The organism is Dyadobacter crusticola DSM 16708 (assembly GCF_000701505.1).
Taxonomy (GTDB): domain Bacteria; phylum Bacteroidota; class Bacteroidia; order Cytophagales; family Spirosomataceae; genus Dyadobacter; species Dyadobacter crusticola.
In genome coordinates, this window is sequence record NZ_JNJB01000020.1 from 1 (window position 1) to 57,671 (window position 57,671).

Annotated in this window: 47 protein-coding genes and 1 rRNA gene (1 of these 48 running past the window's edge); 25 read left to right on the plus strand and 23 right to left on the minus strand. The window is 45.3% G+C overall.

What is annotated here, in order from left to right:
* Both Q369_RS0119950 and Q369_RS0119955 read right to left on the minus strand, forming a co-directional pair.
* Positions 1-259: ribosomal RNA gene (locus tag Q369_RS0119950) — 16S ribosomal RNA — on the minus strand; the annotation flags it as partial.
* 260 nt (positions 260-519) lie between these two features.
* Entirely contained in the window at positions 520-864 is a 345-nt protein-coding gene (locus Q369_RS0119955; RefSeq protein ID WP_031529540.1) for a hypothetical protein, read from the minus strand.
* 161 nt (positions 865-1,025) lie between these two features.
* Between Q369_RS0119955 and Q369_RS0119960 the strand changes: the two genes are divergently transcribed.
* Positions 1,026-3,317, plus strand: coding sequence for an ATP-dependent helicase (locus tag Q369_RS0119960; protein ID WP_051664160.1), 2,292 nt, complete (start codon positions 1,026-1,028; stop codon positions 3,315-3,317).
* Between the two features lie 87 nt (positions 3,318-3,404).
* Positions 3,405-4,901 carry a DUF4301 family protein gene (locus tag Q369_RS0119965; RefSeq protein WP_031529542.1) on the plus strand — a complete coding sequence of 499 codons (1,497 nt, stop codon included), beginning with the start codon at positions 3,405-3,407 and terminating at the stop codon, positions 4,899-4,901.
* Positions 4,902-4,978: 77 nt separating this feature from the next.
* Here Q369_RS0119965 and Q369_RS0119970 read toward each other — a convergent pair whose 3' ends face one another.
* Together Q369_RS0119970 and fcl are read right to left on the minus strand one after the other, a co-directional pair.
* A complete protein-coding gene (locus Q369_RS0119970; RefSeq protein ID WP_015813234.1) occupies positions 4,979-5,452 on the minus strand; it encodes an Lrp/AsnC family transcriptional regulator in 474 nt (157 codons plus the stop codon).
* Positions 5,453-5,640: 188 nt separating this feature from the next.
* Positions 5,641-6,582: a GDP-L-fucose synthase gene (fcl, locus tag Q369_RS0119975; protein WP_031529543.1), complete on the minus strand. Its 942-nt coding sequence runs from the start codon at positions 6,580-6,582 to the stop codon at positions 5,641-5,643.
* Positions 6,583-6,677: 95 nt separating this feature from the next.
* Here fcl and Q369_RS0119980 point away from each other — a divergent pair, with 95 nt between their 5' ends.
* Positions 6,678-7,691 (plus strand): toxin-antitoxin system YwqK family antitoxin, encoded by a 1,014-nt coding sequence (locus Q369_RS0119980; RefSeq protein ID WP_031529544.1) that lies wholly within the window; start codon positions 6,678-6,680, stop codon positions 7,689-7,691.
* Positions 7,692-7,695: 4 nt separating this feature from the next.
* The gene (locus Q369_RS0119985; RefSeq protein WP_031529545.1) at positions 7,696-9,396 is read left to right on the plus strand and encodes a hypothetical protein; all 1,701 of its coding nucleotides are present in this window, start codon (positions 7,696-7,698) and stop codon (positions 9,394-9,396) included.
* Between the two features lie 2 nt (positions 9,397-9,398).
* On the opposite strand, the gene dacB is transcribed toward Q369_RS0119985, so the two are convergent.
* Both dacB and Q369_RS0119995 read right to left on the minus strand, forming a co-directional pair.
* A complete protein-coding gene (gene dacB / locus Q369_RS0119990; protein ID WP_031529546.1) occupies positions 9,399-10,673 on the minus strand; it encodes a D-alanyl-D-alanine carboxypeptidase/D-alanyl-D-alanine endopeptidase in 1,275 nt (424 codons plus the stop codon).
* A 93-nt stretch (positions 10,674-10,766) separates the two neighbouring features.
* A complete protein-coding gene (locus Q369_RS0119995) occupies positions 10,767-12,263 on the minus strand; it encodes an ArnT family glycosyltransferase (RefSeq protein ID WP_031529547.1) in 1,497 nt (498 codons plus the stop codon).
* 88 nt (positions 12,264-12,351) lie between these two features.
* Here Q369_RS0119995 and Q369_RS0120000 point away from each other — a divergent pair, with 88 nt between their 5' ends.
* The 4 genes from Q369_RS0120000 to Q369_RS27865 are packed head-to-tail and all read left to right on the plus strand — an operon-like array spanning position 12,352 to position 18,030.
* The gene (locus Q369_RS0120000; protein ID WP_031529548.1) at positions 12,352-14,271 is read left to right on the plus strand and encodes a RecQ family ATP-dependent DNA helicase; all 1,920 of its coding nucleotides are present in this window, start codon (positions 12,352-12,354) and stop codon (positions 14,269-14,271) included.
* Positions 14,268-15,698: a DUF5723 family protein gene (locus tag Q369_RS0120005; protein ID WP_229206897.1), complete on the plus strand. Its 1,431-nt coding sequence runs from the start codon at positions 14,268-14,270 to the stop codon at positions 15,696-15,698. Before Q369_RS0120000 ends, Q369_RS0120005 begins: the two co-directional genes overlap by 4 nt.
* A gap of 1 nt (position 15,699) precedes the next feature.
* Positions 15,700-15,858 carry a hypothetical protein gene (locus Q369_RS29535; RefSeq protein ID WP_229206898.1) on the plus strand — a complete coding sequence of 53 codons (159 nt, stop codon included), beginning with the start codon at positions 15,700-15,702 and terminating at the stop codon, positions 15,856-15,858.
* A gap of 9 nt (positions 15,859-15,867) precedes the next feature.
* Entirely contained in the window at positions 15,868-18,030 is a 2,163-nt protein-coding gene (locus Q369_RS27865; RefSeq protein ID WP_229206899.1) for a CehA/McbA family metallohydrolase, read from the plus strand.
* Positions 18,031-18,034: 4 nt separating this feature from the next.
* On the opposite strand, the gene Q369_RS0120015 is transcribed toward Q369_RS27865, so the two are convergent.
* The 8 genes from Q369_RS0120015 to Q369_RS0120050 form a co-directional block, all read right to left on the minus strand.
* Positions 18,035-18,349 (minus strand): DUF6787 family protein, encoded by a 315-nt coding sequence (locus tag Q369_RS0120015; protein WP_031529550.1) that lies wholly within the window; start codon positions 18,347-18,349, stop codon positions 18,035-18,037.
* 4 nt (positions 18,350-18,353) lie between these two features.
* Positions 18,354-19,085 carry an RluA family pseudouridine synthase gene (locus Q369_RS0120020; protein ID WP_031529551.1) on the minus strand — a complete coding sequence of 244 codons (732 nt, stop codon included), beginning with the start codon at positions 19,083-19,085 and terminating at the stop codon, positions 18,354-18,356.
* 27 nt (positions 19,086-19,112) lie between these two features.
* Positions 19,113-19,931 (minus strand): 3-methyl-2-oxobutanoate hydroxymethyltransferase, encoded by an 819-nt coding sequence (gene panB / locus Q369_RS0120025; RefSeq protein ID WP_031529552.1) that lies wholly within the window; start codon positions 19,929-19,931, stop codon positions 19,113-19,115.
* Between the two features lie 163 nt (positions 19,932-20,094).
* Positions 20,095-21,396, minus strand: coding sequence for a murein hydrolase activator EnvC family protein (locus Q369_RS0120030; protein WP_229206900.1), 1,302 nt, complete (start codon positions 21,394-21,396; stop codon positions 20,095-20,097).
* A gap of 102 nt (positions 21,397-21,498) precedes the next feature.
* A complete protein-coding gene (gene lolB1, locus Q369_RS0120035) occupies positions 21,499-22,341 on the minus strand; it encodes a lipoprotein insertase outer membrane protein LolB1 (protein WP_031529554.1) in 843 nt (280 codons plus the stop codon).
* Positions 22,331-24,082, minus strand: coding sequence for a tetratricopeptide repeat protein (locus Q369_RS0120040; RefSeq protein ID WP_229206901.1), 1,752 nt, complete (start codon positions 24,080-24,082; stop codon positions 22,331-22,333). The genes lolB1 and Q369_RS0120040 overlap by 11 nt, the downstream gene beginning before the upstream one ends.
* A 144-nt stretch (positions 24,083-24,226) precedes the next feature.
* On the minus strand, positions 24,227-26,647 hold the full coding sequence (locus Q369_RS0120045; protein WP_035333718.1) for a TonB-dependent receptor plug domain-containing protein: 2,421 nt from the start codon (positions 26,645-26,647) through the stop codon (positions 24,227-24,229).
* Positions 26,648-26,682: 35 nt separating this feature from the next.
* Positions 26,683-28,017 (minus strand): APC family permease, encoded by a 1,335-nt coding sequence (locus tag Q369_RS0120050; RefSeq protein ID WP_031529557.1) that lies wholly within the window; start codon positions 28,015-28,017, stop codon positions 26,683-26,685.
* Positions 28,018-28,394: 377 nt separating this feature from the next.
* On the opposite strand from Q369_RS0120050, the gene Q369_RS0120060 reads away from it, so the two are divergent.
* A complete protein-coding gene (locus Q369_RS0120060) occupies positions 28,395-28,781 on the plus strand; it encodes a hypothetical protein (protein WP_031529558.1) in 387 nt (128 codons plus the stop codon).
* Between the two features lie 61 nt (positions 28,782-28,842).
* Here Q369_RS0120060 and atpC read toward each other — a convergent pair whose 3' ends face one another.
* A complete protein-coding gene (atpC, locus tag Q369_RS0120065; protein WP_031529559.1) occupies positions 28,843-29,085 on the minus strand; it encodes an ATP synthase F1 subunit epsilon in 243 nt (80 codons plus the stop codon).
* Positions 29,086-29,160: 75 nt separating this feature from the next.
* Entirely contained in the window at positions 29,161-30,675 is a 1,515-nt protein-coding gene (gene atpD / locus Q369_RS0120070) for a F0F1 ATP synthase subunit beta (RefSeq protein WP_031529560.1), read from the minus strand.
* 259 nt (positions 30,676-30,934) lie between these two features.
* On the opposite strand from atpD, the gene Q369_RS0120075 reads away from it, so the two are divergent.
* From Q369_RS0120075 to Q369_RS0120110, 8 genes are all read left to right on the plus strand, one after another.
* Positions 30,935-31,168: a DUF433 domain-containing protein gene (locus Q369_RS0120075; protein ID WP_031529561.1), complete on the plus strand. Its 234-nt coding sequence runs from the start codon at positions 30,935-30,937 to the stop codon at positions 31,166-31,168.
* Positions 31,168-31,500, plus strand: coding sequence for a DUF5615 family PIN-like protein (locus Q369_RS0120080; protein WP_205624343.1), 333 nt, complete (start codon positions 31,168-31,170; stop codon positions 31,498-31,500). The genes Q369_RS0120075 and Q369_RS0120080 overlap by 1 nt, the downstream gene beginning before the upstream one ends.
* Before the next feature lie 59 nt (positions 31,501-31,559).
* A complete protein-coding gene (locus Q369_RS0120085; protein ID WP_031529563.1) occupies positions 31,560-34,223 on the plus strand; it encodes a tetratricopeptide repeat protein in 2,664 nt (887 codons plus the stop codon).
* Between the two features lie 40 nt (positions 34,224-34,263).
* Positions 34,264-34,716: a hypothetical protein gene (locus Q369_RS0120090; RefSeq protein ID WP_031529564.1), complete on the plus strand. Its 453-nt coding sequence runs from the start codon at positions 34,264-34,266 to the stop codon at positions 34,714-34,716.
* Between the two features lie 40 nt (positions 34,717-34,756).
* Complete coding sequence (locus Q369_RS0120095; RefSeq protein ID WP_031529565.1) at positions 34,757-35,467, plus strand: ABC transporter ATP-binding protein; 711 nt, start codon at positions 34,757-34,759, stop codon at positions 35,465-35,467.
* A gap of 138 nt (positions 35,468-35,605) precedes the next feature.
* Positions 35,606-36,328: an RluA family pseudouridine synthase gene (locus Q369_RS0120100; RefSeq protein ID WP_031529566.1), complete on the plus strand. Its 723-nt coding sequence runs from the start codon at positions 35,606-35,608 to the stop codon at positions 36,326-36,328.
* A 70-nt stretch (positions 36,329-36,398) separates the two neighbouring features.
* Positions 36,399-37,133: a hypothetical protein gene (locus Q369_RS0120105; protein WP_031529567.1), complete on the plus strand. Its 735-nt coding sequence runs from the start codon at positions 36,399-36,401 to the stop codon at positions 37,131-37,133.
* Positions 37,134-37,296: 163 nt separating this feature from the next.
* Complete coding sequence (locus Q369_RS0120110; RefSeq protein WP_157488257.1) at positions 37,297-37,971, plus strand: hypothetical protein; 675 nt, start codon at positions 37,297-37,299, stop codon at positions 37,969-37,971.
* Positions 37,972-38,044: 73 nt separating this feature from the next.
* Here Q369_RS0120110 and Q369_RS0120115 read toward each other — a convergent pair whose 3' ends face one another.
* Positions 38,045-38,569, minus strand: coding sequence for a hypothetical protein (locus Q369_RS0120115; protein WP_031529569.1), 525 nt, complete (start codon positions 38,567-38,569; stop codon positions 38,045-38,047).
* A gap of 138 nt (positions 38,570-38,707) precedes the next feature.
* Positions 38,708-39,394: a peptide-methionine (S)-S-oxide reductase MsrA gene (gene msrA / locus Q369_RS27875; RefSeq protein ID WP_031529570.1), complete on the minus strand. Its 687-nt coding sequence runs from the start codon at positions 39,392-39,394 to the stop codon at positions 38,708-38,710.
* 154 nt (positions 39,395-39,548) lie between these two features.
* Here msrA and Q369_RS0120125 point away from each other — a divergent pair, with 154 nt between their 5' ends.
* Positions 39,549-40,085 carry a CopD family protein gene (locus tag Q369_RS0120125; RefSeq protein ID WP_031529571.1) on the plus strand — a complete coding sequence of 179 codons (537 nt, stop codon included), beginning with the start codon at positions 39,549-39,551 and terminating at the stop codon, positions 40,083-40,085.
* Positions 40,086-40,172: 87 nt separating this feature from the next.
* Here Q369_RS0120125 and Q369_RS0120130 read toward each other — a convergent pair whose 3' ends face one another.
* Positions 40,173-41,384, minus strand: coding sequence for an NADP-dependent isocitrate dehydrogenase (locus Q369_RS0120130; protein ID WP_031529572.1), 1,212 nt, complete (start codon positions 41,382-41,384; stop codon positions 40,173-40,175).
* A 148-nt stretch (positions 41,385-41,532) separates the two neighbouring features.
* Here Q369_RS0120130 and Q369_RS0120135 point away from each other — a divergent pair, with 148 nt between their 5' ends.
* Positions 41,533-42,111: a 5-formyltetrahydrofolate cyclo-ligase gene (locus Q369_RS0120135; RefSeq protein ID WP_031529573.1), complete on the plus strand. Its 579-nt coding sequence runs from the start codon at positions 41,533-41,535 to the stop codon at positions 42,109-42,111.
* A 167-nt stretch (positions 42,112-42,278) separates the two neighbouring features.
* A complete protein-coding gene (locus Q369_RS0120140) occupies positions 42,279-43,289 on the plus strand; it encodes an aspartate-semialdehyde dehydrogenase (protein WP_031529574.1) in 1,011 nt (336 codons plus the stop codon).
* Between the two features lie 161 nt (positions 43,290-43,450).
* On the opposite strand, the gene Q369_RS0120145 is transcribed toward Q369_RS0120140, so the two are convergent.
* Positions 43,451-44,668, minus strand: coding sequence for an NADH-quinone oxidoreductase subunit D (locus Q369_RS0120145; protein WP_031529575.1), 1,218 nt, complete (start codon positions 44,666-44,668; stop codon positions 43,451-43,453).
* Position 44,669: 1 nt separating this feature from the next.
* Complete coding sequence (locus tag Q369_RS0120150; RefSeq protein WP_031529576.1) at positions 44,670-46,238, minus strand: glycoside hydrolase family 10-like protein; 1,569 nt, start codon at positions 46,236-46,238, stop codon at positions 44,670-44,672.
* A gap of 319 nt (positions 46,239-46,557) precedes the next feature.
* On the opposite strand from Q369_RS0120150, the gene Q369_RS0120155 reads away from it, so the two are divergent.
* Positions 46,558-48,372: a glycosyltransferase gene (locus tag Q369_RS0120155; RefSeq protein ID WP_031529577.1), complete on the plus strand. Its 1,815-nt coding sequence runs from the start codon at positions 46,558-46,560 to the stop codon at positions 48,370-48,372.
* Between the two features lie 52 nt (positions 48,373-48,424).
* Here the strand turns inward: Q369_RS0120155 and Q369_RS0120160 are convergent, their stop codons facing one another.
* On the minus strand, positions 48,425-49,588 hold the full coding sequence (locus Q369_RS0120160) for an ATP-binding protein (protein ID WP_031529578.1): 1,164 nt from the start codon (positions 49,586-49,588) through the stop codon (positions 48,425-48,427).
* Positions 49,589-49,735: 147 nt separating this feature from the next.
* Between Q369_RS0120160 and prmA the strand changes: the two genes are divergently transcribed.
* The 4 genes from prmA to Q369_RS0120180 all read left to right on the plus strand — a co-directional run bounded on the left by prmA (position 49,736) and on the right by Q369_RS0120180 (position 57,571).
* Positions 49,736-50,578, plus strand: coding sequence for a 50S ribosomal protein L11 methyltransferase (gene prmA, locus Q369_RS0120165; RefSeq protein WP_031529579.1), 843 nt, complete (start codon positions 49,736-49,738; stop codon positions 50,576-50,578).
* A 60-nt stretch (positions 50,579-50,638) separates the two neighbouring features.
* A complete protein-coding gene (locus Q369_RS0120170; protein WP_031529580.1) occupies positions 50,639-55,318 on the plus strand; it encodes a hypothetical protein in 4,680 nt (1,559 codons plus the stop codon).
* 154 nt (positions 55,319-55,472) lie between these two features.
* On the plus strand, positions 55,473-56,123 hold the full coding sequence (gene plsY, locus Q369_RS0120175) for a glycerol-3-phosphate 1-O-acyltransferase PlsY (RefSeq protein WP_031529581.1): 651 nt from the start codon (positions 55,473-55,475) through the stop codon (positions 56,121-56,123).
* Between the two features lie 86 nt (positions 56,124-56,209).
* Complete coding sequence (locus tag Q369_RS0120180) at positions 56,210-57,571, plus strand: dipeptidase (protein ID WP_031529582.1); 1,362 nt, start codon at positions 56,210-56,212, stop codon at positions 57,569-57,571.
* Positions 57,572-57,607: 36 nt separating this feature from the next.
* Here Q369_RS0120180 and Q369_RS0120185 read toward each other — a convergent pair whose 3' ends face one another.
* On the minus strand, positions 57,608-57,671 hold the end of the coding sequence (locus tag Q369_RS0120185; RefSeq protein WP_031529583.1) for a tetratricopeptide repeat protein. 1,160 nt of this gene lie beyond the right edge of the window; 64 of the gene's 1,224 nt are visible here — the last part of the coding sequence; the start codon falls outside the window, past its right edge; the stop codon is at positions 57,608-57,610.

Below are 57,671 nucleotides of genomic sequence, written 5' to 3' on the forward strand. Positions count from 1 at the left end.
CCTTGGTAGGCCGTTACCCTGCCAACTAGCTAATCGAACGCATGCCCATCTTTTACCAATAAATCTTTCACATTTAAACCAGGTGGCCTTAATGTAGTATGCGGTATTAATCCGGGTTTCCCCGGGCTATCCCCCAGTAAAAGGTAGGTTGCATACGCGTTACGCACCCGTACGACAGTGACATTGCTGCCCCTTCGCCTTGCATGTATTAAGCCTGCCGCTAGCGTTCATCCTGAGCCAGGATCAAACTCTCCATTGTAAATTATTTCCGATGGCCTAAGCCATCAATGTTTCTAACGAACCTATCTTTTTGCTCTCTTCATCATGTCAAAGAACGTTGCTCCAAGTTTCCTCAGAACTAGTGGTTTCGCCGTCTGCGCTACCGTTGTTCCCGATTGGGAGTGCAAAAGTGCAGCCTTATTTTTTTATATGCAACACCAAAGCCAAAATATTTCCCAAACTTTTCCCAAAAAAAACAACAAACCCTTGAAAATGAATTCTATCCATTCAGAAAAAAATTTAAAGATCTCTGAAGTACTCTATGACATGCATTTTCAATAGGGATTCCTGCTTCATTAAATCGCCTGGTGGCAACGCGCGATCTAACTTGTAATGGGGCCAGCCGTCACTATCTATGTACTCCAATGTATAGTACCCTGATAAGCTCAGCGCTTTGCATATACCTATATGCATAAGATCCTGCTTCTGTTCTTTTGTAAACCTTTTAGCTCCCTGGCCCAGCTCCTGTACTCCTATAAGAAATAGCACGCCATTTAAGTCAGCGGGTTTTTTTCCAACCAACCTTTCGAGTTTATCCAGCAAAAACTCCCACTGCGCCTCCAAAGGCTGATCTTCGATATTCATATCATGTTCGATTTGGTACAAACCTGAATAGCACAACCCATAATGCATCGTTCTTGTTCTAAACCAAAAAGATTATTTGACTATAAAACTTACAGCTTCTCTCTTGCAACGGAAAGGAGCCATTAAATGGTTTTTCCTAACTTTGAGTTTTAGCAAATGGCATGAGCAAATCTGAAAGACATACAATATCTAATCAAACGGAATACTTATCAACCCTGAATGAGCCGCAACGGGAGGCAGTGTTGCATGGAAGCGGGCCTTTGATGATTATCGCAGGTGCAGGTTCAGGGAAGACAAGGGTACTTACTTACCGGATCGCAAACTTGATCGGCAATGGCGTGGATCCGTTCCGAATATTATCGCTGACTTTTACAAATAAAGCCTCGGGCGAGATGCGGCAGCGCATTGAAGGCGCCGTAGGCACCGAAGCAAGGAATATATGGATGGGTACCTTTCACTCCGTATTTGCCAAAATCCTGAGAATAGAGGCACGTTATTTGGGATATACAAGTGATTTCTCCATTTATGATACCGACGATTCCAAGTCATTATTGAGAAGTATCATAAAGGAGCTCAACCTCGACGACAAAGTCTACAAGGCTAATGTAGTTTTTAACAGGATATCAGGGGCCAAAAACCGGCTTATTTCCGCCGATGACTACATTAATAATCCAATCATTCAGGCTGATGACGATGCAGCCAAAATGAAGGAGATCGGAAGGTTGTATAAAACCTACGCGGCCCGCTGTTTTCAGGCTAACGCAATGGATTTCGATGACCTGCTTTTCAACACAAATGTGCTTTTTCGCGACTTTCCGGATGTACTATATAAGTATCAGCACAAGTTCCAGCATGTGATGGTCGATGAGTTTCAGGATACTAACGTTTCTCAATACTTAATAACCAGAAAGTTATCAGCTGTCCACCGGAATATAGTTGTGGTAGGCGATGATGCACAAAGTATATATGCATTCCGAGGAGCAAACATTGAGAATATCCTGAATTTCGAAAAAGACTTCCCGGATGTAAGGACAATCAAGCTGGAACAAAACTATCGTTCGACGAGTACGATTGTTGAAGCTGCAAACTCTATTATCGCAAGAAACAAAGCTCAGCTTGAAAAGAAAACCTTCACACAAAACGAAGAAGGCTCGCTGATCGACGTGCTTAAAGCTAATTCCGACAATGAGGAAGGAAGGCTCGTAGCTACCGCCATCTTCGAAGAGAAAATGCAGAAGGCACTAAGGAATGAGAATTTTGCGATTTTGTACCGCACAAATGCACAATCCCGCTCCTTTGAAGAAGCGCTCCGAAAGCTTGGGATTAAATACCGGATCATTGGCGGACAATCTTTTTACCAAAGAAAGGAAATTAAGGATCTGCTGGCTTACCTGAGATTTACCGTAAATCAGCGCGATGAAGAAGCATTTAAGCGGATCATCAATCTTCCGAAAAGAGGGATCGGTGACGCAACAGTTGCGAAAATAGCTGTCACCGCTTATGAGAATGGAATGGCAATCTGGGATGTTGTCGCAAACATCGGAAAATATGCGACCGGCCGGACTATTACGCCTATTGAACAGTTCGGTACTCTAATCAAAAGCTTTAAAATACAAGTAGAAGAAGGTAGGGATGCATACGAGATTGCGTCTCACATTGCCAAAGCCTCCGGTATTTTGCGTGAATTGTACGAGGATAAGACAGTCGAAGGTTTGTCGAGATACGAGAACGTTCAGGAGTTACTGAATGGAATTAAGGAGTTCGTTGATAGCGAGGAGAATGAAGACAAAACCCTAAGCGCATTTCTACAGTCAGTTTCATTGCTGACAAATGCAGACGAACCTGATGAAAACGAAGACCACGATCGTGTTACAATGATGACGATCCACTCCGCCAAAGGTCTCGAATTCAGGAATGTATTTATCGTCGGATTGGAAGAAGACCTGTTCCCCAGCCAGATGATGCTGGAAAGCAGGCAGGATCTGGAAGAAGAGCGCAGGCTGTTTTATGTAGCTATTACCAGGGCAGAAAAGAAGCTGACTTTCTCTTATGCTGAAAGCAGGTACCAATGGGGCCGCATTAAAATGTGCGAGCCCAGCCGTTTTTTGCTGGAAGTAGATCAGCGCTTTTTGAATGTAAATAAAATGACGCAGCATGCATTCGAACGAGACTCAGCTCCTCCGATTACTTCATTTGTCAAAAACCTGCAAAGAAAACCTGCACAACCGGTAGCTTCCGCAGCAGCGGCTGCTCACGTTCCTTCGCCCGACTTTGTCCCAAGTGACACTTTTGATCTTGTGGAAGGCGATAAAGTCGAGCACTTAAAGTTTGGATTTGGAACTGTTACCAAAATGGATGTAAATGGTACCGACCGGAAAGCAACCGTAAAATTTGACACTGTCGGCGAAAAAACGCTTTTACTCAGTTTTGCTAAGCTAAGGATACTTAAATAAATAGATCAGGCATAGTTATAGTGTCTTCCCCCGGCGCTTTTATATTCTGACATTGCCCTAAAACTTCACTGATTAAACCATAATAGTATGTTCATTGAAAAAGATATAATTCAAATAGAAGAACGTGGAAGTGATATCCGCACTGTCGAAGAGCAGGTTGGATATTTTGTAAATGGATTTCCGTTTTTGCAGCTTTCAAAGGCTGCCACTGTTGGTGACGGCATTATCAGGCTTACAGAAGAAGAAATCTCACAGTTGATCAGTGAATTCGATAAAAGTGCCTCTGAAGGAGAAGTATCCTTATTGAAGTTTGTACCAGCCTCCGGGGCTGCGACCCGCATGTTCAAATCGCTCTTTGGGTTTTTGCAGGAAAATAAAAGAGATAAGTCAGTTGATGAGTTTTTTGCGAAGCTTAAAGAATTCGCGTTTTACGATGATTTGAAAACTTCACTTTTATCTGACGGTTTTCAGATTGAAAATGCTGACGAACAGACTATTGTATCCTATTTTCTTACTACAAAAGGGCTGGGCTATGGAGAGCTTCCAAAGGGATTGCTGAAATTCCATAACTATCCGGACCGTTCGAGAACACCATTGGAAGAGCATTTGGTGGAAGGTGCTAAGTATGCCAATGCAGGCAGCAACGTTCAAATCCATTTCACAGTATCGCCTGAGCACAGGGATAAGTTTGAGAAGCTGGTAGTCGAAGTTTTACCGACATACCAAAGTGAGTTTGGCGTGCGCTATATCGTTTCGTTTTCAGAACAAAAAAGCGCTACTGATACCATTGCAGTAAACCTGGACAATTCTCCATTCCGTGAAAAAGACGGGTCACTTTTATTCAGACCAGCCGGACACGGGGCTTTACTGGAAAATTTGGGCCAGCTTGATGCAGACATTATCTTCATCAAAAACATTGACAACGTAGTACCTGACCGCATTAAGGCTGATACTATCCAATATAAAAAGGCACTTGCCGGCGTTGTTCTTAAATTTCAAAAAAGGGTATTTGGGTATATTAACAAATTGCAAGAGGATTCAGATGCGGCGCTTTTGCAGGAACTTGACAGCTTTTTCCGCAATGAGCTTTGTGTAGTCCCTCCCGCAGGGTTTGAATCGTGGGAAGATGAAAAGAAAAATACGTACTTCATTCAAAAACTCGACAGGCCTTTACGCGCTTGCGGAATGGTAAAAAATCAGGGAGAACCAGGCGGCGGTCCATTCTGGGCTGAAAATGCGGATGGTTCTTCGTCACTTCAAATCGTCGAATCGGCACAAGTTGATGTCGATAATTCATCTCAGAACGAAATATTTAAGAACTCAACGCATTTTAACCCGGTTGATCTGGTTTGTGCAGTAAAGAATTATAAAGGTGAATTATTTGATTTGAAGAAATTCCGCGATCCTTTGACTGGCTTTATTACTGCTAAGTCCAAAGATGGAAAAGACCTTAAAGCGCAGGAGCTGCCTGGTTTGTGGAATGGATCAATGGCTGATTGGAACACGCTTTTTGTGGAAGTTCCTTTGATTACATTCAATCCGGTAAAAACAGTCAACGACCTGTTAAGAGAGCAACATCAATAGTAAAATACATTTGTAAAAACATGAAAAAAGCCACAGAATATTCTATGGCTTTTTTTATAATGGAAAGAAGATCTTAATTATGGTATCGGTAAAACTTTGCTCTCCTTGAAAGTCGATAAAATTACCATTGTCTGTGTGCTGGCAACTTCTTCGATCTCATTGATTTTTTCCAGCATTAACTTCTGATAAGTACTGATATCTTTGGAAATAACACGTAGTAAAAAGTCGCCTGTTCCTGTAATATGGTGGCATTCAATTACTTCTGGTATCGCATGAATCTTTTCAACAAATGATTCAGTAACAGCCTTCCGGTGTCCCACTAATGAAATCTGAACAAAGGTACTAACACCCAAACCCACCTTCTCAGGTTCAAGTTGTGCGTGATAGCTCTTGATAATGCCTGATTGTTCCAGTTTTTTAACGCGCTCCAGCGTTGGTGCGGGAGACAGCCCTATTTCTTTCGATAGTTGTGCGTTGGTTATTTTTGCGTTCGTTTGTAAGATCTCCAGTACTTTTCGGTCTATCTGGTCTAACTTAATAATGGCGGACATTTCTCTATGACTAAGGTTTTTACGAGGCCCCGTTTTTTCAGGACGCTGCAAAACTAATTAGTTTCCCGAAGATTGTTATAATTTTATATGGGAAATTCTTCAAAAAAAAGAATTATAGTAGGCCAAAATTGAATTTAGTACTGAAATATTATGCTACGATTGTTTTAAAGGCGCTAGTATCTATTGCTTTACACCGCATACGTTTCGATTTTTTGCAGAAAATCCTGGTAGGTGATTTTAATCCCATCTTCCAGTTCAATGCTGTGTTTCCAGCCCAAATTGTGCAATTTAGATACATCCATCAGCTTTCTTGGTGTACCATCAGGCTTGTCCGTATTCCAGTTGATTTCGCCTTCGTAACCCACAACATCTTTGATCATTTCAGCGAGGGACTTGATCGTAACGTCGGCTCCGACACCCACATTTACAAATCCGGCTTCATCGTAATTCTCCATTAGAAAGTAGCAGGCATCGGCCAGGTCGTCGGCATGTAAAAACTCTCTCAACGGCGAACCAGTGCCCCAAAGCTCGACAGAAGGCTTATTCTCTTCTTTCGCCTCATGAAACTTGCGGATCATAGCGGGTAAAACGTGAGAGTTGTTCAGGTCGTAATTATCATTTGGACCGTACAAATTGGTCGGCATTGCCGAAATAAAATTGCAGCCATATTGTGCCCTGTAAGCTTCGCACATTTTGATACCCGCGATTTTGGCAATGGCGTAGGGTTCATTGGTTGGTTCCAAAAGTCCGGTCAGCAGGGAATCTTCTCGAAGTGGCTGCGGCGCAAGCTTTGGATAAATACAGCTGGAACCCAAAAACATCAATTTCTTAACATCATTGCGGTAAGCACTGTCAATCACATTGTTTTGAATCAATAAGTTATCATTCAAAAACTCAGCGCGATAGATGTTATTAGCCATAATACCGCCTACTTTCGCTGCTGCCAGAAAAACGTACTCCGGGCGTTCGGCTTCGAAGAATGCCCGCACATCGGCCTGGTTGCGAAGGTCCAGCTCAGAAGATGTTTTCAATACCAGATTTTCGAAACCTTCTTTAACCAGTTTCCTGTGTATTGCAGAGCCAACCATTCCTCTGTGTCCGGCGATATAAATTTTAGCGCTTTTTTCCACGGTGTTTTTTTAAATTTGTACGTTGAATATCAATATAGAAAAAATCAATTCGTTACAAAAGTAACAATCTTGTTGATAAGAAAAATCCAATTCACATGCAAAGAATCGTTCTGATCTGGAGCCTAATTTCGTGTTGTCTGTTTAGGGGGGTATCTGCTCAGTCTGTTCAAAAGGATTCTACACCTCCTTCCTGGCTACCGAAAGAAACCGTTAAAAAAGATACAGCAAGCCGCTCAAAAGGTCTAAGCTCATTTATCTCAGGTCTTGATCCGGTCGTAGGTGCTTCATTGCCAGGATCAAATGATAAAACAACCAGCTTGTCAACCTTGTTCGGGGAAACGATCCCGGATCTGGGTTTAAGGGTGAAAGAGTACAAGAACCAGAAGACCGACAGAAAAGCAAGGAAGGAACGTGCGAAGCTTGCAAAAGTGCAATATAAAGGTATCCCAATGCAAAGTATGTCTGTCAAATACGGTAGCGGGGATCGTGCAACATTGGAATCATTTCATGTTTTGAAAGAATATCAGCCCATCAGCAGCTATGTTCGTGCTACCGAAACGCGTTGGTATGATAAAAAAGGCAAAAAGCTTAGTTCTGCGGTAATCCAGAAAAAAGACCAAGCACTTCCGCTTCATGGATCTTATAAAAAGTACAGTGGTGAAAACCTGATAGAAGAAGGTTACTATTATATGGGCGTAAAAGACGGCCGATGGGTGAAGTACGACGCCAAGTACAACCTGATCGATAAGGCGATTTGGGACCGCGGTTTTCCTGCTGAATCGCGCATTGCATACTACGATTCGGCGCATACCCAGGTGAAAGAAGTAATTCCTGTTGCATTTGGTGAAATAGAAGGGGAGTATCTCCAATTTTACAAGGAAGGCCAGCTAATGACCAGCGGAAAATACGACGATGGCAAGAAAGTGGGCCGCTGGATTGAGTATTATCAGTTCCGTCGCCAGCGCAAGAAAGAAATACAGTATCCCAAATCTGGCTGGGATGATGAATTTGAGCCTTTTGTTTTGAGGGAGTGGGACGATAAAGGCAAGCTGCTTTACGATTATACCAAGGATCCCCGCGCTTCGGCCGAAGAGGAAACCGAAAACTAACTTTATGCTCCAATCTCTCCTTCGTTTTGTCAGGGATAAAACCTGGCTGGTAATTTTTTTATGCATTGTTCCCGTCGTTATTTATGCTTTGGTATTTAAATCCATTGCGCTGAATGTCAACTATGTTGCATTCGACGACATTATGATTTTAGGTGTCATTCCCCGCTTCGGAAATGCTGATCTGGCTGAACGCTGGCGGTTGCTCACCGAACTTTTTCCCGAACACAGGCTCGTTTTTTCCAGGTCGGTAATCCTGCTTTTACACGCGATTTTTGGTAAGGTCAATCTTGTGTGGCCAATGATCGTGGCCAATATCTGTTGGACATTGTGCGCTGTCATCTTTTATCGCGCTTTTCGCCGGTTGAAAGTATCGCTCTGGTATTTCGTCCCGGTGATGTGGCTTTGGTTCAATATCCAATCTTTCGAAAATATATTCTGGGGTGTAAGTTCACTCTGTAATTTTGGCGTAATCCTGTTTTTTCTTTCGGCATTGTATTTCACTGCATTCCATCCCCGCAGGATCATTTTTTCGATCGCCTTCGCCCTGGCAGCCACATTTTCTTACGGAAATGGATTAATGGTTTTTCCGGTAATGGGATTGATGTACCTGCTCACGGGCTTTCGCAAAGAATTCCTGATCACAGTTGTCTCGATGATTGCGGTTGCAGTCGTTTATTTTATTGACTTTACGCCAATTACGCAAAACCTTGATTTTGGCAATCCTGAACAAGTGAAAGAGGGTTTCTTCGGCTTTTTCGGATTTATCGGCTCCATTGCTACGCTTTCTGCTTATAATACCTCTTATACAATGCTTTACCTGGCTTCCGCCACCGGTATGATTTTCATTGGCGGATTGATTTTCCTATACAGAAGTGAATTCAGCAAGCTCTGGGATTCTGCCTGGCTGAAATCCCGGTATGATAACCAGACCGCGCTTTTCGCCGCCGGAATTGCCGTGTTCGTGGGGATTACAGCGCTCGCGTTGACCTATAAACGCATTCCGACTGACACTTTTGAAGGAATGTTCAAAGGCCGCTACCGCATGTATTCAGCACTTTGGTGCATTGCATTGTACTTTGCGTTTCTGTCTTTCGCTAAATCGCATGTGCGGGTAAAACTGGCTCCATTCATTTTGCTGGCTGCGATAGGATTGAACCTCGTTATTCTGCACAGCAATTTTGCCGAGGCAGTGAACAACCGTCGCGCCGCAATTGCGCAGGAATTCAATGCACGTTATAACGCAGACTGGCTGGGAATCAGGATGTTTTCAATGGACCAAAAACATTACGAGCATATCAGATCGTATTACCACTCAGCCGACCCGCTTGCCGAAGGCTGGAACCCGCAGTTGAACCTGGCTTCAATTCCGTGTGACAGTCTCTACAAACCTGATAAAGTCGGTAAGATGGGAAATCACATTGTTATCGAATTTCAAAACAGTTTCTTCGACGAGAAGAAGGATTTCTCCGATGGCGCTTACGTATTGCTTAAATCTGAAAAACATACTTACGCATCTCCGCCTTACCAGGCTGCGGTTCCGCTGAAGACGACGATTCGCAGGCAGATGTACTTCTCAAAAGGTGCATTTGCCAGTTTTCACGAAGCCAATGTGGAACCGGGCATTTACCAGATTTATCTGCTGGTACGTGAAAATGGAATGAACCGGATTTACTGTACGGGTAGTACCTGGGGCGAGAATCAGTAAGCCTAAAATTTTTGGTGCAAGCCGGTCAGAATCCGCTCTACTTCCTTCCTTACTTCTGAGCTTGGGCGGGTAAAGTTGTTGTTCATAAAGCTGAAAACGAGCGTTTTGCCTTTTTTGGTAACCAGGTAGCCACTCAGGTTATAGATATTGCTGAGACTGCCTGTTTTGGCAAAAACAAATGGCTCGCTGCCTTTGAACAAATTGCTCAATGTACCACTCTTCCCACCCGTAGGAAGGATTTGAAAAAGCTTTTCCTCCGGCATTTTCGCGTGGATCTTACGCAGCAATGCAACAATACTTCGTGGCGTAAAGAGATTGTACCTGCTCAATCCTGACCCGTCTCTCCATATCGGGCGGTCAGGCAGATCCTTCAAATGGTGCTCAATGGCGTGTGCGATTGCTTTCTCAGTGTTCAGCGGAAGCCCGTTTGCAGACGCGTAAAGGAGGAGGAGCTGCTCCGCGATCATATTGTCACTCACCTGCATCATCCTGGTATACAGCGAGTCAGATGGAATACTATATATCTTTTGCAGCTCAATTTCCAGCGGAATGTTGATTAGCTTAACTTCTTTTTTCAAAGTATCGCTGAGCAGCTGAACAGTCACCATATCGGTCATGCGGACAGGTACATCCTGCTCTAAACCTTGCGGTACCGCCAGTTTGGAATGGTGAAAAACGTTCTGAAACTCTTCGCGCTCAATGCCCGAAGCGAGTGTATCAAGTATCGCGTATTTTTCCCAAAAAGAAGGAGCTACATGGAAGGGCGCGCCATTGCCTGCTTTAAACCGGGCTATGTTGCCATAAACAGGCATTGGCGTTACCTCCGCCTGATAATAATCGTTGTAATCGCTCCAAGCCCAGCCGGGACCAAAACGTTTGTTCTCAAAATTAAATGGCGTAAAGAAAATGGGTTCTTTTCTGCTTTTTAAAAAATCAAAAACCTTGCTATGAGGTAAATCGGGGTGCAAAAGAGAAGGGTCGCCGGTACCGCGAATGATCAGCAGCTCGCCCCATTCCAGGTATTCCAGCCCGGGAATGGAGTCGCCCAATGCGCACAGCCCCGCATAAAAACTGAACAGCTTGGTATTGGAGGCCGGGGTGAAATATTTGTCGTCCTGGTAAGAAGCCAGGGTCTTTGTTCCATTGATTCCGGAAATTGAAACTCCTGTATGCTGCTGGCTCAGAACCGGGGATTTCCTGATCTCTTTATTAACATAATGCGAAACAGAGCAACCTGATAATGTGATGATACTGAATAGGAACAGTAGCGTGCGCATGAAAACGATTTGATAATGAATGAAAACAAAGTTAATATTTTCAGACATTTAACGACCTGGTAGTTAGCTGTCGGGCAAAGTAATTTTCAGATGCTACTTTGCAAGCGACTTACCGATCCTGCGGCGCGTATTTTTCATAACAAGCAGATAATCGTCTTCTAACGGAATAATCGAGTCGGTTTCTGCATTGAATTGTGAAAGGCAGGAAGAGTCGGCGAAGATGTATTTGGAGGCATTTGTATCCGTCGTAAGTGACAAACAATGGTAGCGCTGGAAGTTGGCGTGAATGTTCGCATCCTGAAACAGGTCGTGGCAAACACCTATGGTAGACGAACGCTGAACAAACTTCCGGATCCTGATCGCATTACCGGCCATCATGTCCGGCTCCATGCGACTCAATTTTACGGTGGTAATTGTCCAGCAAACCAGACAGCTTGCAATCAATCCGGGCAGAATTAATTTTTTGTATAAATGAGAAAGCGCAGCAGTTCTTTCAACAAGCCATGCAGCAAACAGCAAAGCTGCAAATGGCAACGCAGGTAATAGGTAATGTGGATATTGTTTGATACTGACCAGCATAGGCAAAGTCACAGACGCGGTAACCAGGAAGCATAGTACGCCTATTTGCCGCAATTCTCTTGAAATTGATACACGTAAACCAAGCAGCGAGGTAAATGCATTCAGTGAAGCCAATGCTAACAAATGCGGATATACGTTCCTAAGCAGTTCTGCTAGCAGGTAGAAGTGGCCAGCTAATCCGACACCGGTTCTTTCCCGCTTTTGAAGCAAAGCCTGCACTACCTGCCCCCTGATGTAAGTGCTCAGAAAGTTGCAGGCGGGCTGGTAGCTCCATAGCATCAGGGAGCTTGCCAGCAATACACCAAGCATGATCACTGTACAAATTAGCGCCGGTTTAAAGAGTTTATTATTAATGCTGATTGCGTAAAGCAAGGGGAATGCGAGTGGATACAGGCTCACCGGACCTTTACTCAGAAAACCAGCAACAATGCAGATACCAGCGAAAATCTGAAATAAATAGCTGGTTTGGCTTGCAGCCTGTCCCTTGAAAGATAGGAGTTGAAAATAGCAAGATAGCAAGCAGAAAACGGCCATTGTGCTATCAAGAAAATTGTTTGGAATGCTGTACCAGACCGTTACCATCGCATACCAGCACAAAACAGGCAGCCAGGAAAATCGTTGAAGTTGTGGCTTGTCTCTCAGTAACAGGCACCAGATTTTTACAATCAGGAAAATGGACGAGGCGAGAACAAGAAGATTGTAAATGTTCTCTACTGCAATGGAATCGCCTATTAAACGGAACATCAAAGCTTGCATTCCAAACTGCAATGGAGGGTGGCCGGAGAAAAATCCGTTGTTGTCGTAGGGAAGCCAAAACGAATGCGCAAAGAATGGTCGCCAGAAAGAACCTATGCCGATTGACATGTTCCGGGCGATGGAAGCATAGGTTACCCCGTCCATGAACATGGTGTTGTCAATGGATCTTGGCAAAAACGTAATCAAAATAAAACTAACCGTGAAGAACCAGGCAAGTACTTTTATGTACTCGTCCGAGCGTGTTGCCTGATACATCGTAATAGTGGTATAGCGTATAGATCACAAACATATCATATTACTTTGTATTAACTTCTTTACAGATAGCAAAAGTTATTTTCCGTAAATGATTGACTTACAGGCGGTATTAAAAACTTATTGGGGGTATGATACATTCCGTCCGTTTCAGGAGGACGCGATCAAAACCGTTCTGAATGGAATAGACACACTCGTTCTTCTTCCGACAGGAGGAGGAAAGTCTATTTGTTTTCAGGTACCGGTGATGGCTATGGATGGCGTATGCATTGTAGTTACGCCATTAATTGCCCTGATGAAAGACCAGGTGGAGCAATTAAAAAGACGGGGTATATCTGCCTCCGCGATTCATACCGGCATGAGCCGGAACGAAATCGATATTACGCTGGATAATTGCATTCACGGAAATACCAAATTCCTGTATGTATCTCCCGAGCGGCTCAGGACCGACATTATGATTGCGCGCGCTTCACAAATGAAGGTCTGCCTGCTGGCGATTGATGAAGCTCATTGCATTTCGGCCTGGGGTTATGATTTCAGGCCCGCTTATCTGCTCATTTCCGATTTCCGTAAGCGCATACCGGGTGTGCCTGTCATGGCACTCACTGCCACAGCCACGGAAGAAGTGCGTGCAGATATCCTGGATAAGCTGGAAATGAAGAATGCACGGGTTTTCAAACAATCCTTTGCCCGTGCAAATCTCTCGTACTCTGCATTTGCCGAGGATAATAAAGAAAAGAAAATATTACAGGTACTTAAAAACGTAAGCGGTTCCGCCATTGTGTACGTAAGAACCCGGAAACGGACCAAAGAAATCGCTGACTGGCTCAACCGCCACGGGGTTTCTGCCCAGGCTTACCATGCAGGTTTACCTTTCAAAGAGCGTTCCGAGCGGCAATCGGCGTGGATTAAAAATCAGGTTCGTACTGTGGTAGCAACCAATGCATTTGGAATGGGAATCGACAAGCCCGATGTGCGGACGGTCATACATTTTGATTTGCCGGACAATCTGGAAGCCTATTATCAGGAAGCGGGAAGAGCAGGCAGGGACGAGAAAAAGGCGTATGCAGTTGCGCTGTTCAACCAGCAGGAACTAAACGAGCTGTCAGACAATATTGAAAGAAGGTATCCGCCCATTGAGATGTTAAGAAGGGTTTATCAATCTCTCGCCAACTATTACCAGGTGCCGGTAGGTAGCGGTGAAATGAGCGGATACAGCTTCGACATACAGGATTTTACCGGCGTTTTCGGGCTGGCTCCCAATGAAACGCATTACGCGCTCAAACTCCTTGAAGAAGAAGGGTTTATTCAGCTGAGCGAAAATTTCAATGATCCGTCGCGGGTACATTTCCTGGTTGACAACCGGGAATTATACGATTTTCAGATACGCTATCAGGAATTCGATTCGTTTATCAAAGTGATTTTGCGGCTATATGGAGGCGAAGTTTTCACGGAATATGTCCGGATTTCGGAAGTGGAAATGGCCCAGGCATATTTCGCACCGGAGTCCGAAGTGATTAAAAAGCTAAAATTCCTTGCGGAGCGGGATATACTGGATTACCAGCCGAGGAGGGACAAACCACAGCTTACATTTATGACGCCGCGGTACGATGCGGCTTTGTTGCCGCTGAATGTTTTTGAAATACAAAGAAAAAAAGAAAGAGACCTTACCAAAGCAAAAGCAGTAGCCAGGTATGCTTCACATACACAGATATGCCGTACATTGCTCCTTTTGGAATACTTCAACGAGTTCGACGCGGAAGAATGCGGTATTTGCGATATCTGTCTGAAAAAGAAAAAACTTGAAGCCGCTGGTGAGGAAAATCTATCTATGCGGATCATTCAGCACATAGCAAGTGAGGGTTTGATCACGCCGTTAAAACTAAGTCGCGCATTCGAAGACAGCGATGAAAGTATTTTCCTCACAACAATACAAAACTTGCTTGAACAGGAGATTGTCCGTTACGATGCCTCCGGAAATTTGTCCATTACTAACAAAGCTCAACATTGAAAAAGTCCGCACTTTACTCAGCACTATTCCTTTCAGTATTTTCAACGGCCACTTTCGCACAGCAGATCCCCGGTTTGACAACCAGCAATTACGGCGGGATTTATCGTGCTACTTATAACCCTTCGGTACTAGGCGGGCCAAAGCATAAGTGGCAGATCAACATCATAACCCTCGGCGGGAGCATTAACTACCGGTATTTCAGGTTTTTGGGTGAAAATTCCTTGTTGTATCCGCTTCTTACCCCGCATTCAACCAAAGAACTTTACGGTCGGTCGCGCACGATGGGATCACTTTCCCATGAAGATCCGATTCATGTGGCAAGCGAAATCCGTTGGCCTTCGGCAATGATCGCGCATGGTAAGTACCAGGGGCTTGCATTGCAGTTCCGCACAAGAGGTTACGTGCTCGCCAATCATATCCCAGGAGCAGTCCGGAATCTGTACTTTCATAGGCTCGACACCGGGAGTACGCCTTCGGTAACCAGCGGAGAATGGGGCGATTTCAATGTTATTCAGCAGAGCTTTTCTGATGTAAGCCTGTCCTACGGCGCACAATTGCTTGATCTTGAATCACACAAAGTGCGGATCGGCGCCACGGTGAAACGTGTTTTCGGAGCGCGTGTAGGTTACCTGAATGGTTCTATCGACCGTTTCAGTATTACACCGCAAGCAGCTAACAGCGATATCAGTGATCTGTCGGTCAGCGGCTTCACCTACGAGAGTGGATACAGCGCGCCCAATCGCAGTGCGTCGCTGGGAAGCCTGTTCAATTCTGATAAGTATGGTTCTGGCTGGGGCTATGATCTGGGCTTCACCTATGAGCTGGGATCCTACTGGAGAAAATCCAAAGAAGTTTTTGACGAAAGTCCGGAGTACCTGATCAGGCTGGGCGCATCTCTAACAGATATTGGTTCTATCCGATACAAAACGAAGGATTCCAGGGTAGAACGCGGCCGTCAGGCAGCCGCATCAATCGGGCAGAAAGAACTGGAAACCATTGCCGATAAGGGAGTGGAAGGATTCATGAGCCTCTATTCAGCAGAGTCGGACACAACTTTTAACAAAAGTGTGCGGCTGCCACAGGCAGTACATCTGGAAGCCGATATTCAGCTGGTAAAAGGTTTTTTTGTGACCTTATCCCAAACGAAGCGCTTTAAAGAACGTTCTGGCGAGTATCTCGACATTTATCAGCCTAATGTTTTCACAATTACGCCAAGGTTTGAGGATGAAGACTCGGATTTTGCCTTTCCTATATCATTCATAGAAGGAAACAACCGGCCATCGATTGGAGCTGTCGGGCATTTTGGACCCATTTTCCTGGGATTAAGCAGTGTAAATGGGCTTTGGAAAAGAGGAGGAGCGAGAGGAAGTATGGTTTACCTCGGATTCACAGCCTGGAAATTGAATCGTAATAAAGACAAAGATTGATATGTGGAAAATCTTTACGCTACTGTTTTTGCATCTAATATTACCGCAGCTCATGTATGCCCAGCACGAGCATCACGCCGCGGGTTCCAGAAACACAGGCGTAGAGCCGCAACCACTGCTCGCACAGGCAATGCGCCTCCGCGACGCACTCGCATTTTAAGGAAATCCCTTGCCTGAACATGACGAGAACAAGCTGAAACAGCTGGCCAACAAGGCTTTAAATGCGGAGACAGTCAGCGCAATTCAAGACATTCTCGATCCGTATTGTTTAAATATCGTAGATATCAATCCCGAAGGTAGGGTAAAGGTAGAGCGCGGTGCTGCCAGGGCGGAGCTGATTCAGTCGGGTTGGACGAGCTTTTTAGTCAAAGTCAATAATGAGGCGGGTATCACGGCCAAACTGGTAGTGGAAAGCCCGAATGCAGCAAAACCCTACCATTCTCCCAATTTCGAGCACCGGGTGAAAGAAGAGCACAAACTCACGCCGGGTCAGGTTGCAAACCGCTTCTTAGAGGTACAAATGTATACTAACCGACCTTTGCAGCCCAATTTGTCGGGTTTGAGGCTCGAATATGCCATTGTTCAGGTTTACTCGAAAGATGCCGGAAAGCGCGAGGCTGAGATCGGTTACCATGCCGGGCAGGGATCGCAGGATATTGGTTTTAGAAATTCCACGCACATTCTTTTCGATGTAAAACCAGCCGTGAAGGTGAACTTACGGGTGAAGGATGCAGATGGAACTCCGGTTATGGCTTCTTTTCTGATCACGGATTCAAAGGCAAAATCGGGAGGGAGGTTCAAACGGTATTATCCATTGCCGTCGCGCCGTGTTACAGCTTTTGACGAGTACCCTGATTTTTTCTTCCAACCACAGATATACCGCAAAGACGGTGAGCACGTGTGGCTTCCGGCAGGTTCATACAAAGTTACGTATACCAGAGGACCGGAATATTTGCCTCAGACAAAGGAGATAACCGTGCCCGGTAATGCAGACTCGGTAAGTATCAGCTTTGACCTGAAACGCTGGATCCAAATGTCCAAACTAGGCTGGTACAGTGCCGATCACCACATTCATGCCGCCGGTTGCAGTCACTACGACAGTCCGACCGAGGGAGTAGATCCCGCAGATATGTTCAGGCAGGTATTGGGAGAAAACCTGGATATGGCAGCTAATCTGGCTTGGGGGCCAAGTTGGTACCGGCAGAAGACGTTTTTCACCGGGAAAGATCACGCGCTTTCCACGCGGCAGAATATCATGAGAAATGATGTGGAAGTTTCCGGTTTTCCCTCTTCGCACGCTGGTCACATTGTTTTATTGCGCATAAAAGAAGACGATTATCCGGGCACAAAGGTGATTGAAGACTGGCCCAGCTGGACGGCGCCGGTACTTTCATGGGCCAAGCAGCAGGGCGGGCTCGTGGGTTATGCGCATTCCGGTTGGGGACTGGAACCTGTGCAGCCCGTTACTAAGATACCGAACTACATTCTACCCAAAATGGATGGAATCGGGGCGAACGAATACGTTGTAACTGTCACACAAGACCTGGTGGACTTTTTCAGTGCGGGCGACACCCCTGCACCCTGGGAGCTGAATATGTATTATCACACCCTGAATTGCGGATTTCGGCCGAGGCTAAGTGGCGAAACCGACTTTCCCTGCATTACTGACGCAAGAGTAGGACAGGCGAGAAGCTATTTCAAAATGAACGGAGCGATGAATTATGACGGGTATGTCGACGCGCTTAAAAAGGGAAGAAGCTACGTATCCGACGGTAAATCGCACATCCTGGATTTTGCTGTCAATGGGAAACTGGCGGGTATGGGAGAAAGCGAGTTGAATTTGGCGAAAGGAGAGCAAGTCCGCATTACAGCCGCCGTTGCTGCTTATCTCCCGGCACAACAAGATAGTATCGGAGAAAAAATAGCGAGGACGCCGATTACCTCCATGCCATTCTGGGATATTGAAAGAGCAAGGGTAGGCCAATCGAGGAATGTGCGCGTGGAACTGATCGTGAATGGAGAAGCAGTAGATACCGTCGCGATAGTGGCTGACGGAGCTATCAAGGATTTGAAATTTGATTATAAAATGGAAAAGTCAGCCTGGGTGGCATTGCGCATTTTCCCCAGCTCGCATTCAAATCCATTTTTCGTGAAAGTGGCTGATCAGCCGATTGCTGATAAAAAGAGTGCAGAATGGTGCCTCGCGGCGCTGGATCAATGCTGGAAAATGAAAGAGCCAAATATCCGCGCAAATGAGAAAGAAGCGGCTGCCAAAGCCTACGAAGCTGCCAGGAAAGTTTATCGTAAGATCATTGAAGTAGCTGGAAAGTAATCAGCTATACACCCGCACCTTTCTTTTTGAACAAGCTGCCAATCCTGCTGAACATTCGTTTTTCAAATTCCCAAAAGAAAGAGAATTTACCCCATACCCATCCCCAGATCAGGAGAATTAGCTGGTACAATGGAAGTATGATCAGGATATTTACCGTCCAGCGAAGCCAGGCAGGCGACTCATTTGTCAATCCGATCAGGTCAAATAGCGTACGTTTTACATACAGGACCGAAAAGCCTGTGCAGGCAAAAACAATCAGGATAATGAGCACATCCCAACCGTTTTTGACATTCCAGCGCTCTTTCAGCTTTTCGATCATCGATTTATTCGTATAGGAAGTCCAGGTGCTCCGGCTTGATCTCTTCCTTGTCCAGTGATAGGAATTCTTCCCAGAATGGATCGTTCGGTACACCTGCACGGCAAATCACCGGCTCTTTTTTTACGGGATGCTCAAAATACAGTCTGCGCGCATGCAAATTGATATTTCCATCCGGGTTCGCTTTTGGATAGCCGTATTTCAAATCACCGCGGATCGGACAGTTCATCGAAGCCAGCTGTACGCGGATCTGATGCGGGCGGCCTGTAATTGGCATTACTTCCAGCAGGTGAAACTTATTTACTTCTCCAAGCCAGCGATAGGAAAGCTCAGCACGCTGTGTACCGGGCGCTTCGTAGTCGTAAGCAGTTGTAACATTGCGCGATTCGTCTTTCGAAAGCCAATGTACCAGCTTGCCTTTTTTTTCCGCAGGCTTGTTTTTTACTACCGCCCAGTAAGTTTTCTGTACGTCGCGCTTCCGGAAGATCTCGTTCATTCTTTCGAGCGCTTTCGAAGTCCGCGCGAACACAACCAGCCCGCTTACGGGTCTGTCTAGGCGATGGACTGTTCCCAAAAAAACGGCCCCGGGTTTGTTATATGCTTCTTTCAGGTACTCTTTTCCCATGTCCAGAAGACATTTATCACCTGTTGCATCTCCCTGCACCAGAATACCAGGTTCTTTATTGATAATGAGAAGATGATTGTCCTCATATATTACGTGGAGTGCTTTTTTAGCCATTTGAATAGTTTTATACTTTTAAAAAGGTCAATAAGATTCCTGTTCGTTCGGGAATGATTTGCCTTTTACATCTTTAATATAATTGGAAATTGCATCGGTCATCACGCCATTTAAATCAGCGTAGCGACGTAAGAACCTGGGCTTGAATTCCTTATTGATACCCAGTAAATCGTGTAGTACCAGAATCTGACCATCTGCGTGCGGTCCTGCGCCTATTCCTACGGTTGGGATCGTCACACTTTCAGACACTTTCTTTGTCAATGCGGAAGGAATCTTTTCCAAAACCACAGAAAAAGCACCTACTTCTTCGAGCATTTTGCAGTCTTCCAGCAGCTTGGCCGCCTCTGCCTCTTGCTTCGCGCGTACAGTATAGGTACCAAATTTATAAATGGACTGCGGTGTAAGGCCCAAATGTCCCATTACCGGAACACCCGCGCTTAATATCCGGGTAATAGAATCTTTGATTTCCAGTCCGCCTTCGAGTTTAACTGCGTGCGCTCCGGACTCTTTCATGATCCGGATCGCCGAGTTTAAAGCCTCGCGAGAGTTTCCCTGATAAGATCCAAAAGGAAGGTCCACCACTACCAGTGCACGTTTTACCGCGCGAACAACCGAAGTTGCATGATAGATCATCTGATCAATGGTAATCGGCAGCGTAGTTTCGTGGCCCGCCATTACATTGGAAGCCGAGTCGCCTACGAGGATCAATTCCACGCCAGCTGCGTCTACAATTCCAGCCATTGAATAATCGTAAGCGGTAAGACACGAGATCTTCTCACCCCGATTTTTCATTTCCTGAATGGTATGAGTAGTAACGCGTTTGATGTCAGGGGTGTGGACAGACATATATTTTTGTATTTAATGGAACCGGTTGGTTGTCTGGTGGCAAAAATTGTCACTTATGGTCATTTGTTGTCAGAGCTATTTTAATGATACATCTCAAACGTCGACGATTAATGACAATACTTGACTAATAAATGATTATTTCCGAATAGTACTTCACTAATCGCTACCTCCTGATCAGCCAGTTTTCGGGATTGAGGCGGGAAGTATTTTTCCAGATCTGAAATTGAAGCTCTGAGGTTCCGTCGCTGTCAGTAGCTACGCGGCCAATGTTTTCTCTTGCTTTTACCTTTTGTCCGGCGCGAACAGTTACGCCATTCATTTTGGCATAAATTGTCATATAATTACCATGCTGGATCGCAACTACATTGCCCATTCCAGGCATTTCTGTTACGTCGAGTACCACGCCATCGTAAACTGACCGTACCGGCTCTCCGGCAGTTGTCTGTATATCTACACCAAGGTTATCGACCATTACACCCTTCAAAACGGCATGCGGCCTCTGTCCGAAGTGGCCCGAAACAAATCCCTTAACCGGCCATGGCAGTCGGGATTGCGATGCTGTGAATGAAGATGCCAGTGTGGTTTCCTCTTCGCTCATACCACTAGAAACAACCGGCTCTTCCTCTTCTTTCGGCGCGGCTACGATAGCTGCCTCGCCTTTTTTCTCTCTTTCGGCATTCTCCCGGGCTAGCCGTTCTCTCTCGGCACGGCGGCGTGCTTCACGCTCTTCCCGTTCCTTCCGCTCTCTTTCGAGCCGCTCTCTTCTTTCGCGTTCTGCGATCCGCCTGATATTGGCTTCCAGCAAATCGGTAGCGCGCTTGTTCTCAGCAATCTGTTTTCTAAGTTCAACCTCCTTTTGCGACAGCTCCTGAATAACTTCGTTCTGTTTCACCTTTAAGCCTTCCAGCTTGGTATTTTCAGATACGCGGGTGTCCAGAACAGTTTTTTGCTGATTTTTCTTCGCGGTAATGCGACGGCGCTCCTGCATGAGTTTGTCTTGCAAAACGCCGATTTCCTTCGCTTGTCCCTGCCTCGCCTCTGTATATTGTTTGAGGTATTTATATCTTAATACAAACTGATTGAATGTACCGGCAGAAAAAAGGAAGACAAGCTGATTGAAATATGCATTCCGCTTCGAGGCTTCATAGATCATGTGCCCGTACTCTTCTTTGAGAACATTAAGGCTGCTGTCAAGCGACTGACGCTTTCTTTCAAGGACTTTTAACTCGCCATCAAGCAGTTCCAGATCGTCAGAAAGCAGGTCAATTTGCTTTTTGTAAGTGTTGATCTGCTGGTTCAATGCTTTTAATTGTCCGAGGTTGACGTTCTTTTGGGAAGAAGTCTGTTTGAGTATACTTTGAATCTCCCGGATTTTGCTCTGGTTTTCGCTTTTTTCGCGTTCCAGCTGTTCCCTGGTTTTCTGGGCGTAAGCGCCAGCCAACGAACACAGAATGAACGTCAGCATTAAAATTAAACGACGGCGACCAGGGGTACTAAAAAGCATATTATTGATTCTTGCAGGCAAAATACAATTCATGGCCGGCAAATTTAAGCAGACTTTCTGACTTTATTTTTTGCGTTTATAGCTGGAAGGTACATTGAATGGAAATCCCGGGCTTTCAGTCTGCATTTCAACCTTGCTGTGCTTAATGCGCATATTAGTCTGGCTTACCTGCTGATCTTTCGGTGATTTTACATTCAGATTGATGATACTAGAGAAAGGAAACAGAATTCCGCCTACATTCTTAAAATCTTCGTAATCAAGCAAAAAAGCATTCTGGGTAGGTACTTCTGTTGCTTTTAGCCGTGACAGTTTAAGTGTGCTTTCACTGATGTAATTCTCGATTTCCAGCCGGTCTTTGATCTGCCTTAAAACATAAAATTCATTCATTTTGACAAACCTTGCATCGGGTTCCTGGGCAAATGGAAGGTTTCCGACGATCATTGCCTGCAAAAGATCAAAGTTGAGGTCAAAATTATATTGCTTACTCAGCTGCTCGTAATTAAACACGAAATAGTCGCGATGTATTTTATCCATAAATACAATGGAATCGCGGGTAATAATGCCCCTGGCGACTTCCAGACCAACTCCCGTCACAGAAAGCCAGATGATACTATCCTTCTTCATCCGGATATTCACATTGGCATTATCAAAATTCTGGGACTTGCTTTGGAGAGATACCTTTGATTTGGCAGTCAGGTAATTGAATGCAACTTCATTAATCTTGACAGCTTCCACCGGTGCGGCCGCTGCATTGTTAGAAGAATCTGGCACCGAAGTCGCTGTGCCTGCTGCCGTAGAATCTGAAAATGGATTTTCGCTGGTACTTTTGGATGTACGTTGTTTGTGGCAAGCTGTTAACCAAAAAAACGAAATGGCGAACAGCCCGGCTACTAATTTATTGCTCATGTAATGCACCTGTTGCTATTTTTTTGTCAAGAAGTTCAGTGGTTTCTCCCATTCTCTTTGCCTTTTTCCACTGAGCCACTGCATTGTCCCTTTCGCCGAGTTTGAAAAGAACATCTCCATAATGTTCAACAATCGTGCCACTTACGCTGCTGCTGTCGAGCATTGCTTTCTCCAAAAACTCTTTCGCCTTCTTATAATCTTTCCGGATGTACAGTACCCAGGCATGCGTATCCAGGTAAGTCGGATTGTCTTTGTGCTGCTGCACCAGCTTTTCCGACATCTTCAAAGCCAGGTCAAGTTTTTCCTTTCTGAGCGAGAGAAAATAGCTGTAATTGTTTAAAACATGATCGTTATCGGGATTTGCTTTCAATGCGAGCTCGTAAGAAGCATCGGATTTTGCATGGTCGCCCTGCCCGTTGAATGCATCACCCAGGGACGCGTAAATATGCGGAACAAGATCAGGGTTGTTGGTGACCAGTTTAAGGCTCTCTTCCAGAGAAGAAACTGCCTCCCGGTAATTCTTCTTCATCAAATGCGCCGTTCCATTGGAATACCAGAACAGTCCCTGATTTGGAAAAAGCTCCAACGCCTTCTCTGAATGCACCAGCATGCTGTCGATCTGGTTGAGTTCGCCGTCCAGCTGGATCAAGGCAATCCAGATCTTGAAGTCGGAGCCGTCGATCCGGGCAGCTTTTGCGTAAATGTCGCGGGCTTCTGCTTTCTTGTTCTGACGTGCGAGCAAGTCGGCGTATATTACGTTTGCGAGGGCTTCATTCGGGTGTGTTTCCAAAAGCTGCTTCGCCAGCGTAACTGCCTCAGTAATCTCATTTTCTGATTTCAGCATACTCAGGTAACCTGTCAAAACCCTGATTTTCGGCTCTGCTTCTAGGTTTGGATTAGCAAAAACCAGTTTAAGCTCCTGGTTACACTTCTGTACGTCGCCATTGCGGCGGTATATATCTGCCAGCAGTACGTGTGCCTGCGCCTCATCAGGATTGATTTTGAGCGCCTCTTCAAGTGGTGTCACTGCCTCCACGATGCGATCGTTGGCGATCAGCAGCTCGGCCAGTTCTACACGGTAGCTTACCTCGGTAGGTTCGGCATTGATTAGCTTTTTCGCTTCTGCAACAGCTTTATCAAGATTGTTTTGCCTCAGATAAAGCTGCTGTTTCTGGTGTGTGATTTCTTCTGTAATGCCCATTGATTTTTCAAGAACATTATAGGTCTCAATCGCTTTATCAGGCTGATCGTTAAATACGTACACGGCCGCCAGCTCAATTCCATACTGGATATTTTCGGGATTTTTGGCAACTAGTGTTTCGTAAATAGCAGCAGCTTCGGAATATTTCCTTCTCTTGGCATAAAGCTCTGCCAGTTGCTGCGCGTAAAAGATATTTTCCTTGTCAAGCTCGTGCGCTTTCTTAGAGGGGGCAATTGCGTCGTCGTACTTTTCAAGCTTGATCAATGCAGTGGCTACCAAATACTGGCTGGCTGCATCCTGACTGTTTTCCTGCGCCAGTTTCTCAAAAAGAGGCAATGCCCGGGCGGGCTCGTCTTTCATCATAAACTTCATCCCCTCCGTCGCAAGCGACTCTTTTTCAAGGCGAAGACCAACATCTTCGGTTTTTACAGCATCTTTATCACGGTCTTTGTTGCGGCGCTGGGCAAGCGAAGAATGCGTGACGAGCAGACTCGCCAGCATTAAGATCGGAAGGTTTAGTTTCAAATACACGGTCTTCATATTTCAATCAGATGCCATCAGTTTCCGAGACTTGACCGGCTATTTCAGAGTAAACAACAAAGTTACCAATTTTGTCTGTACGACTGGTTCGTAAGACTGTTCAAACAAAGATACTAACGCGGAAATGCAAGTATTCTTGTTTGCTTAATTCACTGAATATGTGCTTCTGGCAAAGCCCGGCGACCCGCTGGTACTGAGCGCTTCTACCCGCACATCGACAATAGTAGCTGCATCAGAATTGAAATACCGGATCTTCGCTTTTCCATTCCCGTCTGTTTTTACCATTGGCGCCCAGAAAATCGTCGCCCGATAATCGGGATTTACGTTCTGCGGTTCCTTCGGTGAATAGGAGGGAGCATAAAATACCTTCGGCACATTGAACCCCGCAATTTTCGAGACCAGCACGCCAGGCACTATATCTTGTGTGTAGTCGTAGCTTGAATTTCCTCGTTTTGTCAAAACTGATATCACTCCATTTCCACCATTCATTCCAAAGATCGCTGCCGACGGGCCTTTCAGTACATCAATGGACTCTACATCATTAACATTCAACGAGGAAATAAAATCCTTATCCACCGGCATTCCGTCCAAAACAAACTGCGGCTCATTCTGATTTCCCCGGATACTCACCCTCGCGTTCATCCCAAAACCCGTAACTGATACACCCGCAACTCTTCCCGCAAGTATATCAAGTATGCTCATTCTACCGGCGGCAAGCTCTGGCGTCACCTTAATGGACGCATCCGCTGTACCATAGATTTTTCGTGGATCGCGTTGGACCTGCTTCTTGGCTTTGATGGTGACTTCCTGCAATAACCGTTCCCGGTTTGCCCGTATTTTTCTGCTAATCTCTTGATCCTGTGCATTTCTTTGTAGGAAATCATTCAGCAGTTTTGCGTCTACGGTAAGTGGATAGTAAGGATTCTCCCCAGGGGATATTCTGGGAATCTCCTGCGGGAAAATGCTGAACGACAGACTTTGATTATTTTTCTTACCCATTCCTTGTACACGTACTTTCAGAGAGTCTTCAAAAATGAGGTTGTACAATGCAAACTGTCCTTTTTCATTTGTCTCGGCAGTCAGGAAATTGCTCAGGCTGTCATTGCTTACGTAAACAGAAAGCGCAGTCTGAGCTGCTGGCTTTTTGTTTCTGCGTGCTTCTCCGGCAAATGTAATACCTTGTTCCACAAAGTATCTTGGGCCTTCAAGTGAATCGCGGAGTACCTCCTCCCATTTAAACCTGCTCCAACCCTGCGTCATCATCAGAATATCACGGTGCATTTTCCGCTCTGTTTTGGTTTCGTCAAAGTAGTAGCCCGGCTGTTCGACGAGGCCTTTTAAATCAGAAGAAAGCAGCAGATAGGAAACAATGTTTTGGTCGTGTATTTGTTGCTGGATTTGTCCGGCATCCGTAATGGACACTGAGATGTGAGTTTCGACTGGCTTCCCGGCTGTATCCGTTACGGCAATTTCAATTTCGGATTGCTCACGCGGCTTATAAGCAGCTTTTGAAGGGTTTACCTGGACCCGGAGACTGTGATTGTGATCGATAAAGATAAGCCGCTCGCACACAGGTCTGTTTTCTTCATTGAATAGCGTCAAATGCGTTATTCCATCTGGCAGATCAGTATTGGGAACATTCATCATTAAACCTTTGCCTGAAATTTTGCCTTTGGCTACAAAAGCAACAATACCGCGCGAGTGCCCGACAATGTTGACAGGGACCTCAGTTTTACCCGGAACCTTTGCATAGGCAATTATCCTGGTTTTCAGCGGATTGGAGGTATTGTCAACAACGAGTGTATAACCCGTTTCATTTACTTTCGGAAAAGCGTATTTCGATGCGCCGCCGTTTTTTTCCCTCAAAAATGCAGTGTAGGAAGACCCGGACTTAGCTGCAAACTGAAAGCGCCCCATTCCCAGGTGCTCACTCTTGAAGGAGGCCACAGTATCATTATTCTGGTCCATGATAAATCCTGCCACATGCTCTCCCATACCCGAGGCATTCACGGCCTTGAACGCAACACGTGTAGCGACTTCGGCCATCAATTCGCCGCCCTCAGGAAAAAACTGTAAATCAATTTTACCGGTCGCAGGAACAGGTGTACTTCCGGCGGGATCGAAGACCTGAATATCTTTATGAAAGAAAAAAGCTTCGGGAGCATTGCGCATCCAGTTGGTATAAGCGCGCAATGAATATGCACCAGGCGGAATGGAGTCGGCCAGTACAATTTCACCATTCCCGATCCCGCCATTCAGGTAAGTGCGCCTTAATGCAAAGTTTTTCCCGGTGTTCTGATCGATCAGGTCCACATACAGCAAATTGCTGGTGCTGTCGGGATTGTGCAGTGAGCCTTCTACGAGAAATGCATTGTACCACAGCGTATCGCCAGTCATATAATAAGGCTTGTCTGTATGCAGATAGGCTTTCTCAACCGGGAGAGCTTGCCGGTAACGGAGCAGCTTTTCGGAGATCATTTTGGTAAAATCTTCGTCTGCCCATTTGAATGCGACTATGAAAAGGAATACCGCAGCAGCTAGAATCCTGATGTGACTTTTGTGCATTGTGACATGTTTTAGTTTGTTGTAGATGAAAGTACTTAGCGATTTGCCCGTCGCACAAAAAGATACGCCGGGTAACTTATTACAAGGAATAACAATGCAAACTGACTGCTGGCCAAGTCCTGGATCACCGCACCTATCAAAAATGCAAGTGAGCAGATCAGCATCGCAATTGGTAAAACAGGGTAAGCAGGAACCTTCCAAGGTCTGGCCAGCTCCGGCTCTTTCTTTCTCAATGCAAGCAGAGACGCGAATGCGGACGCATGTCCAAGTACAAAAAAGAAAGTGGCGATATCCGAGAGCTTCTCACAGGCATCTTTTCCAATTAATATTAAAAGTATGGCGACCCCGGAAGTTACCAGCATTGCTACCGCAGGTGTGCCGCCCTTATTAACGGAGCTGCCGGAAGGCAAAAACAGGCCATCGCGGCTCATTGAATAAAGTACACGAGGATTAAAGAGCAGCTGCGCATTCACAATCCCGAGAATGGATATCATCAGAAATAACGTCACGATTTTTCCTGAACCTTCCCCGAAAATCAAGCGTATCGCATCGGCCGCAGCCAGTTTGGATTGTGCCAGCTCGTTCATGGGCAATACGTGCAAAATAGCGAGGTTACAAAGAAGATAAATGGCGATAATTACCAATACGCCCCCCATCATGGACCGGGGCAAATTTTTGGTTGGGTCACGGTCTTCTTCTGAAAAGTAGGCCGCGGTGTGCCAGCCGTCGTAAGTATAAAAAATGGCTTGAAGAGAGAAAATAACGGGTGCGATCCAGCTGCCTGTCGCTATGATCTTGCTGGTGGTAGTACTTGCCTGTTCGGCAGTGACTTCGTCTCCATAGATATAGCAAACGGCCACGAATGCAAAAAGTCCGATCCCTTTCAGTACGCTCATAATATTCTGGAAGCTGCTGGCCAATGCGAGCCCGATCCAGTGCACGCAGGTCAGCACCAGCAGAATGGCGGCTGCAACGTAAGGTTCGTAGCCCACCAGTGTGGGGATGAGCAATGCCAGGTACTCGCTCATCGTGTATACCCCGAAACCCAGCGCAGAGCAAGTCCCGAGCCAGCTGTTGATGCCCACCACAAATCCGGCATAATTACCGAAAGCGCGCTGCGCATAAACATACCAGGCACCAGCTTTGGGGACCGAAGTACCTAATTCGATGGTACAGAGTGTGCCGAGGAATGCGTAGAGACTTACTGCCGCCCAGAGCAGCATGATCAGCCAGGGTTCGCCGATTTGGGCTGCAATGGGCCCCGGCTTGCGCAATATACCAGTCCCGATGGTGCCGCCCACGGTAACTGCAATGCCGAATCCTACTCCTAATATTTTGAAAAGCTCATTTTTTGCAGAGGGTTGTGTCATATTAAGGAGTGAAGGAATGTGCCTTCCGAAAATAAGAAAAGTTTTTCTTTTTGTAACTTCTATGTTCGTAATGAACTACAATGCATTCGGATGCGGGAAACGGAATGAAGCAGTCGCGCAATTTTCTGATTCACCGCAAGTTAGGTTAATTGATTTTGACGAGTCGTCATTCACTATTTTGAATCGGGAAATACGACGAATGGTCTGGGTTATCTTCAAAAGATTGAAATGATCAACCTTCGCACTTGAAGCACTTCCAGGAATGCGGCAAGATTGGCGGTACCGGGTTCACGGATGTTGCGCATACCTCTGAATAAATAGATTTGTACAGGCTGAGTTAGCAAATTAGTTTGTAAAACAATTCAAAAAGCGAGACTATGGGAATGTTTGACACACTACTGTTCGATATCAACCTCTTACCAGTTTCCGATGAAGAGAAGCAGTTGTTATTGAATGAGGAATTTCAGACGAAGTCTTTGGATAATTTGCTTCGAACTTATCGGATTACCGAGAAAGGGAATCTGTTGTACGGCGTGTACTCAAGTGATTTTTTAGACGATTACGCACCGGCATGCCAATATGAAAAATGGATTGAAGTACCAGAGGTGCATGGCTATATTAGCTTTTATACCTCACTAACCGATTCGAACAGATGGTACGAGTTTGTCGCAAAATTCACCAACGGAAAGTTAGTCGAAGTTTTCCGCAATGAAGGAACGAGGTATGAAGGTAATAGAAAGATGACTGATGTTGGTATAAGCTAAAGCACAAAAAAACCGGATGCCGTTCTCACGACATCCGGTTTTTCACTTTTGATCAATATTCTTAGAGAATCGATTCTGCCAGTACAAGTACTTTGTTATTGAGCACCTCCACAACGCCTCCGTCGATTAGAAAGGATTGCTTTGCAGCTCCGGTGTCAATTACCACGTCGCCTTTGCCAAGTGTACTTACAAGCGGCGCGTGGCGGTTCAGAACCTGAAATTGTCCTTCCGTACCCGGTAACGTTACAGCAGTTGCCTCTCCGGCAAAAACTTTCTTATCTGGGGTAATTATTTCTAAATGCATGGTTGAAAGTTTTAGTTTATGAGTTTAGAGTCAATGTGTTAAACTCATGAACTCATAAACTCTGGACTCTTTAACTTATCTAGTTGCTTCTGCAAGCATTTTTTCTCCTTTCGCCTGCGCATCTTCGATGGTTCCAACCAGGTTGAATGCCATTTCAGGAAGATGATCGTAAGCTCCGTCCATGATCAGGTTGAATCCTTTGATAGTATCATTGATATCTACCAATGTTCCTTTCAAACCTGTGAACTGCTCAGCAACGAAGAATGGCTGCGACAAGAAGCGTTCTACACGACGAGCGCGGGATACAACCAGCTTGTCTTCGTCAGAAAGTTCTTCCATACCAAGGATCGCGATGATATCCTGCAATTCTTTGTAGCGTTGCAAAATATTTTTCACGCGCTGTGCGCAATCGTAGTGAGCTGCACCCAAAGTTTCAGCATTCAGAATCCTTGAAGCTGAGTCCAATGGATCCACCGCAGGGTAAATACCTTTTTCAGAAACTTTACGGCTCAATACCGTAGTTGCGTCCAAGTGAGCAAATGTTGTTGCAGGAGCAGGGTCAGTCAAGTCATCCGCAGGTACGTAAACCGCCTGTACAGATGTGATTGATCCACGTTTTGTTGAGGTAATGCGTTCCTGCATTTGACCCATTTCCGTTGCAAGTGTTGGCTGGTAACCTACCGCAGAAGGCATACGTCCCAAAAGAGCGGATACCTCAGAACCTGCTTGTGTAAAACGGAAGATGTTATCGATAAAGAATAGGATATCACGTCCCTGACCTTCGCCATCACCATCGCGGAAATACTCCGCCATCGTCAAACCCGACAATGCAACACGTGCACGTGCGCCAGGAGGCTCGTTCATTTGTCCGAAAACAAAAGTTGCCTGTGAATCCTTTAATGTATTATAGTCTACTTTCGAGATATCCCAGCCGCCTTCTTCCATGCTGTGCTTGAACTCTTCGCCGTATTTAATGATACCAGCTTCGATCATTTCACGCATCAGGTCATTTCCTTCACGGGTACGCTCGCCCACTCCGGCAAACACTGAAAGACCTGCGTAGGCTTTCGCGATGTTGTTGATCAATTCCTGGATCAATACGGTTTTACCAACACCTGCACCACCGAACAAACCAATTTTACCCCCTTTTACATAAGGAGCAAGCAAATCGATTACTTTGATACCTGTAAAAAGGATTTCGGTTGATGTCGCCAGCTCTTCAAATTTAGGAGCTGAACGGTGGATAGAGATACCGTTTGATGAATCCAAAGGTGTAAGTCCGTCGATCGCTTCACCGATTACGTTGAATAGACGGCCTTTAATTCCTTCACCGATTGGCATTTTGATAGGAGCTCCAAGCGGACGAACTTCCATTCCGCGTTGCATACCTTCGGTACTATCCATTGCGATAGTGCGGATCCGGTCTTCGCCCAGGTGCTGCTGGCACTCAAGAACTACTTTCGACCCGTTCGGTTTGATGACTTCTAACGCATCTAGGATAGCCGGAATGCTGATGCTATCTTCAAATGATACGTCTACAACCGGACCAATTACCTGCGTAATTTTTCCTATGTTTGTCGCGTTTGCCATTATATGAATTTGATTATCTCGAATGAGGTTTTTTTCAGACCGCAAAAGTAGGAGATAATTTGGTCAGTACCAAGAGCGGAATTATTGATTTATTGGATATTTTTTAGAAAATACCTACTTTGTTAGGAGCAAAATAGAATTTTGATTGTTTGTTGTGAGGAAAGCTTAACGTTTAACATTGTTGCAGATATATATAATGTTAATGTCTCAATCTAACCGGAATACGTCAACTAAGGATCAGCTTTAAATAGAAGAAAACATGAATGCGCAATTGCTTGAACGTATCACCTTCAACCCTGACCAATGTGATGGAAAGCCGTGTATCCGTAGTATGCGCATCAGGGTGACAGATGTAATTGAGCTGCTGGCTGCTGGTGTTACCCCTGCGCAGATTGTTGACGATGAGTTACCGGATCTTGAACCGGAAGATATTACTGCCTGCCTTCTTAATGCTGCGGCTAAGCTCAATCATCCAGTCCTTCAAGCAGCTTGATGCTCATTCTTGATGCTCATCTTTCACCGGGTTTGGCCCCCTGGATTGTATCAAACTTTGATCTGGAGTGTAGTTCTACACAATTCTTGAACCATCGACATTCCCCTGACAATGATATTTTCTTTCGTGCAAGAGCATTAAACGCCATAGTTATCACAAAAGATGAGGATTTTGTAAAACTCCTTGATCGCTATGGCAGCCCTACTAAGGTTATCTGGCTGACTTGCGGCAATACTTCTAAAATGAGGCTAAAAGAAATTTTAAGCGCCAAGCTAAAAGATGCGCTGAAATTACTTCACACATCAGATCTGGTCGAAATAACAGGTTACTGATATTTTCGTTGAGGTATATACAATTATTAAAATCCCTAGGGAAGTCTGTTAATATAAATATGAAGGAATTGTTTTTCTGGAAAGTATGGTCAGTATCTGAGCGCAGAATGGCGGTTGTGATGCTGGCTGTCCTGGTTTCCGCCGTTGCATTTTTTATACTCAAATGCATAGATCCGCTTCAAAATGTAGTCCGCTGGAATGTGGTAAGCGAAATGTCAGAAACCGGCGCTATCGTTGATTTTTTGCGGATCGGACAATGGCAATACGGCGTTTCCACCCCCTCGCATCTTGTAACTGAAAGTTTTATGGCTTCGGTAATGGAGATCGATTATGTGACCGTACAAGTATTTTGGCTCTTTGCAATCATCGGTATCAGTCTGATTTTAGCTGCAATCACTACCTTATCCCGATTTTGGTACCTGGCCGGGATGGTTGTCTTCATTATGTTCCTGGGCTTTTCGAAGCTGGAAATTCTGTCGGGGGCCGGTGAAGGAAACAAGCTGCTGTTCATTATAACTGTCCTGATCTACGGTATTACGACCTACTACTTTCATGCATTCAGGCAGGACGCCGGCATAAGTATGAGAATAGCCGGTGTACTGGCAGCGTCAATACTGATTTTTGCGGTTGCTTATTTCACATCTCCGATCAGTTTCACTGCACTGGCCGCTGCGACCTACTCCTTTCCATTCTGGTTGCTGCTAACCGCATTGTTCCTGCTCGTTTGTTCAACCGAGATTATGGCCGGACTGGTTTGGCTGAGTACCAGCGGCTCTGTTCGGAAGGGAAGTACCGGATTGATCAACTTCATTGTGATCAGTGTGTTGTACCTGATCTTGCTCCTGTTGATTTATCTTAAAAACACCAAGCAAATAGACTGGAATGTAACGCTGGTCAGCCCCGTTGTGCTTGCATTGATTGCCGGAGTAGCCGGAATCTGGGGTTTCAGAAGACGCGCCGATTCAACAGGCGGCATGCTTCCATTCAGAAGTGCCGGGTTCTGGATTTACATTGGGCTATTTATCATTGCGGCTGCATTCACAGGCTTAATGGCAGGAATGGCCAATGATCCGGTATTGGAGGCATTGGAAGATGTGGTAGTGCAGGGTCAGCTTGCAATGAGTGTTTTGTTCTTCTTTTATGTTCTGGTCAACTTTTTTCCTCTTTTTCAACAAAAGCTGGCTGTCTACAAAGTCCTGTACAAACCGCTCAGATTTGGGCTGACACAAACACGGTTGTTCGGTTTTGCAGGTGTGGTAATATTATTTTCTATTCAAAGACTGCTGCCGGTTAATCAGGCTATCGCCGGGTATTTCAATGGACTGGGCGACTTGCACGCCCGAACCCAGGAGTTTGCGCTTGCCGAGCAATATTACAAACTCGCATTGCAGCAGGAATTTCAAAATCACAAGTCTAATTACTCGCTTGCCTCGCTCGCTATTCGCCAGGGCGACCGCACTGCCGCAGCTTTTTACTTCCGTCAGTCATTACTGAAAAATCCATCTCCACAGGCTTATGTAGGATTGAGTAGTATTTTGACTCAGGAAAACCTCTTTTTCGATGCGGTGCACAGTTTGCAGGAAGGTGTTGGAAAGTTTCCGAAAAGCGGGGAGCTACTTAACAACCTGGGTATGCTTTATTCCAAAACCAATGTAGCCGACTCCGCTTACTATTACCTCGAAAGAGCAGAAAACAGTAGTGCCCGCTCCGAGATTCCGGCCACGAACTTGCTTGCTATTCTTGCGAGAAACACAGACGCAGAATTGCTGGATTCTCTCGCATCTTCAACAGAAAAGAGGGAATACCTTTCGTGGCAGGCCAACTGGCTGGCAGTTCAAAATCTTAGACAGGAATTTACAAAGGAGGAATGGAATGCGAAGGCAATCCCGGCTGACTCGCTTCTGAGCGTTTCTTCATCCGTGTATGTTCTTAATTACGCATTAAACCAGGCCAGATCGGATGCATCTACTGCGATATTGCTGAATAAACTTGCGTCCAAAAATCCCGTGCTGTCGAAAGATCTGAGCTGGGCGGCGCTCTATCCGGAGTTTTATAGTGGCGACAAGCTCAAAGCCTTGCAGGTTCTTACCGCGCTGGCTTCTGATGAAGAGGAGCAAAGCGAACTGTACCACAAGGTTTTAGGACATTGGTTTTTACAACTCGGACTTTATGAAAAAGCAATTGAAAGTCTGGCAGATGTGGAGGGAGTAGAAGGTACCATCGGAATGGCGGTTGCCAATGCACTTTATGATAAGAAAGAAGTGGCAGTCATTTTATTGGATAAAATTCAGAAACCCGAGAATAGCGTAGCAATTGAAAATCTGAAAAGAAACCTTTTCTCAGGTATAAAACCAAAGTCACCTACAGACTCGCTGCTGGCGGTTGCAGTCCGTTCGCCTTCCGACGTGAATTTCGAAAATGCGGTCCGTGCTAATCCGTTCGATGCAAAAAGCGTTGCAGCAACTTCCGAATATCTGCGTAAGAAAAAACAAACAGGAAAAGCGTACAAAATGGTACTGGACGCGCTTGCCTACAATGAATATGCGCCACAATTGTGGGAACAATATGCATTGTTAAGCCTCGACCAGGGACTGACAGGACAGGCCGACGAAGGTGAAAGCAAGGTCAGGCAGTATGCAGATCAAGCCGGTTATCAGCAATTTATGAGCCGCTATCAACCTATGCGGGCACTTATCGAAAAACAAAGAGCGGAGTTTCAGTGATTTAATATTTTAGATTGCTGTAAGTTATACCTGGCTAAATATGTCTTTAATCATCAATTCGAATTTCAGCGGAACCGAGAGCCGGCTGTTCAGAGGTAAGCTGATCGTAGGATTGCTGAAAATCAATGCCTGGAAGGAAGACGGCTACGGTGAACTCGACGGAAGTATGCTGCGGTTCAAAACGCGTGGCTTTTGGAACAGGGTTACTGAAATCAGGGATATCGAAGGAGTAGGAATTTTGGGCAACATTAAATACAATTTGTTCAAAGGCACTGCCGAGATTACCTATGAGGAAATAACTTACAGCTGGAAATTCAGTAACTGGATGCAGCAGCAATGGATCGTGAAAAAGGATGAAGACGAAGCCTCATTCAAATCGACCAGTTTTTGGAAATATCAAGGCGAGCTGTTCAATGAAGGAATCCCGTCGGCTGTTTTGCTCGCCTCGCTTTTTGTACAGGGGCATTTCCGCCGGATGACAGCGGCATCTTAGTACTATCACCTTTAAACGCTTTTCAACAAGGAATTTCAATATGAAAATCATCGAGACTAACGAGATTGCAAAACGTTATGTAATGGGAAGCGAAGTGATCCAGGCACTCAAATCTGTGACTATTTCGGTAAATAAAGGTGAATACGTCGCATTTATGGGCCCGTCGGGTTCTGGCAAATCTACGTTAATGAATATCATCGGCTGTCTCGATACGCCCACAACCGGCCGCTACATTCTGAATAGCAAAGATGTGAGCGATATGACGGAAAGCGAGCTTGCAGAGATCAGGAACAAGGAAATCGGGTTTGTTTTCCAAACATTCAATCTTTTGCCAAGAATGTCGTCGCTTGATAATGTTGCATTGCCATTGATTTATGCAGGATTGAGCAAGTCGGACCGCACGGAGAAAGCGATGCTGTCATTGAAAAACGTGGGACTCGAAAATCGGGCCGGGCACAAGCCGAATGAGCTTTCAGGCGGTCAGCGCCAGCGGGTTGCAATTGCCAGGGCGCTTGTAAATGATCCCAGTATTTTGCTGGCTGATGAACCGACAGGTAACCTCGATACAAAGACTTCTTACGAGATTATGGATTTGTTCGATCAGCTGTATAGCCGGGGCAATACCATCGTAATGGTAACTCACGAAGAGGATATCGCCCACTACGCGCACCGCATTGTCCGCCTCCGTGACGGATTGGTTGAGTCAGATACAATTAATCCCAATCCTACGAAAGTAAGTGCGTTGGTGTGAAACTATTAAGTCTGTCAAAAGATATACAGATTCATTAGTTTTGTAAATCAGAGCGAAAAATCTTGATTTCGAAATTTTCGTAAATCCGAATGAGTTACTCTCAGGTAATTCATTCGGATTATTTTTATCAGAACAAACATGAAGATCAATTTCAGCGACATCATTATATTCGAAAACGAGGATTTTCTCGTGGTAAACAAGCCGCCGCATCTGGCGACACTGGACGAGAGGACTGCGGATAGGGGAGGAAGCGTACTCAGGCTTGCTAAGGAATACAATTCAGAATTGCAGGCCGCACACAGATTGGATAAGGAAACTTCCGGGGCATTGGCTTTTGCCAAGAACCCTGCTGCTTACCGCCACCTGGCTATGCAATTTGAGCACAGGGAAGTGACAAAGCGCTATCACGCGGTCACAAATGGCATTCACAAGCTCGACAGTATCTCAGTATATCTGCCGATTTTGCCTTTGAAAAACGGAACAGCGGTGAAAATTGACCGCGCAGAAGGAAAGGTGGCAGAGACGATCTTCAACACTTTGCAGGTTTACCGGGGTTACACATTAGTGGAATGTATCCCCATTACCGGCCGAATGCACCAGATCCGCATTCACCTTTCCTGCTTGAAAGCGCCGATCGTTTGTGATCCGCAGTATGGCGGCGAGCCGATTTTTCTTTCAAGTTTGAAACGCAAGTTCAATCTAAAAAAGGAAACGGAGGAGCAGCCTCTCATTCAGCGCGTTGCATTGCATGCGCATTCACTTTCATTTGCATTAATGGACGGCGAGCCTGTTCGTGTTGAAGCGCCTTACCCCAAGGATTTTGAGGTACTTGTAAAGCAGCTCAACAAATTCGGAATGTAGTAGCATAATTTTTTACAGGTTTGATGAAAGTTTGTGTAGGTTTAAACACATTTTCATCAAACCTGATTTTATGCGGATACACACATCTAACCTCCTCCCGGTCATTCTGATCGCTCTTCTGTCCTTTTCCCTCGTACAGAATACCCTCGCACAAACTGCGCGTAAAAACGATGTGATCGTCAAACGGGACAGTTCCCAAATTCAGGCGCTTATTACGCAAATGACCTACGAAAAGATTAACTACCGCGATCTCAGCACATCGGACAGCGCCAAAGCCTACATCTATATGGATCAGGTTGCAAGAGTTTTGTTGAAAAACGGAAAGATTTTAAATGTGCGCGATTCAGTTCTTGTAGGAAAAACACCGCCTGATTCAGTCGGTCAATACGCGGATCTTAATAATTTACCAACAGATCCTTTTGAGAAAAGCGTCGTAATGGCGAATTCGGATCAGCTGCGGGATAAGTATGAATATTACCACAACAAGGCGATCGACGGAAAGACAGGTGCCATTGTTTTTACTTCTATTGCAGTAGCTACTCTTGTTTCCGGAATTATTGTGGGCGCAGTTGGTGAAGATCAAGATGATAAGAAATTTGGAACTGCGCTTGCAATCGGGGGGCCTGTTTTTGGCGGGGTTTTTGGTTTACTTACTTTTAATAAGTACCGTGTTAATCATAAAAAAGCTAACAAGGTCAAAGCAGAGCTTGAACGCCGCGGTCAGCCGCTCACTACATTTAAAATCGGGCCCAGCTTTGATCCGTTTAATAAATCCGGCCAACTCACAATGCGCGTGACATTTTGATAAGGATAAATTTATTACTTCATTCGGAGCAAAATATTCATATTTAGCTCCTTCCATAATGAAAGTAAGTTTATCTGCGCTGAGGTTTCAGCTTTTAGCCGTCATTTGTTTTTTGCTTCTCCATGCTGTCTCTGCTCAAACTACGCGGAAACCAGACGTTATTTTGCTTCGTAATGAAACTAAGCTGGAAGTAATTATCCAGGAAGTAGACGATAGTGTGGTTAAATACAAAAAGGTCAACGACCAGGAAGGTCCGCTGTTTACGATTAAAAAGGCAGACATTGTCTCGATTCAGTACGGAAATGGTGAAGTAGAGACGTTTGAAGCAACCTTGGAAGTGCCTAATTATTACGCACCTTCTTCGGCTGCACCCCGGCAGGTACCGGCCGCTAGCTCTGCGATGGTACCGAGAGGCAACAAGTTTCAGCAGGAATTGCAGACAAGCTCTTCAGACCATTTGAGAGGAATATACAAGTACTACAAAACCAAATCTAAAAATGGCCTGGCCATTGGAATCGCAGGTACCTCTGCGGGTCTCATTTTTATGGGGATAGGAACGGGAATAATCGCTAAAATCGAGACCGACGCTAATGGAAATTTCCTCACTTACGCGGATGAGCAAAAGGCAATCCGAGGTGCCTGGATGATCATCGGCGGTTTTGCAGGAGCAGCTACCTTTGGGACAGTTGGATTCGTGAAGGCAGGAAGGAACGGTTCGAAGGCTGGTAAAATAAGAAGAGAGCTGCTGCAAAGAGGTGAGCCGATCGTATTCAAGTTCAGCCCTGGGTTCAATGCAAGAACGCAAACCGGCTTTCTGACAGTGAATGTACAGTTTTGATATTGAGTAATGCATAGAGCCAAAAACGGCCTGGAAATTATTTCCAGGCCGTTTTTGGCTCTATATTTCTTTCTTAGAACTTGAAAGTGATACCAGCTTTTAATGGAGATGCATTGTAACCTGCTTCTGCAAAAACCCCAATAGTCGGCTTAAAGTAATAACGGGCGCCTACAAATGCACCAAAAAATACACCGCTACCGTAAGCATCATATCCAACTCCGTCATAAGATGAACTTGCAATCCTATATCCCAAGGAAGGACCTGCATATAGATCAAGGTTATCTATTGTTAAAAAGTGTTTTCCGAAGTGGTAAGATCCTCTCGCGCCAATACTGAAGAAGTTATATCTCCAACCAGATCCATAAAAACCTCCACCGTAGTTCCATGACACAAAGTCAGCCTGGCCACCGACACTGATGAAGTCGTGAACACCACCTTCGAAAGATGCACCCACACCTACGCCGCCGCCGCCGTATGTGCCACCAAGGTTGATACCTGCATTCAGTAATTTATCTCCTTTCTCGAATTGCGCAAAAGCTTTTTCCGAGGTCGCGCTTAGAACGGACGCAACGAAAAACATGAATAGAATCTTTTTCATCGTAATAGATAAGTTATTGTTAATAATGGCACAAATTAAAGCGTTTAATTGAATGCTTCAAAACTTGTGCCATTGTTACTTATTATCCGGGTACCTCCACTTTATTAGTGGCCTTCTATTCATGTTGCAGCCAGAAAATTAAATTTCCTTGCGTAGCTTTTCTTTAAATACCTTCTTGAACTTATCCAGTTTCGGAGCAATCACAAATGCGCAATAGCCTTGTTCCGGATTGTTGGCAAAATAGTTTTGGTGGTAATCCTCAGCAGGATAGAACTTCACAGCCTGCGTAATCTCAGTTACGATCGGGTTTGAATACGCACCGGATTTATCCAGTTCTGTCTTCGCTTTTTCTGCCAGTGCCTTCTGCTCGTCGTTGTGATAAAAAATCACGGAACGATACTGCGTACCCACATCATTTCCCTGGCGATTTAGTGTTGTCGGGTCGTGGCTGCGGAAAAATGCCTCAAGAAGGTCTGCATAGCTGATCACCTTCGGATCGTACGCTACCTCGACACATTCTGCGTGGCCGGTATTACCTGTACAAACCGCTTTGTAATTCGGATTAGGATCGTGGCCGCCGGAGTAACCTGAAACAACCTTCTTCACGCCCTCCAGAGACTCCATTACAGCCTCTGTGCACCAGAAGCAGCCGGTTCCGAAAGTAGCGGTTTCCATATTCGCAGTATTAACATTCTTCTCGTCAAGCGACGTAAACGCGGTTTCTTTGTCCATTTTTCTCTTTTGTTTTTTATCCGACTGAGCGCAAGATATCACAACCATGCAACACAAAAACAAAAACGTCAAAATCGGGATTGTGGTTTTCATTTTACTGGTTTGGGTTACTTTACAGATTGATTAACGAATCCGACACAAAGAAAGTTTTCTCTGAGGTATTCATGCATTATTTACGAAATTTGCCCGCAAAAAGATCGCTTAGCCGCGCAGCGCACAGCCTGTCGCCAGATCAAACATCCCCGCTATGACATACCTCCATTTCAAAGCATTGCATATCATTTTCGTCGTCAGCTGGTTTGCAGGGCTCTTTTATATGCCGCGCCTGTTTGTTTACCATACCGAGGCAGGCGACAAGCCCAGTCCTGAGCGTGAAATACTTTTTGCGCAGTTCACCAAAATGGAAAAGCTGCTTTGGAATGCAATTATGACACCCGCCTGCTGGCTTACATTGATTTTCGGCTCAATCATGCTGTACATTACGCCGGCGTGGCTGGATCAGGGCTGGATGCAGTTAAAGCTGCTTTTTGTCGTCGGCTTGGTAGTATACCATTTTTTCACCCGTAAAATTTTGCTGGAAATCCGAGAGGGAAAATTCCGTTTTTCATCCTTTCAGCTGCGCCTGTTCAATGAAGTAGCCACGGTATTCCTATTCTCCATTGTTTTTTTAGTGGTATTAAAAAATACCGTCGACTGGCTTTGGGGAGTTTTGGGGCTGATCGCTTTTGCGGTGCTGATTATGACAGCGGTAAAGACCGTGAAGAAGTTTCGGGAAAAGAAGTGAGATATCCTCTGCCTTATTCGGGCTCAAATACAATAAAAAAACCACCGACTAAAAAGCCGGTGGCTGAAATATAAAGAACCTGATTTGTTAAGCCAAAGCAGCTTTCAGGTTGGTATCAATTGCTTCGAGGAATTCCTCAGTATATAGGAAGTGCTCGCCGTGTTTCACGTCGTTTCCAAACACACCGATCGCCAAATCCTTCGTCATTTTTCCGCTTTCAACAGTTTCGATACATACTTTTTCCAAAGCATGGCAGAAATCGATTAATGGCTGATTGTTATCCAGCTTGCCACGGAACGCCAAACCACGTGTCCATGCAAAAATTGACGCGATCGGGTTTGTGGAAGTTGGTTTTCCTTTCTGGTGCTCACGATAGTGACGCGTCACTGTTCCGTGTGCTGCCTCCGCTTCCATTGTTTTACCATCCGGTGTAACAAGTACAGAAGTCATCAAGCCCAATGAGCCAAAACCTTGTGCAACTGTATCAGACTGAACGTCACCGTCATAGTTCTTACAAGCCCAAACGAAGTTACCTTCCCATTTCAATGCAGAAGCTACCATATCGTCGATCAAACGGTGCTCGTAATGTACTTTTCCTGCGTATTCTGTTTCGTAAATTTCCTGGAAAATATCCTTGAAACGTCCGTCGTATTTTTTAAGGATTGTGTTCTTGGTAGACAAATACAATGGCCAGCCTTTGTCCATCGCCACATTGAAGCAAGCGCGCGCAAATCCACGGATTGAATCGTCGACATTGTACATCGCCATTGCCACACCAGGTCCCTGGAATTGGTAAACTTCGTGCTCAATTACTTGTCCGTCTTCGCCTTCGAATTTTACAGTAAGCTTTCCTTTACCTGGAACAACGAAATCAGTTGCACGGTACTGGTCACCAAATGCGTGACGACCTACGATAATAGGAGCGGTCCAGTTAGTTACCAGTCGGGGAACATTTTGCATTACGATCGGCTCGCGAAAAACAGTTCCGTCCAGGATGTTCCGGATAGTTCCGTTTGGCGACTTCCACATTTGCTTCAGATTGAATTCCTTCACGCGGTCTTCATCCGGAGTAATTGTTGCGCATTTGATACCAACGCCATATTCTCTGATCGCGTTGGCTGCATCAACAGTAACCTGATCGTTCGTCTCGTCGCGATACTCAACTCCCAGATCGTAATATTTAATATCTACATCCAGATAAGGTAAAATCAGCTTTTCCTTGATAAACTTCCAGATGATGCGGGTCATTTCATCGCCATCCAGTTCTACAACGGGATTGTCAACTTTAATTTTGCTCATGTCTTAAATTCTATACAATAGTTAAAGATTTGAAATCAAACCGTGAAAGTACAAACAAATGAATAAAAAGGCTGAAAAATCGCGTTAAACCGTGGGCACGTCAGGTTATTTTTTGATATTGTCAGGTTTGAAAAACTGCTAAGAGTTCATGAAAAAAGCCTTTTTGCGTAAAGAGTTTTTAGGAAAAAGAATGGCGCTGACGCAGGAAGAACGCGCTGCACTTAACCTGTCTGTTACAGAAAGAACCCTGAGCTACCTGTCTGGAATTACTTTCTCGACAATACACGTTTTTTTACCACATCCATCAAAAAACGAGGTGGATTGCCGGCCTCTTATTTCAATACTCAGGAAAACAGCGGCGCCGCCACGCATTGCTGCACCTTATGTTTTGCCAGGAACAAAGGAAATGGAACATTATCTTCTGACAGAGGAAAGTATCCTGGTTCTTAACCAATGGAACATTCCTGAACCGGAACCTCAGACTTCCACCCGCATTGAACCCAAGCAGATTGACTTAGTTCTGGTCCCGCTTCTTGCATTTGATCAACGTGGGTTTCGTGTAGGTTACGGCGGAGGCTATTATGATCGTTTTTTAAGTGAATGCAGAGATGATATCTTGAAAATAGGTCTGTCCTTTTTTGAGCCGGTACAAGAAATATCGGATACTGACAACTATGATATTCCACTGAATGCTTGCGTTACTCCCTATCAAGTTTATAGGTTCTAGCTGATTGAAGCGGTTGTCAAAGAAAGCGAGTTCCTTTGTTAAATACTGTATTTAAATACATTAATGAAAGATTCGGGGCATAATCCTAAATTTTCGTCGTAAATTCGCGGCACTTTTCGCCTGTGGCGGGAGCAGTCAATTTTATTCATTTTAATCTCAATGCAAGAATGAAAATCGCAGTAGTAGGCGCTACCGGTTTGGTAGGCGGCGAAATCCTCAAAGTGCTCGAAGAGCGTAATTTCCCGGTAACGGAATTGTTGGCCGTTGCATCAGAAAGATCTGTTGGCAAGGAAGTTACATTCAAGGGTAAACAGGTCAAGGTGATCGGTTTTGAGGATGCGATTGCAGCTAAGCCTGAGATCGCTATCTTCTCCGCCGGCGGAAGTACCTCCCTCGAACTAGCGCCAAGATTTGCAGAAGCTGGTATCACGGTTGTGGACAATTCCTCAGCTTGGAGAATGGACCCTACGAAAAAGCTCGTAGTGCCTGAAATCAATGCAGGCGAGCTGACTAAAGAAGATAAAATTATCGCCAATCCAAACTGCTCTACCATTCAGATGGTGGTCGTTTTGAATCCATTACATAAAAAATACAAGATCAAGCGCGTTGTTGTATCCACTTACCAGTCTGTAACGGGTACAGGTAAAGCGGCAGTAGACCAGCTTTTCTCCGAGCGCGCGGGCGATCATAGCAAAGGCAAAGTATATCCACACCAGATCGACCTAAATGTACTTCCACACATTGACGTTTTCCTCGATAATGGTTACACCAAGGAGGAAATGAAGATGACCAATGAAACCAAGAAGATTATGAGCGACGATAGAATCGCGGTTACTGCCACAACGGTGCGTATCCCGACAATCGGCGGTCACTCGGAAGCGGTGAACATTGAGTTTGAAAATGAATTTGATCTGGAAGAAGTACGCGCTATTCTCGCTCAGACTGAGGGTGTAGTTGTTCAGGATGATCCGAAGAATGCAGTATATCCGATGCCTTTAACAGCGCACGGAAAAGACGAAACCTTCGTAGGCCGCATTCGTCGTGACGAATCTCAGCCTAAAACATTAAACCTGTGGATAGTAGCAGATAATCTCCGCAAAGGTGCTGCGACAAACGCTGTTCAAATTGCGGAGTTCCTGGCGAAGAATGAGCTTGTAGGTGTAACGCAGGAAGCGTAATTACTAAATATTTAGGAATGGAGGAGCTGCCGGAAGGCGGCTCTTTTTTTGTCCCCCCCTAGATCCCCCAAGGGGGACTTTCTCGCATAAATAAAGGCCCCATTAGGGGTTTGGGGTAACGGGCAAAAGCAAATGCCATTAGGGGTTTGGGGTCAAGGCTCCTACCTATCAACCTCGCCCATCACCACGTCAATCGAACCAATAATCGCTACCAGATCGGCGAGCAAAGCTCCTTTTGAGATTTCTCCAATTACATGCAGATTATTAAAGCAGCAGGAGCGTGCTTTGCACCGGAACGGAATGTCTGAGCGCCCATCTGCCCGGAAGTAAAATCCCAACTCTCCTTTTGGACTTTCGCCTCTGATGTAAAAATCCATTGCTTTGGGGCGGATCTTCTTGGGTACCAGAGCTTGCGGGTCAAAGTCACGCGTTCTTTTATAGTCTCCCGTAAGTTGCACGAGGCTTTGTTCTATCATTTTAACAGATTCCCAACATTCGACTACCCTAACCCAGGTACGGTCCCAGCAGTCGCCCGTTGTCCCCATTTTGCCTTCTCCAATAGGTATATCAAAATCCAGCTCAGGATAAACCGAATATCCGTCCACTTTCCGGAGATCGTATCTTAATCCTGCACCTCGCAGCATAGGTCCGGTGCAACCGTAGCTGATCGCTACCGGCAAGGGGAGAATACCCACATTTGCAGTTCTTTGAATAAAGATCTTATTATCAACAACCAGCTGCTGTAGCTCGATCAGCTTAGGTTTGAGATATTTGGTAAATTCTAAACATCTTTCCTCAAATCCCACAGGCAAATCGTAGAACAAACCGCCGATCCAGATGTAATTATAAAGCATTCTCGCTCCGCAGGTCCATTCAAGTAGCCTGAGAATTTGCTCCCGGTCGCGCATCATCCACAAAAAAGGAGTGTAAGCGCCAATGTCCATTGCGTAAGTTCCCAAAGCCACAAAGTGAGAAGCGAGCCTGTTCAGCTCAGTAACTACTACACGTATGTATTCAATTCGTTTTGGAATATCATTTTCAATACCCAGCATTTTTTCCACACCTCTTACATAAGCATGTTCAGAGTTCATGGAAGCAACGTAGTCGAGCCGGTCGACGTAGGGAATGATCTGATTAAATGGGAGTGACTCCGCATGTTTTTCAAAACACCTGTGCAGGTAACCCAAATGCGGTACTACATCAACAACTACTTCACCGTCTGTTAGGACTTCCAGACGTAGAACCCCGTGAGTTGAAGGATGTTGCGGACCCATATTCAACACCATTTCTTCGGTACGAAGGTTTTCGGAGTTGTATTTGGTGGGATCCGAAACCGTCAGATATTCGGGTTTATATTCGTATTGAATGGCGTTGCTCATGTTAAAATCTGACTAGTTTCTGATCGTGGACTTCAACCTTCAATGGGCCGATCGGTCTGCCTTCATTATGCAGCCGGTCTACCGCAGTCACATAGTAAACATACCTTTGTCCCGATTCAGCATTGGTATCCACAAATTTTTCGCCCTGATAGCACATTCCCAGGATTTTGGTCGGGTCGTGCGCACTTGCTTTTTCGTCGGGCATAAACCGGTAAATCACATAGTACCAGGCTTTGTCCCCGTCCGAAGCTGCGTCGGGTCTTTCCCAGGTAAGCTCCAAACCTTTTGACAAGAGTGTCGCTTTCAGGCTTTTGGGGGAAAGCGGCGGGACATTGTCTTTCCAGGGCATGGTCGGTATCAATGCAGGATATTTGAAAAAATCGCGGCGCAGCGAGTCTACAAAGCCCAGACTGTTGGCGCGCAAAGATCGCGAACTGAAAAAGATAGCGCCGTCGGTCTCACTTTCACGCAGGTATCGAACCTGATTTGGTATCTCTTTCGGGTTGGACCAAAATGTATCCTTGTCTTTGTACCCGACGCGGTAAGCGCCCATTCCTATATACAAATGTCTTTCGAAGCGGTTTTCAGTCCACCAGTCCACGAGATTACGATAGGGTACCCGCCCAAAGCCCGACGAAAAATAGACCTGCGGCGCGATGTAATCAATCCAGCCTTCCTGAATCCATTTCCTGCTATCGGCAAAAAGATCATCGTAGGAAGCCAAAGCGCCATAAGTTTTGGAACCTTCGGGGTCACGGTCTTTATTCCGCCACACCCCAAATGGGCTGATACCAAATTTAAGTTTCGGCTTAACAGCATACAATCCGTCATGGATCTGTTTTACCAATAAATCTACATTGTGCCTGCGCCAGTCGGCTTTGTTTGAAAACCCGGCACCGTATTTACGGTAAGTGGCTTCGTCCTGAAGAACCTGCCCGGGAGATGCGTAGGGATAGAAATAATCGTCAAAATGGATCCCGTCCACGTCGTAGTTTTTCGCGACATTGACGGTCATATCAGTAATAAACTGCCTCACTTCCGGGATCCCGAAATCAAAAAGTTTGTAGCCGTCGTAGCTGAGGATCCACTCCGGGTGAATCTTGCTGATATTGTCTGCTGAAACGCTGGTTGAGGATTTATGAACAAGTCGGTTGAGATTGAGCCAGGCATGAAATTCAAGTCCGCGCTGATGTGCCTGTTCTATCATGAAATCAAGCGGGTCCCACATCGGTTCCGGCCTTCTTCCTTGCCGGCCCGTAAGCCACTCCGACCAGGGCTCAGGGCTCTTGGCGTAAAATGCATCTCCGGCTGCCCTTACCTGGACAAACACCGCATTCATTCCGACTCTTTTATGGAAATCAAGGAGATTGGAGAACTCCTGCTGCTGCTCTTCTGGTATAAGATTTTTACTGCTCGGCCAATCAATGTTATCGACTGTTGCAATCCAAACAGCCCTGAATTCCCTTTTTGGAGGCAAAAGATTATCAATTTCAGTAGTCTGCGCTATGCAACTTTCCAACAAGAACATGATCACTGCAAAGAAAAGCGCAACTATTTTAATTTTTTTCACTATCTGACCAATGCAAAATGTTAATCCAATCAAAGTAACGTAATTTGGAACAAAGTTAGCCGACAAGGCACTTAAATTCATGTGAGGAGGAGCTCATTTACGGCTCTGAATCCAACAGGCGGCTGTTTGAGGAATTCTTGCCATTATTATATTTCGTCCCTTTCGGCACTGTATTTCAGGGAATAATCAAGTGCGTGATTGTTGTAATTGTGAATAATTTTTCTGCATATTTATTGTGTAATTACAAGGATTTTTGTGACAAAAAAAGCGCATTTAATCGCTGAATTACCGATGGTAACGTTTAAACATATATCCCATATTGGAACCTTTTGTTAAAACCACTAAGAAAAACGTCCTGTTTGAAGTTGCATGGGAGGTTTGTAATCAAGTTGGAGGAATATATACTGTTATAAGGACCAAAGTGCCGGCAATGGTCGAGAAGTGGGACGAGAACTACTTCTTGCTGGGCCCCTATTTTGAGAAAAAAGCGAGTTCCGAATTTGAGCTTATCAATGATCTTGATGATTCACCGGCGGGAAGGGTAGTGAAGAGAATGCGTGAAATGGGCTACTCGGTTTATTATGGATACTGGCTCGTTACAGGCAAGCCGCGTGTCGTTCTTTTTGACCTTGACAGCATTGCAAAAGAGCTTGATACGATCAAGTTCAACCTTTGGGAAAAAAGCCGCATTCCGACGATCAACGTTGAACACCTTGTAAACCAGACGCTGTGTTTTGGTGAAATGGTGCGCATTTTCCTGAAAGAATATGCAGAGGATAATGCGAAAAGGGAAGATATCTCGGCGCAGTTTCATGAATGGATGTCAAGCAGTGGCTTACCCGAGCTCAAAAGGGACAATGTAAAAGTGGCGCTCACATTTACCACCCACGCTACAATGCTCGGCCGCTACCTAGCGCAGAATGTATCCGGATTTTACAACAAGCTGCCATTTTTTGATTGGGAACAGGAAGCCAAAAATTACAATATCCTGGCGCAATGTTCGGTAGAAAGGCAGGCTGCGCTGAATGCACATGTACTCACCACAGTGAGTGACGTTACTGCGCGGGAATGCGAGGTTTTCCTTGGCAGAATGCCCGATCTTGTTACGCCGAACGGTTTGAATGTAGTACGTTTTCAGGCGGTGCACGAATTCCAGAACCTGCATTTAAAACATAAAGAGCGCATTCACGAGTTTGTTCTGGGGCACTTCTTCCCAAGCTATTCTTTTGATCTTGATAAAACACTTTACTTTTTTACCTCCGGTCGCTACGAATACAGTAACAAAGGTTACGACCTTACCTTAGAAGCACTTGCGCGCCTGAATTGGAAAATGGTGCAGGCCAATATGGATATGACGGTAGTAATGTTCATCGTGACCAAGCAGCCCTATTATTCTGTAAATCCCGATGTATTGCAGTCGCGCGCTGTGCTGAATGAATTGCAGGAAACGTGTACCGCAATCGAGAAGGAAGTAGGAGAGAAGCTTTTTCTGGCAACTGCTTCCGGGGCCGATCACAAAATGCCTGACTTGAACAATTTTGTGGACGAATATTGGAGACTAAGGTTGCGCAGGACGATCCAGAGCTGGAAAACAGACAAGTTACCTGCTTTCGTAACGCACGATTTGAAAGAGGAAGACGGAATTACGGATTTTTGCAAAAGGGCAAATCTGGTCAATAATGAGCGTGACCGCGTAAAAATCGTTTACCACCCTGACTTTATTTCTTCAACCAACCCGCTCTTTGGTCTGGATTATGGGCAGTTTGTACGCGGCTGCCATTTGGGTGTTTTCCCAAGTTATTACGAGCCCTGGGGTTATACGCCGCTTGAATGCGTAGTTCGCGGCGTGCCTACTGTTACAAGCGACTTATCTGGCTTTGGAGATTATATCATGCAGATTATGCGTGATTACGAAAACCGGGGTATTTATGTAATCAACAGAAAATCGCAGACATTCTCGCAAGCCGCGGACCAGCTCGCAGATATCCTGTTTAAATTCGTAAGAATGCAGCGCCGCGACCGCATTATGCAGCGTAACAGGGTTGAAAATATTTCAGATGTTTTCGACTGGACAAACCTGCGATCTTATTACGACACCGCGCACGATCTCGCAACAAAGAGGAGAAAGCCCTGATAAAGAATAAAGAGCCTGCATTTTGCAGGCTTTTTCGTTGGAGCTAACGATTTTACAAGATTGCATTGATATAGTTGTTTACAGTTGCTATACTACATACCTGAATGTTTTCCTTCATTTTGAAATCATCAGCTGATGGAGTAACAACTAACAGAAGCGGGTTTCCGAGATCTTGCTGAGCATTTGTATTGCCCCGGCTTAAACTTGGGCTGTTCGTATATTTTATTTCGATGGCAAGCTTTACAGTATTACCTTTTACCAGCACAAGGTCTAATTCGGCACCGTCTTGCGTGCGATAAAAATGGGGTTTCACATCAAACGGTAATGCCGCTATGATTTGCTGATTCACATAGCCTTCCCACGAGTTGCCTACAATAATGTTGCCTGTAAGATCTTCAAGACTTGTAATGCCGGCAAGTGAATGCAACATACCTGAGTCCCTCACATAGATTTTTGGGCTTTTCACTAGCCGCTTGCTTACATTCACGTGCCAAGGAAGTAAACGCCTGATTAGAAATGCATTTTCAAGATAATCGAGGTAGGTTTGCACAGTTGGCATACTCATTTTGAGAGAATTGGCTAACTGAGAAACATTGAGCAGACTACCATGAACGCTCACCAGCATATTTAAAAGAAGCCTGATATTGCTCGGATTTCCCGGCAATCCTAGCAGTGGCAGGTCACGCTCTATATAGCTGCTGATAAAATCCGCCATTTTTCTTGCAGAAGAACGGTCGGACACAGCTTGCAGCATGGCGGGATATCCTCCTCGCAGCCAATGGACAGTATAATTAACATCTTCCTTTACTTCTTCGAGTTGAAGAGGATGAAGTTCCAGATATGAAATCCGACCCGCTAGTGTTTCTGAACTATCTTTTAACAAATCTGGTGAGGCAGAACCAAGTAAAATAAAGCGGCCTGGTACCCGCTCTCTATCGATCAAAGATCGCATTAATGGAAAAAGCGACGGCATTCTTTGGATTTCATCCAGGATTATGATACTCTCGCGTCTTTCATCCAGATACAATTCAGCGTCTTGCAGGCGCGTCAGGTCAGCATTTGATTCCAAATCCAGATAGATGCAAGGTCTGTCAAACCGACTTTGTAGCTCCTTTACCAACGTTGTTTTTCCGACTTGACGAGGGCCAAGCAATGCCACAGCGGGATTGTCTGATAGCTGCTCAAGAAACTCGGTCTCGATGATTCTAGGATACATGAAATAAGAATTAACCCCGTAAATTTAAAGTTTAATTTTAAAATTACAGGGTTAATTTCCGGAAAGATATATGCACATCATACATTATCTGGCCAAAACCCAGATTCTTGTTACCTTTTGCGAGAGCAAAAACGATTAAAAGCAATTATGAACTACATAGAAGTTACCGCCAACATTGAACCCGACTTTTCTGAAATCATTATGGCCGAGTTGGGCGAGTTGGGATTTGAATCTTTTGTTGAGACTGACAGTGGTCTGCTGGCTTACATTCAGGAAGAGGATTTCGATGAAAACGCATTGCAGGCAATTATCGCCAAATACCTGGATCTGACGGCAATAGCGGCTACATGGAAATCGTTAGAAAGAAGGAATTGGAACGAGGAGTGGGAGAAAAGCTACGAACCGATCGAAGTCGGTGACCAGGTCCGGGTGAGGGCAACATTTCACAGCCCGGATCCCGCATTCAAATATGATTTGCTGATCCAGCCGAAAATGTCTTTTGGCACCGGACATCACGAAACCACCTGGCTTGTGATGAATGAACAGCTGAGTCTGCCTCATCACGGAATTTCGATCATGGACGTAGGCTGCGGAACCGGTATCCTGGCCATTCTGGCTGCAAAACTAGGCGCTAGCAGTTTGCTGGGTTTTGATATCGACGAATGGGCTGTGGAGAATACGGTCGAGAATTTTGAAATGAATGAACTCACCGCCGAAACCGAGGTTTTCCAGGGTACTATCAGCAAAGTGCAGGAAGGAAGAATGTTTGGTGGCATATTGGCCAATATCAACCGCAATATCCTCCTGGCCGAAATCCCGACTTACGTTCAACACCTGGAACCAGGCGGCTGGCTGGTAACAAGTGGTTTTTATGAAAATGATCAGGCAGATATCGAGCAATGCGCATTGGATAGCGGCCTGAAAAAGTTACGATCAAATACACGTAACCAATGGGCAACCGTTGTATTTGAAAAACCAAAAATCGGCTAAGATCAATTGAGAAATAGTCAACAGCTAAACGCGCAAAGCCAGTAGCTAAAAGCCAAAAAGATGAGAATAATCCGCTATACTTTACTTTTGTTCTGCTTCATATCAATTGGGGAAAATGCATTTGCCCAAAACCTGAAATTACCTGACGAACCTGCCCAGTTTATGGTGCAATTCAAGAAGGCAATGGACGGAAGCCGAAACCCCCAATATGTCCGCGCAGCTGCTCAGCTGGATAGTATCTGGATGTCTGCATTCAATACCTCCCAGCAAATGAAGTTTACAGCAATTGTCAAAGCGCAGGTTGCAAAAGGTCAGAAGGCGGGCCCTGTATTGTACCTGCTTTCGCGGAATGCAGCTTTTTTCGCTAAAAATGCGCCGGATAATTTTGACAGTTTCCTCAATCTCGCGGCCCAGGCAGGAGAAAAGTATGATGGTAAAACATTGCAGAAAGTACTGGAAACTGTACGTGTTCTCAATGAAAGTAAAAAGCTGTATGCGGCTAACTATAACTCTCTTTACCTGGTAGAAGGCTCCTATAAGTTCCGTTTCGACTCTGCGAATGTGGAAAGAGCGAATGTAGAAGCTGCTATCAACGACAGCTGGGACACGCCGGTAGATACCAATTTCGTAATCGCGCCCAAATCGACGCCTGTTCCCATTATCTCAGGTGCATTGGTCGACCTGCAGAACGCAAAGTTTGCGATGGTGACTGGCAGCGACTCGGTTGTCTTTGGCCCAAGTAATGGAAGTATTTCCTTGCAGGATGGGATTTTCGTAGGAAAAAACGGAAAGTTCGACTGGCTTGCAGCCGGAGATTCTTCGATCTATGTAGATCTGGATGCATACTCATTCAATATTGCTCAGCCCAAGATTGTTGCTGAAAATGTCACCCTGCACCATGATCAGCAGCTTGCCGCGCCGGTTAAAGGTAAATTGGAATACCGTGGTGTCAAAAAAATCAAAGGCCAGCCCGCACCTTACCCGCGCTTTGTTTCCAATGGGATTGACGCGCGGCTGAAAGACAATCGGAAGAGCATTGATTATAAAGGCGGTTTTTCACTGATCGGGACGAATATGTACAGTACCTCCCTCAGCGATCAGCTTTCAACAGTGAATGTGAAGTATAAGGAAAAGGTCGCATTTACAGCTAAAAGCAAGAAGTTTGCGCTGCGCGACTCGGTGATATCATCTTCGTTTGCCATTCTATCGATCCCGCTGGGCAGCGATTCTATTTACCATCAAGGAGTTACATTTAAATACAATGATGATGAAGGCTTGGTGAAAACCGGCAGAATGGAGAGGACGGACTATGCGCCGCTACCCTATCAGGATAGCTATCACAAAATGAATATCTGGGCGCAGGCAATGCGCTGGCGGTTTACAAATGACAAGCTCGAATTTCTGAGAATTGACGGAAAGCAGGTTGTACCGGTAACGCTGGAATCTCAGGATTTTTTCAAAAAAGAACGTTTCAGGGAGATTGCAAAAGAGTACGGTTTTCAACCGCTCAATATGGCGGCGAGCTACGTGCAGGCTACCAAAAAGTCTTTATTCCTTTCAGAAGAGCTTGCTGCCAAATTCAAACAAAATCCGAAAATCGTACGAAATACACTCGACAGACTGACGCTGGAAGGCTATTTCATTTACAACAAAGCCACGGACGAATACGCTTTGAGCAAAAAAGGTGCATTGTATGTGCTGGCAAATATCGACAAAGCGGATTACGATAATTTTCAGGTTGCGTCGCAGTACACAGCCAACAGTGAAACTGCTAATGCGACTATCTACATGCCCGATACTTTGCTCACAGTTTTGGGCGTATCCAGCTTTGTAGTGAGCGATTCTTTGAAAATACATGCGGCGCCCGCGGACAAAAAGCTGATCATCGGTAAAAACAGAAATTTTACATTGAATGGAAGAATGGTGGCTTCCAACTACCAGTTCCGCGGACAAAATATCAAGTTTGACTACAATCAGTTCTTCGTGAATGTAGCGCCTTCGGATTCAATCACATTTACACCGAAAGAAAAATTTGCAAAAGGCCAGAAAGGCGAGGTCGGTGGCCACGTGAAGTATGATAAGGGAGGTACCTTTTACCTGAGCGATCCAAAGAACAAGTCGGGCTTGCAGAAAGGCGTGAAGAAGTCGCCGCGGTTGGTTGTGGAAGATGGTATGACGGTGTTTTTTGACCAGGAAGAACGTGGTCCGATCACTTACCCGAAAGAAAATGTGTTTTTCAAAATACCGAAACTCGATATGGGCGGGCTTGATGAGCGCGACGTGATTTTCGACGGTACGTTTACTTCCGGGGGCATTATACCACCAATCAAAACCGTGCTGAAAAGCATGCCCGACAACTCTCTCGGTTTTGAATACAAGCCGCCCGTAACGGATATGCCGATCTATAACGGACAGGCTCAGGCCAGGTTTACCGACACGCTGACAATGGATAACACCGGTTTGCATTCCAAGGCGGTTATCAAGTATTTATCAACCACGATTACTGCGAAGAACGTCGTACTCGCCTCTGACTCGCTCATGGCGTCCGGCGAAATCGCGTCTATTAAGGAAGCTACGATCGGAAAAGGGTACTTCCCGGCAGTGGCTTTGAAAGACTATGCATTGAAATGGTACCCGAATGCAGATAGCATGTTTATCAACACAACCGGAAAATCCTTTTCATTTCATAATGGAACAACTAACCTGGAAGGTAGCCTGCTGCTGCGGTCGACAGGGTTATATGGTAATGGAAAGCTGAAACGGGCCGATTCGGAGCTTTCTTCGCCGGATATTAAGTTTAATAAAGACGGTTTCTTGGCAAACCGCTCGTCGTTCGCAGTCAACAGTGGCGAAGTGAAATCGGCTAAAAAGCTGCTGACCGGGAATAATGTAAATATTGATTTTAACTTCAAAACAGGCATTGCGAACTTCCTGACCGACGAAACCGGGTTCGGAAATGATTCTTCCGGAATGCAGATTCCGACGGCTTCTTACCAGACACTGATCGGGAGCGCGAAATGGGATATGAACAAGAAAACAATCCTGATGAAAGGGTTAGGGGAAACTTCCACCTACACTTCTACTGATTCGACGCAGGAAGGATTGACTTTCAGCGGCTCAGAAGCACTTTATGACATCGAAAAAGTATCACTGAACATCAAAGGTGTTCCGTTTATCCAGACTGCCGACGTGAAGATCATTCCTGATAAAGGTGTGGTAAGCGTCGACAGCAAAGGCAAAATTGCGCCATTGAAGAATGCCCGCATTGAGATAGATACATTGAATGTAGCGCACAGAATGCGTGACGCGAACATACGCATTGATTCCCGCAATCATTTCGAAGGCTCGGCCACATACCAGTATATCACGGCGCGAAAAGATACTTTCAATATCAAAATGCAGAATTTTGAGCTGCGCGAATTGGGCTCAGAAACAGAAGGTAAACGTTCCAAAAACAGTAAACAGCCAGCTGCGATCAAGTATTACACAACTGCCCGTGCGGATGTAAAAGAGGAAGAGAACCTTGTACTTTCTCCGCGTATTCAGTTCAAGGGCGGCATCAACCTGATCGCTTATGAGCCTTCCCTGCAACTGGATGGGTTTGTGAAGCCGGTAATCAAGTTCAGGAAGGATTTTCAGAGCTCGTGGATCGTCTATAAAGAGGCGCCGGGCGAAACGGTAGCTATCAAGATTAACAAAGACCTGAAAAACGAGCACGAGATCCCGCTTTCGGTCGGATTGCATTATAATGAAACACGCGGAATGTACATGAGCTTTTTGTCGCCCAAAGAATCCGACGGCGACGAGGATATCTACCTCGCGCAGGGTGCATTGAACTATGATGAAGATCAAAAAGCATTTAAAGTAGTACCGCCTCCGGGCGCCGACGGGCTGATCGACGAAGCCAATGCACTTCGCTTTGACGATAAGACCGGACTGGCCACTTTTTCAGGTCCATTCAAATTCGTAGGCGCCGAGTGGCTGCAATCTGTCGGCAGCGCCGAGGTGCAGGTGGATAGTTCGAAATTTACATTCAATAGTATGTTACTGTTGAAAATGCCTGCGCTGGAACCGATTGCACAGCCGATCGCAGCTAAGATCGTTGAGACAAACCTGGAAGAGCAGAACAGTACCGCCGCAGACGATGATGCGGAACAGCTTAATCAGAAATTGTCTGCATTGATCGGGCCGAAAGCGACTGATGCTTACGCAAAGCTGACTGCCGCGGGTTATAAGCCGCTTTTCGAAGCTTCGCCAATCCTGGATGTTCCGATGGTATTGTCGAATGTAAACCTGCATTGGTCGCCTTCACACCAGGCTTATTATTCTCAGGGACCAATCGGCGTAGCGCATTTCGGGCGTAATAACATCAATGCGCAGATGGACGGGCTGCTTGAAATCCGCCGGGGTGTAGAAGGAGATGAATTCAGCTTGTATTTGCAGGCATCACCTGATGTTTGGTATTATATAGACTACAAATTAGGCGAGCTGGGCGTTGTTTCTTCCATGGTCGACTTCAATGATCAGATTACAGCCAAGTCAAAAAATGTGAAATCGAAAGACATGACGCTGGTATCGATCGGGTCTGAGGAGAAGGATATGTTTGTCAACCGGTTCGATGATTTTTATCAGCCAGCTGTCAAGAAAGCTAAGCTTGTGAAAACAACTGCCAAGAAAAAACCAGTAAGCGCGCCAGCGGAACAGAAGAAGAAAAAGGAAGAACCTACCGAAGGTTTCTAAGCGGTTTTTAATAATTGCAGTACTTTATTCTAGAAAATGAAATTCTGCATGCATAATCAAGGTTTTTGGGCACAGTTTTGTTGTAAAATGGCATAACTATTGTATTTTTGAAGAAATCTGATTCTAATTTAATATTATCATTGAATAGTACAAAATGAGTGTTGCTTTATTAATAGTATCAATTGTTGCCGCTTATTTGCTGGGGTCTATTCCAAGTTCAGTGTGGTACGGAATAGGATATTTTGGAATTGATGTTCGCAAGCAGGGTAGCGGCAATGCCGGGGCTACCAATACTTTCAGGGTTTTAGGAAAGCGTGCCGGAACAGTCGTAATGCTGATTGATGTACTGAAAGGCTGGACTGCAACTTGCCTCGCTTCCATGCTGTTTTACATGAATGAAATTGGTGAAACCGAGCTTCTGGTTTACAAAATACTGTTTGGAATCATTGCGATAATCGGGCATATTTTTCCAGTGTTCGTCAATTTCAAAGGCGGAAAAGGAATTGCGACTTTACTAGGAATGGTACTTGCGATTCACCCTGAGCTTGCTTCTGTTTGCATTACCATATTTATTCTGACACTAATCGCATCTCAATACGTTTCGCTCAGCTCAATACTGGCTACACTTGCATTTCCGGTACTTTCCTGGACCGGCGCATTTGGCCACCCCGAGCCGCTGCTAATCGTTTTCGGCTTCATCATGTTTGTGCTTGTTGTTTTTACACACCAAAAAAACATTGTGAGGCTTTTGAATGGAAATGAAAACCGGGTGAAGCTATTTAGCCGTAAAACCAACAGGGCATAAGAGCACCTGATTTCAACAAATGTAAACCCCTGGGGAAACCTTAGGGGTTATTTTTTTATCTTGGCCCATCATTTTAATACACAGCAATGCAGACATATATTGAAGAAAATCGAGATAGATTTTTAAACGAACTCCTGGATTTACTCCGAATTCCGTCAGTGAGCGCAGATTCCAAATTCAAGGGCGATATGCTGAAAGCGGCTGAGTTTGTGCGTGAAAGCATTCAAAAAGCAGGTGCAGATAAAGCCGAGATTTACGAAACTGCCGGGCATCCTGTTGTTTATGGTGAAAAAATCATTGATCCTGCATTGCCGACAGTACTTATCTACGGCCACTATGATGTACAGCCGGCAGATCCCTACGAACTCTGGAATTCGCCTCCATTTGAGCCTGTAATCAAAAATGAGCGCATTTACGCACGTGGGGCTTGCGATGATAAGGGGCAATTTTACATGCATATTAAAGCATTGGAAACCATGCTTGCCACCGATACGCTTACCTGCAACGTGAAGGTGATGATTGAGGGCGAGGAAGAAATCGGTTCTTCTAACCTAGGTACATTTGTGAGGGAACATCGCGATATGCTCAAATGCGACACAATCCTGATTTCGGATACGAGCATTATCGCCAACGATGTACCTTCCATTGAAACAGGCCTGCGCGGGCTTACTTACGTGGAAGTGGAAGTTGTGGGAGCAAACCGCGACTTGCACTCGGGTGTTTACGGTGGCGGAGTTGCCAATCCGATTAATGTATTATGTGAAATGATCGCCTCGCTTAAAGATGAAAACGGACACATCACAATCCCGGGTTTTTACGACAAAGTCGAAGAATTAACAACTGAGCAGCGGGAGGCACTGAATGCAGCGCCCTTTGATCTTGATGAATATAAACGTGACTTGGATATTGACGATATTCAGGGAGAAAAAGGGTACTCGACGATTGAAAGAACTTCCGTGCGGCCCACGCTCGATGTAAATGGAATTTGGGGAGGTTACATTGGAGAAGGCGCGAAGACAGTTTTGCCTTCCAAAGCCAATGCTAAAATTTCCATGCGCCTTGTTCCGCACCAGACTGATGATGAAATTCTGGCGCTTTTCACCAAGCACTTTGAATCAATTGCGCCGGCTTCGGTAAAGGTGAGAGTAACTCCGCATCACGGTGGCCTGCCTTATGTAACACCCACTGATTCTGTCGAGTATAAAGCTGCCGAGCTGGCGATGGAAGAATCCTTCGGTAAAAAGCCGGTCCCCACAAGAGGCGGAGGAAGTATCCCGATTGTAGCGCTTTTTGAGCAGGAGCTAGGCTGCAAGAGTATTTTAATGGGATTCGGATTAGATATCGACGCATTGCATTCCCCGAATGAAAGCTACGGACTGTTCAACTATTATAAGGGGATTGAAACCATCCCGTTGTTTTTTAAACATTACGCCGAGTTGAAGAAGTAGTGCTTGCCCTTCGACTGCGCTAAGCGCGACAAGAGTCTACCGTTTCCGCCGTTGCTCCCGCTTCATCTTTTTCAAATTCGCGATCGCCGCTTTGGCTTCT

Coding starts and splice junctions, on each gene's coding strand:
- panB (WP_031529552.1), bottom strand. CDS start 19,931: ATGTCTGTCCACACCCCTGACATCAAACGCGTTACTACTCATACCATT.
- Q369_RS0120125 (WP_031529571.1), top strand. CDS start 39,549: ATGACATACCTCCATTTCAAAGCATTGCATATCATTTTCGTCGTCAGC.
- plsY (WP_031529581.1), top strand. CDS start 55,473: ATGAGTGTTGCTTTATTAATAGTATCAATTGTTGCCGCTTATTTGCTG.
- Q369_RS0120105 (WP_031529567.1), top strand. CDS start 36,399: ATGCGGATACACACATCTAACCTCCTCCCGGTCATTCTGATCGCTCTT.
- Q369_RS0120000 (WP_031529548.1), top strand. CDS start 12,352: ATGATTGACTTACAGGCGGTATTAAAAACTTATTGGGGGTATGATACA.
- Q369_RS0119970 (WP_015813234.1), bottom strand. CDS start 5,452: ATGTCCGCCATTATTAAGTTAGACCAGATAGACCGAAAAGTACTGGAG.
- atpC (WP_031529559.1), bottom strand. CDS start 29,085: ATGCATTTAGAAATAATTACCCCAGATAAGAAAGTTTTTGCCGGAGAG.
- Q369_RS0120080 (WP_205624343.1), top strand. CDS start 31,168: ATGCTCATTCTTGATGCTCATCTTTCACCGGGTTTGGCCCCCTGGATT.
- Q369_RS29535 (WP_229206898.1), top strand. CDS start 15,700: ATGTGGAAAATCTTTACGCTACTGTTTTTGCATCTAATATTACCGCAG.
- Q369_RS0119960 (WP_051664160.1), top strand. CDS start 1,026: ATGAGCAAATCTGAAAGACATACAATATCTAATCAAACGGAATACTTA.
- atpD (WP_031529560.1), bottom strand. CDS start 30,675: ATGGCAAACGCGACAAACATAGGAAAAATTACGCAGGTAATTGGTCCG.
- Q369_RS0120100 (WP_031529566.1), top strand. CDS start 35,606: ATGAAGATCAATTTCAGCGACATCATTATATTCGAAAACGAGGATTTT.
- Q369_RS0120050 (WP_031529557.1), bottom strand. CDS start 28,017: ATGACACAACCCTCTGCAAAAAATGAGCTTTTCAAAATATTAGGAGTA.
- Q369_RS0119955 (WP_031529540.1), bottom strand. CDS start 864: ATGAATATCGAAGATCAGCCTTTGGAGGCGCAGTGGGAGTTTTTGCTG.
- Q369_RS0120085 (WP_031529563.1), top strand. CDS start 31,560: ATGAAGGAATTGTTTTTCTGGAAAGTATGGTCAGTATCTGAGCGCAGA.
- Q369_RS0120130 (WP_031529572.1), bottom strand. CDS start 41,384: ATGAGCAAAATTAAAGTTGACAATCCCGTTGTAGAACTGGATGGCGAT.
- Q369_RS0120090 (WP_031529564.1), top strand. CDS start 34,264: ATGTCTTTAATCATCAATTCGAATTTCAGCGGAACCGAGAGCCGGCTG.
- Q369_RS0120170 (WP_031529580.1), top strand. CDS start 50,639: ATGAGAATAATCCGCTATACTTTACTTTTGTTCTGCTTCATATCAATT.
- Q369_RS0120145 (WP_031529575.1), bottom strand. CDS start 44,668: ATGAGCAACGCCATTCAATACGAATATAAACCCGAATATCTGACGGTT.
- Q369_RS0120015 (WP_031529550.1), bottom strand. CDS start 18,349: ATGATCGAAAAGCTGAAAGAGCGCTGGAATGTCAAAAACGGTTGGGAT.
- Q369_RS0120140 (WP_031529574.1), top strand. CDS start 42,279: ATGAAAATCGCAGTAGTAGGCGCTACCGGTTTGGTAGGCGGCGAAATC.
- Q369_RS0119965 (WP_031529542.1), top strand. CDS start 3,405: ATGTTCATTGAAAAAGATATAATTCAAATAGAAGAACGTGGAAGTGAT.
- Q369_RS0119995 (WP_031529547.1), bottom strand. CDS start 12,263: ATGTATCAGGCAACACGCTCGGACGAGTACATAAAAGTACTTGCCTGG.
- lolB1 (WP_031529554.1), bottom strand. CDS start 22,341: ATGAGCAATAAATTAGTAGCCGGGCTGTTCGCCATTTCGTTTTTTTGG.
- Q369_RS0120060 (WP_031529558.1), top strand. CDS start 28,395: ATGGGAATGTTTGACACACTACTGTTCGATATCAACCTCTTACCAGTT.
- Q369_RS0120075 (WP_031529561.1), top strand. CDS start 30,935: ATGAATGCGCAATTGCTTGAACGTATCACCTTCAACCCTGACCAATGT.
- Q369_RS0120045 (WP_035333718.1), bottom strand. CDS start 26,647: ATGCACAAAAGTCACATCAGGATTCTAGCTGCTGCGGTATTCCTTTTC.
- Q369_RS0120180 (WP_031529582.1), top strand. CDS start 56,210: ATGCAGACATATATTGAAGAAAATCGAGATAGATTTTTAAACGAACTC.
- Q369_RS0119980 (WP_031529544.1), top strand. CDS start 6,678: ATGCAAAGAATCGTTCTGATCTGGAGCCTAATTTCGTGTTGTCTGTTT.
- Q369_RS0120040 (WP_229206901.1), bottom strand. CDS start 24,082: ATGAAGACCGTGTATTTGAAACTAAACCTTCCGATCTTAATGCTGGCG.
- prmA (WP_031529579.1), top strand. CDS start 49,736: ATGAACTACATAGAAGTTACCGCCAACATTGAACCCGACTTTTCTGAA.
- Q369_RS0120030 (WP_229206900.1), bottom strand. CDS start 21,396: ATGCTGACGTTCATTCTGTGTTCGTTGGCTGGCGCTTACGCCCAGAAA.
- Q369_RS0120115 (WP_031529569.1), bottom strand. CDS start 38,569: ATGAAAAAGATTCTATTCATGTTTTTCGTTGCGTCCGTTCTAAGCGCG.
- Q369_RS0120095 (WP_031529565.1), top strand. CDS start 34,757: ATGAAAATCATCGAGACTAACGAGATTGCAAAACGTTATGTAATGGGA.
- dacB (WP_031529546.1), bottom strand. CDS start 10,673: ATGCGCACGCTACTGTTCCTATTCAGTATCATCACATTATCAGGTTGC.
- Q369_RS0120135 (WP_031529573.1), top strand. CDS start 41,533: ATGAAAAAAGCCTTTTTGCGTAAAGAGTTTTTAGGAAAAAGAATGGCG.
- Q369_RS0120020 (WP_031529551.1), bottom strand. CDS start 19,085: ATGGCTAAAAAAGCACTCCACGTAATATATGAGGACAATCATCTTCTC.
- Q369_RS0120160 (WP_031529578.1), bottom strand. CDS start 49,588: ATGTATCCTAGAATCATCGAGACCGAGTTTCTTGAGCAGCTATCAGAC.
- msrA (WP_031529570.1), bottom strand. CDS start 39,394: ATGAAAACCACAATCCCGATTTTGACGTTTTTGTTTTTGTGTTGCATG.
- Q369_RS0119985 (WP_031529545.1), top strand. CDS start 7,696: ATGCTCCAATCTCTCCTTCGTTTTGTCAGGGATAAAACCTGGCTGGTA.